Origin of the sequence: Sulfuritalea sp. (genome assembly GCF_031426875.1) — a bacterium.
In the GTDB taxonomy this organism is placed as follows: Bacteria; Pseudomonadota; Gammaproteobacteria; order Burkholderiales; family Rhodocyclaceae; genus Sulfuritalea.
Genome location: NZ_JASJPC010000028.1, coordinates 54,939 through 111,138, shown reverse-complemented (window position 1 = coordinate 111,138; position 56,200 = coordinate 54,939). Strand labels below are relative to the sequence as shown.

The window sequence follows — 56,200 nt, the reverse complement described above, 5'->3', positions numbered from 1 at the left end:
AGATGTTCGTGTTTATCGGTATCCTCGTTGTCGGCTACGTCTATGCGTGGGCCAAGGGAGCGCTGGATTGGGAATGAACGGGATCAAGGATTTCAGCGCATGAGCATCGAAGGCGTTCTGCAGGAAGGCTTCGTCACCACGTCGCTGGACAAGATCATCAACTGGACGCGCACCGGTTCGATGTGGCCGATGACTTTCGGTCTGGCCTGTTGTGCGATTGAAATGATCCACGCCGGTTGCTCGCGTTACGACCTCGATCGCTTCGGCATCGTGTTCCGCCCAAGTCCGAGGCAAAGCGACGTGATGATCGTCGCCGGCACCCTGACCAACAAGATGGCGCCCGCCTTGCGCAAGGTTTACGACCAGATGGCCGAGCCGCGCTGGGTGCTCTCGATGGGCTCCTGTGCCAATGGCGGCGGCTACTACCATTACTCATATTCGGTGGTGCGCGGAGTGGACCGCATCGTGCCCGTCGATGTCTATGTACCGGGTTGTCCGCCGACGGCGGAGGCGTTGCTGTACGGCCTGATCCAGCTGCAGAGCAAGATCCGCCGCACCACTACCATCGCCCGCTGACCTGAGCCTACCCCATGAGCGTCAAACTGGAACGACTTTGCAGGCAACTTAAAGAAAGCTTCGGTGATCGGATCGGCGAACCGGTCCTGGCATTGGGTGAATTGACTGTCGTGGTGCCGGCCGGGAATTATCTCGACGTGATGCGCCAACTGCGTGACGACCCTGCGTTCCGCTTCGAGCAGTTGATGGATCTCAGCGGCATCGATTACTCCGCCTACACCGGCTATCAGGGCAAGCGCTTCGCGGCAGTCAGCCAACTGTTGTCGATCACCCACAACTGGCGCCTGCGCGTCAGGGTCTTCGCACCGGACGACGAATTTCCGGTGGTGCCGTCGGTCATGGAAATCTGGAACAGCGCCAACTGGTACGAGCGCGAGGCCTTCGATCTGTTCGGCATCCACTTCGAGGGCCATGTCGATCTGCGCCGCATCCTGACCGACTACGGCTTTGTCGGCCATCCTTTCCGCAAGGACTTCCCGATTTCAGGTTATGTCGAGATGCGTTACGACCCCGAGCAGAAGCGCGTGATCTATCAGCCGGTGACGATCGAGCCGCGCGAAGTAACGCCGCGCATCGTGCGCGAGGAAACCTACGGAAAAGGTGGCGGCCGTGGCTGACATCAAGAACTACACCCTGAACTTCGGGCCCCAGCATCCGGCGGCCCACGGCGTGTTGCGCCTGGTGCTGGAACTCGATGGCGAGGTCGTGGTGCGCGCCGATCCGCACATCGGTCTCCTGCATCGCGGCACCGAGAAGCTGGCGGAAACTCGCACCTGGCTGCAGACCCTGCCTTACCTGGATCGCCTCGACTACACCTCGATGATTCCCAGCGAGCATGCCTACTGCCTCGCGGTCGAGCGTCTGCTGGGCATCGAGGTGCCGATCCGCGCCCAGTACATCCGCGTCATGTTCGACGAGATCGCGCGGATCAAGAATCATCTGCTCAACATCGGCACCCACGCGCTCGACATCGGCGCCATGACCATGGTGCTGTACACCTTCCGCGAACGCGAGGATCTGTTCGACGTGCTCGAAGCCACCTGCGGCATCCGCATGCACCAGGCCTATTACCGGCCCGGCGGCGTCTATCGCGATCTGCCGGACCAGATGCCGAAGTACCAGGAAAATCGCTTCAAGAATGCGCAGACAGTCAAGGAACTCAACGAGGCGCGCAGTGGTTCGCTGCTCGACTTCCTTGAGGACTTCACCAATCGTTTCCCGGTCTATCTCAGCGAGTACCACACGCTGCTGACCGACAACCGCATCTGGAAGCAGCGTACCGTCGGTATCGGCGTCGTCAGCCCGGAGCGTGCCCTGCAACTCGGCTTCAGCGGCGCGATGCTGCGCGGTTCGGGCATCGAATGGGATTTGCGCAAGAAGCAGCCCTACGAAGTGTATGACCGCATGGATTTCGACATTCCGGTCGGCGTCAATGGCGACACCTACGATCGCTATCTGGTGCGCATGGAAGAGATGTTCCAGGCCAACCGTATCATCAAGCAATGCATAGACTGGCTGCGTGCAAATCCGGGTCCGGTCATCACCGACGATCACAAGGTGGCGCCGCCATCGCGGGAGAAGATGAAGGGCAGCATGGAAGAGCTGATCCATCACTTCAAGCTGTTTTCCGAAGGTATGCATGTGCCGGCCGGCGAGGCCTACGTGGCGATCGAGCACCCCAAGGGCGAGATGGGCGTCTGGGCGGTATCGGACGGCGCCAACAAGCCCTACCGCATCAAGCTGCACACCGCAGGAATTCCCCACCTGGCCGCTACGGATGAAATGTGTCGCGGCCATATGCTGGCCGACGCGACTGCCATTATCGGCACCATCGATCTGGTGCTGGGCGACGTCGACCGATAGAGCGCCGGATGAATAATCAATACGACATGTCGAGCCCCGAATTGAGCCCTGAATCGCTTGTAAAAATCGACCGCGAAGTGGCCAAGTATCCTGCCGACCAGAAGCAGTCCGCGGTGATGGCGGCGCTGGCGATTGCCCAGGACGAAAAGGGCTGGCTGCCCAAGGAAACCATCGCCGCTGTCGCCGGCTATCTGGGCATGCCGCCGATCGCCGCCTACGAGGTGGCGAGCTTCTACAACATGTACGACCTGCAGCCGGTCGGCAAGTACAAGCTGACGGTGTGCACCAATCTGCCTTGCGCCTTGTCCGGTGGCGTTCATGCTGCCGATTACGTCAAGGAAAAGCTCGGCATCGACTTCAACGAGACTACCGCGGACGGCAAGTTCACCTTGAAGGAAGGCGAGTGCATGGGCGCCTGCGGCGATGCGCCGGTGATGCTGGTGAACAACAAGCGCATGTGCAGTTTCATGCTGCCCGAACAAATCGACAAGCTGCTGGCGGAGTGCAAATAAGATGGCGCTTATCGACACCATCAATCCGCTGCTGACCACCGGCTGGGCCAGGGGCGATGCAGGCTGGACCCTCAAGGATTACGAAGCACGCGGCGGTTATGCCCAATTGAAGCGCGTGCTGTCGAGCAAAATGACGCAGGACGACCTGATCGCCGAGGTCAAGAAGTCTGTTCTGCGCGGTCGCGGCGGCGCCGGTTTTCCCACCGGACTCAAGTGGAGCTTCATGCCCAAGGCGGCGCCGGAGAAATATGTCGTGTGCAACACCGACGAAGGCGAGCCGGGCACCTTCAAAGACCGCGACCTGCTGCGCTTCGACCCGCATTCGACCATCGAGGGCATGATCATCGCCGGCTATGCGGTGGGTGCGAAGCGCGGTTACAACTACATCCACGGCGAGATCTTCGAAATCTACCAGCGTTTCGAGGAAGCTCTCGATCAGGCGCGTGCCGCCGGCTATCTGGGCAACAACATTCTCGGTTCGGATTTCAGTTTCGACCTCTTTGCGCATCACGGCTGGGGCGCCTACATCTGCGGCGAGGAAACCGGCCTGCTTGAATCCATCGAGGGCAAGAAGGGCCAGCCGCGCTACAAGCCGCCCTTCCCGGCGAATTTCGGCCTCTACGGCAAGCCGACCACGATCAACAATACCGAGACCTTTGCCGCAATTCCCTTCATTCTGGGCATGGGCGCCGAGGCTTACCTCAATCTGGGCAAACCCAATAACGGCGGCACCAAGCTGTTCTCGGTGTCGGGCCACGTCAATCGCCCGGGCAACTATGAAGTGCCGATGGGCACGCCCTTTGCCAAGCTGCTCGAAATGGCGGGCGGCATGCGTGGCGGACGCAAGCTCAAGGCGGTGATTCCAGGCGGCTCGTCGGCGCCGGTGTTGCCTGCCGACGTCATGATGGATTGCACCATGGACTACGACTCGATCGCCAAGGCCGGTTCCATGCTCGGCTCGGGTGCGGTCATCGTGATGGACGAAACGGTGTGCATGGTCAAGGCGCTGGAGCGCCTGTCCTACTTCTATTTCGAGGAATCCTGCGGCCAATGCACGCCTTGCCGCGAGGGTAGCGGCTGGCTATATCGCGTCGTGCATCGTATCGAGCACGGCCAGGGTCGCCCCGAAGATCTCGACCTGCTGAATCGCGTGACCGACAACATGATGGGCAAGACTATTTGTGCGCTGGCCGATGCCGCCGCCTTCCCGGTGCGCAGCTTCATCAAGCACTTCAAGAGCGAGTTCGAGTACCACATCGAAAACAAGAAGTGTCTGGTCGATCCGGACATTCAGCGTGCCGGTAGCGGCTTCTTCAAGGCAGGGGCCGCGTAATGGTCGAGATCGAAATCGACGGCAAGACGCTGCAGGTTGCCGAGGGCAGCACCATCATCGAGGCGGCCCATCAACTGGGCACCTACATCCCGCACTTCTGCTACCACAAGAAGCTGTCCATCGCGGCCAACTGCCGGATGTGCCTGGTCCAGGTGGAAAAGGCGCCGAAGCCGATGCCGGCCTGCGCCACGCCGGTGACCAACGGCATGAAGGTGTTCACCCATTCCGATCTGGCGGTCAAGGCACAGAAGGCGGTGATGGAATTCCTGCTGATCAACCATCCGCTGGATTGCCCGATCTGCGATCAGGGCGGCGAATGCCAGCTGCAGGATCTGGCGGTCGGCTATGGCGAATCCGCCTCGAAGTACGAAGAGGAAAAGCGCGTCGTCCCCGACAAGGATCTCGGTCCGCTGGTGTCGACCGACATGACCCGCTGCATCAACTGCACGCGCTGCATCCGCTTCACCGCCGAAATCGCCGGTTTCATGGAACTCGGCCAGTCCTACCGCGGCGAGCGCGCCGAGGTCATGCCCTTCATCGGCAAGACCGTGGATACCGAACTCTCCGGCAACATCATCGACCTGTGCCCGGTCGGCGCGCTGACTTCCAAGCCCTTCCGCTTTTCGGCGCGCACCTGGGAACTGTCCCGGCGCAAGTCGGTGAGCCCGCACGACGGGCTGGGCAGCAACCTGATCCTGCAGACCAAGAGCGACCGCGTGATGCGCGTGCTGCCGCTGGAAAACGAAGACATCAACGAATGCTGGCTGACCGACAAGGAGCGCTTCTCCTATCAAGGCCTGAATTCGACGGAGCGGCTGACCAGGCCGATGGTGAAGCAGGACGGCTCCTGGCGCGAAGTCGCCTGGAGCGTCGCTCTCGATTACGCCGCGCATGCCCTGCGCGACGTGGCCAAGACCCACGGCGGCGCGGCCATCGGCGGACTGCTGAGTCCGCACGCGACGCTGGAAGAAATGTACCTCGCGCAGAAACTGCTGCGCGGCCTGGGTAGCGAGAACATCGATTTCCGCCTGCGCCACAGCGACTTCTCGGCCGACGGCAAGCGCCAGGGCACCCCTTGGCTGGGTATGAAGATCGCCGACATCGGCCGTCTCGATCGCGTGCTGGTGGTCGGCTCCTTCCTGCGCAAGGATCATCCGCTGATCGCCCAGCGCCTGCGTCAGTCGGCCAAGAAGGGTGCCGAGGTCAGCATCCTGCACAGCGCGGACGACGACTTGCTGATCAAGCTTGCGGCGCGTGCGATTGCCGCGCCCTCGCAGCTTCCGGCCGTGCTGGCCCAGATCCTCAAGGCAGTCTGTGCGCTCAAGGGTGTCAATGCCGACGCGGCTCTGGCCGGCGTCATTGTCTCGGCAGAGGCGCAAGCCATCGCCCAGAGCCTGGCATCCGGCAGCGATGGTGGCAAATGCAGCGGTGTCCTGCTCGGCAACTTCGCGCAACAACACCCACAGGCAGCGACGCTGCATGCGCTGGGCCGCCAACTGGCCGCCGCCCTCGGCGGCAGCTTCGGCTTCCTCGGTGAGGCAGCCAACAGCGTCGGCGGCTATGTCGCCAAGGCCGTGCCTGCCGCCGGCGGCCTCAACGCCGCGGCGATGCTGAAAGACCCGCGTCAGGCTTATGTAGTGCTTGGCGCCGAAGCCGAACTCGATTGCGCCGACGGCGCCCAGGCGCTGGCCGCGCTCGGCAAGGCCGCCGTCACAGTGGTGCTGACGCCCTTCAAGTCGCAGGCCATGCTCGACTATGCGGCGGTGCTGCTGCCGGTGTCACCCTTCTCGGAAACCTCCGGCACATTCGTCAATACGGAAGGCCGCGCGCAGAGTTTCTACGCCGCCGCCAAGCCGCTGGGCGAGACACGCCCGGCGTGGAAGGTGTTGCGCGTGCTGGGCAATCTGCTGGCCCTGAACGGTTTCGAATTCAACAGCAGCGAGGATGTGCGCGCCGAAGCGCTGGGCGGTCAGCCCGAATTCGTCGCCGGCCTCGACAACGGCATCGGCGGCGTGCCCCTGAATCTGGCGACCGCTGGCGGCGGCCTGGAACGCCTGGCCGATGTGCCGATCCATTTTGCCGACCCGCTGGTGCGGCGCGCTGCAGCGCTGCAATTGGCGGCCGATGCCGCGGCTCCCGCCGCGCGCATGAATGCGGCGATGCTGGCGAAACTCGGTCTGACTGCAGGCGGCCAGGCAAGAGTTGGCGCTGGCGCCACGGCGAGCGTGACGCTGCCGGTGCAGCTCGATGCCGGCCTGCCCGACGGCGTGGTTCGCGTCGCGGCGGCGCATGTCGCCACCGTCGCGCTGGGTTCTATGTCCGCGGTTCTGAGCGTGGAGAAGGCGTGATGGAAGCTACTGTCCTCAACCTGCTCGCCTCCGTCCTCGGTTCGCTGTGGGCGCCGATCTGGAGTCTGATCAAGCCGGTCTGGCCGCTGCTCTGGACCCTGGCGAAAATCGTGCTGATCATGGCACCGCTGCTGCTGTCGGTGGCCTACCTGACCTTCTGGGAGCGCAAGGTCATCGGCTGGATGCAGGTTCGCATCGGCCCCAATCGAGTCGGTCCGTGGGGCCTGCTGCAGCCGATCGCCGACGGCCTCAAGCTGTTCTTCAAGGAGGTGCTGTTCCCGACCGCCGCCGACAAGAAGCTGTTCGTGCTCGGCCCGATCATGGCCATCGCACCGGCCCTGGCGCTCTGGGCAGTTATTCCATTCTCGCCCGGCTGGGTGCTGGCCAATGTCGATGCCGGCGTGCTGTATCTGCTGGCGATCAGTTCGGTGGGTGTCTACGGCATCATCATCGCCGGCTGGGCCTCGAACTCCAAGTATCCCTTCTTCGGCGCCATGCGTGCTTCGGCGCAGATGATCTCCTACGAGATATCGATGGGTCTGGCGCTGATCACCGTGCTGATGGTGTCGAACAGCCTGAACCTGACCGACATCGTCATGGCCCAGAGCAAGGGCAGGTTTGCCGGCTATGGGATCGACGTGTTTTCATGGAACTGGCTGCCGTTGCTGCCGATGTTCGCGGTCTACCTGATTTCCGGCGTCGCCGAGACCAACCGCGCCCCGTTCGACGTGGTCGAGGGCGAATCGGAAATCGTCGCCGGCCACATGGTGGAATATTCGGGCATGGCCTTCGCGATGTTCTTCCTCGCCGAATACGCCAACATGATCCTGATCTCGGCCATGACCTCGATCTTCTTCCTCGGCGGCTGGCTGTCCCCGGTCGGCTTCATTCCCGACGGCTTCCACTGGATGGCGGCAAAGATGGCCGCAATCCTGTTCTTCTTCCTCTGGATTCGAGCCACTTTCCCGCGCTATCGCTATGACCAGCTCATGCGTCTGGGTTGGAAGGTGTTTGTGCCGCTGACGCTGATCTGGATTCTGGTGGTGGGCGTCTGGATGATGTCGCCGCTGACCATCTGGAAATAGGACCGGGAGATCACCATGGGTGCAAGAGATTTCATAGGTAGCCTGTTCCTCAAGGAACTGTTCAAGGGCATGGCGGTGACCGGCCGCTACATGTTCGCGCGCAAGATCACCATTCAGTATCCGGAGGAGAAGACGCCGCAAAGCAACCGCTTCCGCGGCCTGCATGCCCTGCGCCGCTATCCGAACGGCGAAGAGCGCTGCATTGCCTGCAAGCTGTGCGAGGCCGTGTGCCCGGCGCTGGCGATCACCATCGAGTCGGCCGAGCGCGTCGATGCGAATGGGCAAACCTCGCGCCGTACCACGCGCTACGACATCGATCTCACCAAATGCATTTTCTGCGGCTTCTGCGAGGAAGCCTGTCCGGTCGATGCGATCGTGCAGACCCGCATTTTCGAATATCACGGCGAAAAGCGCGGCGATCTCTACTACACCAAGCAGATGCTGCTGGCCGTGGGTGACAAGAACGAAGCGCAGATCGCTGCCGATCGTGCCCAGGATGCCCCTTACCGCTGAAAGCTTATGAATAAATCTACTGCGCGACCGGATTGCTGCGTTGCTCACTCGCTCACTCCTCGCCTATCCACAGATATGTCTCGTCGTTCGCTCATTCACGCCTTGCACTCCGGCCTGCTCGCTACGATTTCTTCACAAGCTTTGAAGCGCTGCTGATCCAGCCATGGAATTCAAGACCATACTTTTCTACCTCTTCTCCGTCGTGACGGTGGTAGCCGCGTTGCGCGTGATCACGGCCCGCAATCCGGTGCATGCCGCGCTGTTCCTGGTGCTGGCCTTCTTCAATATGGCGGGACTGTGGCTGCTGCTGCAGGCCGAGTTCCTGGCCCTCGTGCTGATCATGGTCTATGTCGGCGCGGTGATGGTGCTGTTCCTCTTCGTGGTGATGATGCTCGACATCAATATCGAGCGGGTGCGTCAGGGCTTCTGGAAGAACCTGCCGCTCGGCGCGCTGGTCGGCCTGCTGCTGATCGGCGAGATGGCGGCGGTGCTGTCGGGACGCTATTTCGGTCTGGCCAACCTGCCGGCGCATAACCTGCCGGCAAACTACAGCAACACCAAGGAACTGGCGCGGGTGCTGTACACCGAGTATGCCTATCCCTTCGAAATCGCCTCGGTGGTCCTGCTGGTAGCGATCATCGTCGCCGTCATGCTGACCTTGCGCCGGCGCAAGGACACCAAGGCCATGCATCCATCCGACCAGATTGCGGTCAAGGCCAAGGATCGCATGCGTCTGGTCAAGATGGCGCCGGAAGTCGAACTGCCCGCGCCTGCGGCACAACCTGGGGAAAAGGCATGATCTCGCTGTCGCACTACCTGATCCTGGGCGCCATCCTGTTTGCCATCAGCATCGTCGGCATCTTCCTCAACCGCAAGAACCTGATCGTGCTGCTGATGGCCATCGAGCTGATGCTGCTGGCGGTGAATCTCAACTTCGTCGCCTTCTCGCACTACCTCAACGACCTCTCGGGCCAGCTCTTCGTCTTCTTCATCCTTGTGGTGGCGGCCGCCGAGTCGGGCATCGGTCTGGCCATTCTGGTCGTACTGTTCCGCAATCTGTCGTCCATCGATGTCGAGGATCTCGACACTCTGAGGGGCTAGTCGGACCATGGGCATGAAAACTCTCTATCTGCTGGTTCCCCTGGCCCCGCTGGCCGGCGCCATCCTCGCCGGCTTCTTCGGCAAGATTCTCGGCCGCACCGGCTCCCACGTCGTGACCATACTCGGCGTCGCCATATCCTTCGTGCTGTCGGTGCTGATCTATCAGGACGTGCAGGCCGGCAACGTGTTCAACGGCACGGTCTACACCTGGATGGAATCCGGCGGTCTCAAGCTCGAAATCGGCTTCCTGATCGATCCACTGACCGTCCTGATGATGCTGGTGGTCACCTTCGTCTCGCTCATGGTGCATGTGTACACCATCGGCTACATGGCCGAAGACCCCGGCTACCAGCGCTTCTTCAGCTACATCTCATTGTTTACCTTCTCCATGCTGATGCTGGTGATGGCGAACAACTTCGTCCAGCTGTTCTTCGGCTGGGAAGCGGTGGGCCTGGTTTCCTATCTGCTGATCGGCTTCTGGTACACGCGGCCGACGGCGATCTACGCCAACCTCAAGGCCTTCCTGGTCAACCGCGTCGGCGACTTCGGCTTCCTGCTCGGCATCGGCCTGATCGCCGCCTACGCCGGCAGCCTCGACTACGCCACGGTGTTCGCCAAGCGCAACGAACTGGCGCTGGTCACCGCGGCGGTCACCGGCTGGCCGCTGATCACCGCCATCTGCATCTGCCTGTTCATCGGCGCCATGGGCAAGTCGGCGCAGTTTCCGCTGCATGTCTGGCTGCCCGATTCGATGGAAGGCCCGACTCCGATCTCCGCGCTGATCCACGCCGCGACCATGGTCACCGCCGGTATCTTCATGGTCTCGCGCATGTCGCCGCTGTTCGAGCTGTCCGACACGGCTCTGTCCTTCGTCATCGTGATCGGCGCCATCACCACGCTGTTCATGGCCCTGATCGCCATCGTGCAGACCGACATCAAGCGCGTGGTCGCCTACTCGACCCTGTCGCAGCTCGGCTACATGACCATGGCGCTGGGCGCCTCGGCCTACTCGGTGGCGATCTTCCACCTGATGACGCACGCCTTCTTCAAGGCCGTGCTGTTCCTCGGCGCCGGCTCGGTGATCATCGCCATGCATCACGAGCAGGATATGCGCAAGATGGGCGGCCTGCGCAAGTACATGCCGATCACCTATGCCACCATGCTTATCGGCGCCATCGCCAACGCCGGCCTGCCGCCCTTCGCCGGTTTCTTCTCCAAGGATTCGATCATCGAGGCGGTGCATCTGGCCCAGGTGCCGGGTGCCGGCTTCGCCTACTTCTGCGCCCTGGCCGCGGTCTTCGTCGGCGGCCTGTATTCCTTCCGCCTGATTTTCTTCACCTTCCACGGCAAGGAGCGCTTCCGCGAGGCGGCGCACGACGCCCATGGCCACGATGCGCATCACGATGCGCACGATGACCACGGCCATCATGGTCCCGTCGAACCGCACGAAACCCCCAGAGTCGTCACGGTGCCGCTGATCCTGCTTGCGATCCCGGCAATCGCCTCGGGCTGGCTGATCGGCACGGTTCTCTATGGCAACTGGTTCGGCACGTCGATCACCATCGCCGAGGTGCACAAGGGCATGGCGACCATGGCCCACGAGTTCCATGGCGTGTTCGGCATGATGGCGCATGGCGTGACCACGCTGCCGTTCTGGCTGGCGGCGTCCGGTGCGGTCACGGCCTGGTACCTCTATATCGTGCGCCCGGACCTGCCGGCGGTGATCAAGCAGAAGTCCGGCGTGCTGGCGACCATACTCGAAGAGAAATACGGCTTCGACCGGTTCAACGACTGGTTCTTCGCCGGCGGCGCGCGCCTGCTCGGGCGCGGCCTGTGGAAGGGTGGCGACCAGGTCGTCATCGACGGCGTCATGGTCAATGGCTCGGCGGCCGCGGTGGGCTGGATTTCCGGACTGGTGCGCCTGTTCCAGACCGGCCGCATCTACCAGTACGCTTTCGGCATGATCTTCGGCGTCTTCGCGCTGCTGACGTTCTGGTTCGCCAGGGCTTGATGCAATGACACGCACACCGGTCTGATGGAATATTAATCCGATGAAATCGCAACTCCTGAGTCTCGCAATCTGGGTGCCGATCCTTGGCGCTCTGCCGGTGTTCTGGCTCGGCTCCGAGCGCCGCTCGCTGGTGCGCTGGCTGTCGCTGGCCGTCGCCGTCGCCGGCTTCCTGGTCACCATTCCGCTCTATACGGGCTTCGATACCAGCACCGCCGGCATGCAGTTCTTCGAGCAGGCGCCGTGGATTACCCGCTTCAATGTCCAGTACATGCTCGGGGTTGACGGCATTTCGATGCCCTTCATCCTGCTCAACAGCCTGATCACGGTGCTGGTGGTGCTGGCCGGCTGGGAAGTCATCGAAGACAAGCAGGCCCAGTACATGGGCGCCTTCCTCGTCATGTCCGGCCTCATGAACGGCATTTTCTGCGCGCTCGACGGCGTACTGTTCTACGTCTTCTTCGAAGCCTCGCTGATCCCGATGTACATCATCATCGGCGCCTGGGGCGGACCGAACCGCGTCTATGCGGCGATCAAGTTCTTCCTTTACACGCTGCTCGGCTCGCTCCTGATGCTGGTGGCGCTGATCTGGCTGTTCCTCGAGTCCGGCGGCAGCTTCAACATCCTCGACTGGCACCATCTGCGCATCGGCATGGCGCCGCAGATCCTGATTTTCATCGCCTTCCTGGTCTCCTTCGCGGTCAAGGTGCCGATGTGGCCGGTGCATACCTGGTTGCCCGACGCCCACGTCGAGGCACCCACCGGCGGCTCGGTGGTGCTTGCCGCGATCGCCCTGAAGCTAGGTGCCTACGGTTTCGTGCGGTTCTCGCTGCCGATCGTGCCCGACGCCAGTCATCACCTGGCGCCACTGATGATCGCCCTGAGCCTGATCGCCGTCATCTACATCGGTTTCGTGGCGCTGGTGCAGACCGACATGAAGAAGCTGATCGCCTACTCGTCGATCTCGCACATGGGTTTCGTCACCCTCGGCTTCTTCATCTTCAACCAGATCGGCATCGAAGGCGCCCTGGTGCAGATGATCTCCCACGGCTTCGTTTCGGCGGCGATGTTCCTTTGCGTCGGCGTCATGTACGACCGCATGCATTCGCGCATGATCGCGGATTACGGCGGCGTCGTGAATACCATGCCGAAGTTTGCCGCGCTGTTCGTCTTCTTCGCCATGGCCAACTCCGGCCTGCCGGCCACTTCCGGCTTTGTCGGCGAGTTCATGGTGATCCTGGGTGCCATCAAGTTCAATTTCTGGGTCGGCTTTGCTGCCGCCACCACCTTGATCCTCGGCGCCGCCTACACACTGTGGATGGTCAAACGCGTGGTCTTCGGCGAAGTCGCCAACGACCATGTGGCCAAGCTGAAGGACATCGGCGGCCGCGAGTTCCTGGTGCTCGGCCTGCTGGCGGCCTGCGTCCTGGCCATGGGCCTGTACCCCTTCCCCTTCACCGAAGTGATGCACGCTTCGGTGGATAACCTGCTCAAGCATGTTGCGGTGAGTAAACTGTGATGAATATCTGCGTCCGCCAACTGCACGCGCTTTGCGTGCCTGGAAATCCGCTTCGCGGACAGGCAACACGAGAGAAGCGATGCTGAATAATTTCGTGATGCCCGACCTGTACCCGGCGGCGCCGGAGATTTTTCTCCTGCTGATGTCCTTCCTGGTACTGTTTGTCGACCTGGTCTTCGGCGCCACCCACCGCTGGATCGCGGCCATGCTGACCGTGATCACCCTGCTCGGCTGCGCCGCGCTCACTTTGGTGACCTCCGACGGACAGACGACGCTGACCTTCAGCAACATGTTCGTCGACGACCTGCTGTCGGATTTCCTCAAGCTGATGAGCTACCTGGCAGTCATCATGATGCTGGTTTACAGCCGGCAGTACCTGAGCGACCGCGGCCTCGACAAGGGCGAGTTCTACGTCCTGGTGCTCTACGCCACGCTGGGCATGATGGTGATGATCTCGGCCGCCAGCCTGCTGACCATGTATCTCGGTCTGGAACTGATGTCGCTTTCGCTCTACGGTCTGGTCGCCATCGATCGCGAATCGCGGCGCGCCACCGAGGCGGCGATGAAATATTTCGTGCTCGGTGCGCTGGCCTCGGGCCTGCTGCTCTACGGCATGTCGATGATCTACGGCGCCACCGGCAGCCTGGAAATCGGCGGCGTGGCGCAGGCGCTGTATCAGGGGCATTCGGAAAAGCCGGTGCTGATCTTCGGCCTGGTCTTCCTCGTCGCCGGCATCGCCTTCAAGCTGGGCCTGGTGCCCTTCCACATGTGGATTCCCGACGTTTATCACGGCGCACCGACGGCCGTGACCATGTTCATCGGTTCCGCACCGAAGCTCGCCGCCTTCGCCATGGCCTTGCGCCTGCTGGTGTATGGGCTGTTCGGGCTGGCGATGGACTGGCAGAAGATGCTGCTGATCATGGCTGTGCTCTCCATCGGTCTGGGCAATCTGGCAGCCATCGCGCAGACCAACATCAAGCGCATGCTGGCTTACTCCGCGATATCGCACATGGGCTACATGGTCCTGGGCCTGATGGCGGGCGTGATCGGCGGCCAGGTCGACCCCTTCACGGCGGTCAATGCCTACAGCTCGGCGCTGTATTACACCGTGGCCTATGTGCTGATGTCGCTCGGCGCCTTCGGCATGGTGTTGTTGCTGTCGCGTGCCGGCTACGAAGCCGAGAACCTGGAAGACTTCAAGGGCCTCAACCAGCGCAGTCCGTGGTTCGCCGCGATGATGCTGATCATCATGTTCTCGATGGCCGGCATACCGTTCTTCATCGGCTTCTTCGCCAAGTTCGCCGTGCTGCTGGCGGCTATCAAGGCCGGCTACACGACGGTCGCCGTAATCGCCGTGATGTTCTCGCTGATCGGCGCCTTCTACTACCTGCGCGTGGTCAAGCTGATGTATTTCGACGCGCCGGTCGACTCGGCTCCGATCGCCGCCGGCCTCGACCTGCGGGTGTTGCTGTCGCTCAACGGCCTGGCCATCGCCGCCTTCGGTTTGTTCCCCGATGCGGTGATGCTGGTGTGCACCACCACCCTGATGCGTTCGCTTTAAACCGGCGAGTGATTCGCGCTTACGCGGCTTTCGCGTAGCGCGCCTTGGCCGCCTTGGCCTGCGCCGCTTCCTGCGGCGAATAGGCCTTGCCCGACCACAGCATGCGATACGCGATTTCTTCATTTCCGTTTTGGCTGCGGCCGCGCCTTCAGCGCTTAACCTTCGCTACGCTCAGGTTAGCCTGCACCGAAACGGAACTGAAAAGCCGCTACGCGGCTTTCGCGTATCGCTCCTTCGCTGCCCTGGCCTCGGCCGCTTCGGCCGGCGAGTAAGCCTTGCCCGACCACAGCATGCGATACGCGATTTCTTCATTTCCGTTTTCGCACAGTTCCAGCACTTGGCGGAACAGCGGCTGGAAGGTCTCGCTGCGGTGTGAAGCTTCGTGCTGCGCGAAGGATTCCCAGAAGGTGATGATCAGCGCCTCGCGGTCCTGCAGCGGACTCGCCACGGCCTGGCCGAGGGTGCTGCCTTCGTTGGAAACCTGGCCGCTGTTGAGCACCACCATGCCGCCAAGAAAACCCGTTTCGGAATGGTAGGTTTTTACGTTCTCGCAGAGCACGGCAACCCGTTCTTCGAGGTCCTCGATGGTATATCCTTGGCGCAGCAGCACGCGGTTGATGGTCACCACGCCGTCGCCGTTCAATCCCGGAATCAAGCCTGACATTTGAGCCTCCTGTATCAATGAGGGCTAATATAAGATGGCGCCCGAAAACAAAAGTTCAAGTATCAATTATTTCCCTTACCGCACTATGGATGATGCCGACCTGATCGAACACACCGTCGCCAGCGAGCCGGTTTTTGACGGCAAGCTGTTGCATGTGCGACGCGACACCGTGCGCCTGCCGAACGGCCACGAAACCGTTCGCGAGTGGATCGCCCATCCGGGTGCGGTGGTGGTCATCGCCGCGCTGGACAACGGCAAGCTGCTGTTCGAACGCCAGTTCCGTTATCCGCTGCAACGCATCTTCGTCGAACTGCCGGCCGGCAAGATCGATCCGGACGAACATCCGCTCGACACCGCCAAGCGCGAGTTGCGCGAGGAGACCGGCCACCAGGCGAAATTCTGGCGCCACCTGGGCACCATGCATCCGTGTATCGGCTATTCTGACGAGCGCATCGAAATTTTCTGGGCCCACGGCCTGATCTACGTCGGCCATCAACGCGATCACGGCGAGTTTCTCGAAATCATCGAAATGAGCGTCGCCGATGCGATTCTGGCCGTGCGCGACGGCGAGATCACCGACGGCAAGACCATCAGCGCCCTGATGTGGGCGGACAAGATCGACTCCGGTGCCTGGCCCGCTCCCGAATGAACAAGATCAACCCAACTGGTGTCACGCCTTCGCACGCCGAACTGGATCTCGATCCGTCCGGCAGACACACCCTGGAGGCGCTGCATGTCCTCGCCGAGATATCCAGCACGCTGGCGGACGAGGACGATCTCGACGAGCTGCTGGGCCGCTTCCTCGGCACCATGATCCGTCTGGCCAAGGCCGACGCCGGGGTGGTGCGGGTGCTGACCAGCGACGGCAAGCATTTGCGCATGGTCGCCTCGCGCGGTTTGCCGCCGGCGGTGGTCGAAAGGGAGCGCCTGGTCTCGCGCGACTGCGGCCTGTGCGGAATTGCCATCGGCCAGAACCGGCCTTTGTTCGATATCGACCTGAGAGCTTGCGACGCGCGTACCGGCGGCGAGTTCTTCAAAACCGGCTGCCAGGCCATGGTGGTGGTCCCGTTGCAGACTGCCGGGCGTCTGCTTGGCACCTACAACCTGTTCCTGCCCGAAGCTTTCGAACTGCCCGAGGAAGTCGCGCTGCTGTTCCGCTCGATCGGCGAGCACCTCGGCATGGCGCTGGAGAACGCGCGGCTCAAGCGCGAAAACCTGCGCATCGTGCTGACCAGCGAACGGCAGATGATGGCCGCCGAAATCCACGATTCGCTGGCGCAGACCCTGGCCTACATGAAAATGCGCATGGCCATGCTCAACGATGCGATCGCCGACCAGTCGCTCGAGCGCAGCGCGAAATACGCCGGCGACGTCGGCCAGGCGCTGGACGACGCTTACGGCCACCTGCGTGAACTGCTGGTGCAGTTTCGCAGTCGGATGGACCCGATGGGCCTCGAACATGCCTTGCAGGGTTTGGCCTGCGGCTTCCAGGAACGCACCGGAATCGCCCTGCGCTATGACAACAAGCTGACCGACCTGCGTCTGCCGCCGGAACAGGAAAGCCAGGTCTTCCACATCCTGCAGGAAGCGCTGGCCAACGTGGCCCGCCATTCCGGGGCCACCGAAGCCAGCATGACCCTGGAAGCGGCCGGCGACTATTACAATGCCACGGTCGAAGACAACGGCCGGGGCGGGCAGGGCTTTTTCGCCATCGCCAATCGCGTCGGCGGCTTCGAGGAGCATCCCGCCCTGCGCGATCACTTCGGACTTGCCATCATGCGCGAGCGCGCGCAGAAAATCGGCGGCCGCCTCGAAGTCGTCAATCTGCCGCAGGGCGGCTTTCGCGTCAGACTCAGCTTTCCGCCGGGAGGGGGCGTTTAGGCATGAACACGCAGACCGAAGCCATCCGCGTCCTGCTGGTGGACGACCACACGCTGTTCCGCAAGGGCCTGGCGGAACTGCTGGAGCAGCGCGGCACCATCACCGTCGCCGGCATCGCCGGCAGCGGCGACGAGGCCTGCCGCATTCTTGCGCAGGCGCGTCCCGACGTCGTCATCACCGACCTCAACATGCCGCCCAACGGCGGTCTCAGCCTGCTGCGCCAACTGGTGGCGGACGGCTGGTACGGCCCGGTGCTGATCCTGACGGTCAGCGATGCCGAGGAAGATCTCGCCGCGGCGCTGCAGGCCGGCGCCAAGGGTTATTTGCTGAAGGACATGGAGCCCGAAGACGTGGTCGATGCCGTGCAGCGCGCGGTGCGCGGCGAAACCGTGGTGGCGCCGGCGATGACGCTGAAGCTGGTCAATCTGCTGCAGGGCGGCAATGCCGCGGCGACCAAGGCCGACACCCTGAAGCTGTTGACGGCGCGCGAACACGAGATACTCCAGCAGCTCTCGCAAGGCCTGTCGAACAAGGCCATCGCCCGCGTGCTCGACATCAGCCACGACACCGTCAAGCTCCACGTCAAGCACATCCTGGCCAAGCTCAACCTCAGCTCGCGCGTTGAGGCCGCGGTCTTCGCCGTCGAGCAGAAGGCGGCAGGGCAGGCCCGGCGCAATTAATAGAAAGCCCGCGCCGCCGGCCGGCAGCTTCAAACGCATGCGCGTGCAGGAAATGCTCAACTACATTTCTACCGAGCTGCACAGGTCCATCAGCCCGCTGTTCAACCCTGCCGCGCCCGAAGAATGGAAGCCGTGGTGCGCGGACTGATCGGTCGCCGCCTCGACGTGATCGAGAAGAGACCGGCCGACCGCGACTACCTGCTGGGCGAATTTTCGGTGGCCGACGGTTATCTATTCACCATGCTCGGCTGGGGACGCCTGGTCAACCTCGATGTGCGCGAGGGCCGCCCGCTGTTGGCCGCCTACATCAAGCGCGTCGCCGCACGTCCCGGCGTGCAGCAGGCGCTCAAGGAAGAAGGCCTGCTCAAGTAGGCGTCGCCGCCGCGCGCATGGTTTCGCGCATCACCTGCAGCAAGGCGTCCGGCGGTTGTGCGCCGGAGGCCGCCAGGCGCTGGTTGAAAATGAACATGGGCACGCCGCTGATGCCCAGGCGCCGGGCTTCCGCTGCGCCGCCGCGCACCTCGTCGGCATCTTCGGCGCTTTCCAGATAGCGCGCCACGGCCTCCGCATCCATGCCGCAGGCGCCGGCCACCGCCGCCAGCACCGCGCGGTCGCCGACATGCCGGCCTTCGAGGAACTGTGCGGCGAACAGCGCCTCGACCAGACCGCCGATCGCCGTGTTGTCAGCACCAACTTTCTGCGCAAGGTGGATCAGGCGATGCGCGGCGAGCGTATTGGCGCGCAGTTCTATCTTCTCGAAGGCGAAGGCGAAGGCGATGCCGGCCTTGCTTCCCGCCTCGCTGACGCGCTGCCAGAGTTCTTCGAGCTGCTTGGGCCCGCCGAATTTCTTTTCCAGGAAGGGCCGGTAGGGCTCGCCCGCTTCGGGCGTATCCGGATTCAGGAAGAAGGGCCGCCAACGCACCGTCACCGCGCAAGCCGGCTGTTCCGCGCGCCACAGTTCCAGGGCACGGTCGAGATGGCGCTTGCCGATGAAGCACCAGGGGCAGACCACGTCGGAAACGACATCGATGCTCAGGGTATTCATGACCCGGCTACCTCCAGCACGATCTTGCCGATATGGCGGCTGGATTCCATCAGGCGATGCGCCGCGGCGGCCTGCGCCAGCGGGAAGCGGGCGAACAGGTGCGGCAGCAGTTCGCCACGTCCCAGCGCCGGCCAGATCTCGGCCGCCAGCGCATCGCGGATCGCGGTCTTCTCGGCCGGCGTGCGCGGCCGCATGGTCGAGCCGGTGATGGTCAGGCGCTTCAGCATTACCGGCATCAGGTCGGCCTCGCCCTTGCTGCCTTCGAGGAAGGCCACATACACCAGGCGTCCGTCGCGTCGCAGCGAGGCCAGGTTGCGTTGCAGGTAGGGCGCGCCGACCATGTCGAGAATCACGTCTACGCCGGCGCCTGCGGTCAGCGTCTTCACCTCCTCGGCGAAGTCGGAGCTGCGGTAATTGATCGCGTGGGCGGCCCCGGCGGCGCGGCAGAACGCCGCCTTTTCTTCATTGCCGACGGTGACGATGCATTCGACGCCGAGGTGCTTCGCCAGCTGGATCGCAACCAGGCCGATGCCGCTCGATCCGCCATGCACCAGCAACCGCTCGCCGCGCTTGAGGCGGCCCAGGTCGACCAGGTTGGCCCACACCGTGAACCAGGTTTCGGGCAGCGCCGCCGCGGTGGCGAAGTCCATTCCCGCCGGGATCGGCAGCGCATGGCTGGCCGCCGCCACGCAGAATTCGGCGTAGCCGCCGCCCGGGGTCAGCGCCGTCACGCCAGCGCCAACTTTCCATTGCGTGACGCCGGCGCCGAGTGCCGCGACACGCCCGGCAACCTCCAGGCCGAGCAGCGGCGAGGCATCCGGCGGCGGCGGGTAACGGCCCGAGCGCTGCAGCACGTCGGGCCGATTCACGCCGGCGCACACCACCTCGATCAGGATCTGGCCGGGGCCGGGTTGTGGCACCGGGCCCTCGGTCAGCGTCATGCAGTCGGCGGGGCCACCGGTGCCGTGGTCTATGTATTTCATTGTTGGGTGCTCCATCGGGGAAACTGCCGCGAGTCTAGCAGCCCCGGCGGGCTGGCAGCATCGTCGCCTGGCGCGCGCCGGCCTGCGCTCTTCCCATTGCTGCGGGGCGCGCCAGATGTAGGATTTCAATAGGCGGCGCGCGTCAAGGTGGTTGCCGCCTCGGTTATGCGGCCAACAATCGGAATATGGTTTCCCATCAAATGCATCTTTATGATGGTGTCACGTTCTGGATTGAGCGTCACGGCGCCGATGGGCGCACAGATTCGAGTGTCGTCAGAACGTATTCGCCTGTCAAATTCAGTGGTCTTCTGGAGCCCGGATGCCGACGTGTTCCTCCAGGTCGACGGTAGTGAGCTTTCCGGCCTGATCGTGGAACTGGATGAAGGCTTTCGGCTTCTGTCCTTTGCCATCGACGGCGGCCAAAGCCATCCGAAGCGCCACTCCTTGCCGCAAAAGTTCGGCATCGCTGACATCCGGCACTGATGCCTTGAGCCTCTCCCACAGGACATGCCACTGGCCCGATAAGCGGAGGGTTACCGTTGTTGTCTTATTGGGGACCGGCGCCACCAGCCCCCGTGTCTCGCCAAGCCGGATGCCTCCTTCGCTCCGGCTCCCTGGCGAGATAACCAGCGCCGCCTGCGAAACTTTTGTTCGTCGCTTCATGCGGCGAGTCTATTAGCGGTATACAAAAACAACATGCGTACATTTATGCTTGCGTTATTGTTTTCTTATCTGATATGCTCTTTGCTCGCTAGCGTGCCCCGCGCAAGAAAACTCGGTTCAGCGATCCCCGCTGCTTAAGTAAACGGTGCCAGAGAGCACAAAGGATGTGAGGGGAGCGATGCGCGAACGCCACAGAGACACGCTTTTGAGGGAGGGATCATGAAAGCTATCCACGTCCTGTATGCGCTTCTGCTGGCGTTCTTGACTGGCTGCGCGACAACATCGACGAATCCGGTACCGCCCGAAGTGGCGAATCTGATGCTTCCAGCAACAAACAAAGCTGCAGTCTTTAGCTGTTACTACAAGCAACCGACGGTCTTTTCCAGTTCGACACCGGCTTCGAAAGAAGAGTTTTCCGAGTTCATCCAGAAAGAGGTAGGGACGTTTGTCTCTGAGCTCGGTAAAGGGATGGCTGACGCGGGGTTCACGGACGTCTCCATACGACCTCTCTCTGCAGGCAGTTGCAGCATCGTCAAGAACGAGACGAGCGGCATCAACATCGCTGTCATGTTCGTGATGATCCACCAGAAGTTCGGCCTTTCCGAAGACATGATCCTTGCCGATACCTTCATCAAAGTACCGGGTAAAGACCTCATGGTCGCCATCGGGAGAAAAACGATCAACGGCGGCATTTCCAATGTCGAGGCGAAAGCCGCCGCCGCCGAGATTGCTCCTCTCCTGGTACAGAAGGTCAGGGATGCACAAAAGCGGGTTGCCATCCCCGCCGAAACAGCGACTGGTCACTAAGAGACCAAGTCCGTGGTTCATGAACATTTCAGGAGATTGCCGTGAAAAAGCTAATAACTTTTCTCTTCGTCGTTCTCGCTCTTCTGGGCATGGGTGCCCAGGCGGCACCCGCCGCGAAGAAGAAGCCGGTGGCTACCTCGGTGGCCGCCAACGACCTGACTTTCATCCTTGAAGTTATGTGGGCGGGCGGCGGGCAAGAATACAAGGACGCCGTGACAGCGGCATCGCATCGGTACAAGGACCAGATGGACTCGAACTGTAAGACCAAGACGCCGTTCGATGTGAAAGCCATCGCCAGTACCTACCGGGTCTTCACGCCCGCCGGCATGGAATCCGTTCGCGACAACTGGATCAGGAGGCAGGTTGCGACCATGGCGTGCGTCGCCATGTACCGCGACGGTGAGAAGCGGGCCGAGAAACTCAAGATGTAACTCGCAATACTCTGTTATCCGGAAGGAGCGTCATGCGCCAAATACTTCTTGCGATTTTCGCATTCCTATCCTCTGTACTCGCTTTTGGACAAGTTCCTTTCCCACAAAACCCGCAACCATCCGCCGCATTCTCCTTCGAAGACAAGGATTGGGGAGTCGAGGCCAGGACGACTCCAAAGGGAGCGCCGTACCACGCAAACACGCCAACGGCGATTCCTGGCGGTCGCGTGATACGGACCCTCGAACTCAAGGCGCTTCTTGAATCGAATAAGCAGGTCATCGTCGTCGATGTCCTCGACAGTTCTACGAGAACGTCGATCCCCGGCGCACTTTGGCTGTCCGGTGCCGGAGACGGCCAGTTTTTCTACGCGGAGAAACTCCGATTCTCGGCAGCGCTTGAAAAGCTCACCAATGGAGACAAGGCCTGCCCCATCGTGTTCCTTTGCGCTAGCTCCGAATGCTGGCTCTCGTACAACGCTTCGCTCCATGCCATCGAAGCCGGATACCGGGACGTGATCTGGTATCGCGGCGGAACGAATGCGTGGACGGATGCAAAGCTCGAACGGATAAAACCGGAACGCTTCAATTGGTAGCCGGCGAACGAATCACGCGAGCAGAACGCCATTGATTGCATCACTTTTGGGGCGAGCATGTCAAAAGTACCAACGGTAAGCGTTGCCGTCGCGACAGCTTTGTTGCTCGGCGGGTGCGCCGCCGCCGTAGTACCCCTGATCGCTGCCGAAGTCGCTGGCGTCGGATACGCCGGCCTCAAGCTGGTTCAGACAACCACCGGCGGGTCGATGGAAATATCCATAGACGTGAGCAAGGTAACCAGTGATCAAAGAGCCCTGGTCAGGAACCTAAAGAGCCTGGCCGTCTGGCCGGAAACGCGAGGCACCTCTGTCTCGCTCGCGGAGGCGCTATCCGAGGGCGGTCAATTCGCAGTGATATCGCCATCGCGCGTGGCTTCCGCACTGAAAATGCTGAACCTGTCCGATGATCTGAAGCTTATGACGACCACCGAAGCGAGAGATACGTTCTCCAAAGTATGTGGTGTCACAAATGCTGACGCTGTCGTGTTCACCAAGATGACGACCACGAATACAACCATGAACACGTGGTCGCTTGAGCGCGCAAACATCACGATGGAATACCTCACGTCGATCTACGCACGCAGTACCAATAGCACCATCGTGACAATTCCGGTAACGCTCAAGGTGCTGGTCGGCGAGAAGCGGCCCCCGTCTGACGAAGAGATATCAAATCTCGCAAATGCCGAGCTTGCAAAGAAAATCATCGCCCTTGCGGCAGACCAACCCCCGACCGAGAACCAAACCGCTAGCAGCTTGCAGGAAGGCACGAAGCAAGATGGCCTGCGCGAGACAGAGGGTTCCCCGTCTGCTTCATCTGGTGATTTCTTGAGCGAGATGAAGAATTCTCTCAAAGGACTGTTCGGGACTCAATAGGCCGCGCTATCGAGGACGTACACCCTTACTCAAGTCATAGCAGCGTGACAGAAGCAAGACGGGCGTCCTGCTTCCCATGAACTCTTTGAAAGGACACAGCCATGCGTACCCTTGTTGCAGCTATTGCGTTTCTCGTCCTCGCCTCTGCTACGGCGAGCGCACAGACTCAGGTGAATCGCCCGCAGAAGAAGGTCGGCGACACCTGTTCCTACAAGCAAATCGACGACTGGACGGGTGTCGTAACCGACGAATACTCGCTGACGATTGCTTCGGTTTCCGATCGCGGTTACGGCTTTGTGAAGAAAACCAAATCGGGTGCTCTCGGAAATTTCGAGACGACCCTGGATCTCAACGCACTTTCTTGGGGCGACACCACCTACACGCCCGATTCGGAATATCTCGCTTTCCCGCTCTACGTCGGCAAGACGTGGGAAGTGAAGGCGAGCTACACGAAAACGAACGGCATGCGCGGCTCGTATGAGCTTGTCGGCACCGTAGTCGGCGAGGAGAAAATCGGCGAGCTCGTTACGGTCAAGATTACCTACGAAGGCCACTACCGGTCGACGATGTCGAATGGAAATTCGGGGTCGGGCAGGATGAAATCGGTCCGCTGGTACGCCCCGTCCATCGGGTGCACGGCCAAAGAGGTCTACGAAGACACGAACTGGGCGGGGAGCCCCTACAACCGGAATACCAGGACGCTCGTCAACAACTGAGCGCCGGTTCGCAAGAACAGGATCGGGTACAGAAATGTACCCGCATTTTTTATACGGTATTGCCGTTATCGCGACGAGTCAAATCTTCAACGACGACGCGTACCGCCTGGAATCGCAGGGTTCACAATTCATATCGCAATTTCAACTGACTAATGTGTCATTGGTCAGGCGCCGACCTGGTCACCGTCCGCGTGACTGGCGGATACGTTGGAGACTACTTCGTCAAAGTGCTATGCGCCGCTCCGCCGTAGTGACGGGTCCAGCATAGCGCGATCGTCAGCTACCAGTAGCGCGACTATGTAGGGCCGCACATTTGTTTTGCGACCATGCTCATCGTCGCACCGCCAGCACCGACTCGTGGCTGGCATTCTCTGTCCAAGCCTCTTCAATCCATATCTGCGCGACTGCGTCGCTTCGAACCGTAAACTGAGCCAGGACGGGAGGTAGCGCCAAGAGTCGGTGCTGGCGCCACGGCGTTGCGCCACAGGTGGCCGGGCGACGAGTCAGGCGGGCGTCTCAGCCGGCGGTTGTCGCCAGCACAAGTCTCATGGCTTCCAGAGTTTTACGGCTCTGGAACGGCGGATGTTGCTGTCGCGTGTGGCCAGCGGCAGGCCATGGGCGCGAGCGGTGGCAACTATGATCCGATCGGCCGGATCGCCGTGAAAGCTGGCGGGCAGGGCATCGAGCGCGAGGATGACACCGAGGTTGAGCGGTAGCACGGTCACCGTCTCGGTAGCGGCGGCGGTCGGTAGCCAATGGGTCAGCGGAGCATCAAGCGCGAGCCGCCCCTTGCTGGCGAGCATTTGAGCCTCCCAAAGGCTGATGGCGGAGATTCCGGGTGGCGTGCCCGAGGCGGCGAGGGCGTCGAGCGCAATGCGTTCAGACTCGGAAAGCTCGGGCTGGCCAAGCAGCCACCACAGCCAGACGTGCGTATCCAGCAGCAGGGTAGGCATTGCGTGCACGCCGGTCAGCGCAACGCGTCGAAGTCGGTGGCATCGAGCACCGAGGCTTCGGGCTTGCCGGTGAGGCGGCCGCGGTCGCGCAGGCGCAACCACGGCGGGATGCCCTGTGCCTTGTGCGGCGTCGGTACCAGGCGCGCCACCACTTTGCCGTGGCGTGTCAGATCGACGGCGTTGCCGTCTTGCTCGACCTGACGAATAACATCGAGGCAATGCGCCTTGAACTCGGTGACGCTGACAGCGTGTATGGTCATTTAATTTCTCCAACAGGTCATTTTGAACAATAGCACAAACTGCGGCAGCGTTGGCGACCCGGTGCCGAGACGCCTCGTGTGGGCTGATGCTCTGCCATCCATTGGTCCAGCCATTGACCCGCCTTGGATTGTGCCGGCCTGGCGGTGCGGAGGAGGGCGTTCAAGCGCGCAAGGCGCTGGACTCGGCCAGCGGCAACTCGATCCAGAAGGTGCTGCCGATTCCCACGGTCGACTCGTAGCCGATGCGGCCGCGCATCCTGTCGATCAGCTGTTTCGAGATGGCGAGGCTGAGCCCGGCGCTCTGGAAGTTTCCGGCTTCCGCCCCAAGGCGGGAAAACGGCTCGAATAATTCGTTCTTCCAGTCGCTGGCGATGCCGATGCCTGTGTCGGTCACGCTGATGCGCAGATAGGCGGTTCCCGCACGCTGGCAGGAGATCGTGACGCTGCCGCCCTCGCGATTGAACTTCACCGCATTCGATAGCAGGTTCAGCAGCGACTGCTTGACCATCGCACGGTCGGCCCAGACGATCCAGTCGGACGCGGTGCTGCAGTCGTCGACCAGGCTGACGCTTTTCTTTTCGGCGGCCAGCGCGACCAGGGACAGGCAGGGCGGGATCAACTGGTCGGTATGGATGGGTTCCATGTTCAGCTTCAGCTCGCCCGCCTCGATGCGGCTCATGTCCAGCACCTGCGTCACCAGCCCGAGCAGGTGCCGGCCGGCGTTGGTGATGTGGCCGATGTTGGCCAGTTGTTCCTTGGTCAAGCTATTCGCCGGTTCTGCGCGCAGCCGCTCGGCGAGTTCCAGGATGGTGATCAGCGGGGTACGGAATTCATTGCTGATCGAAGTCAGGAATACGGTTTTCGCCCGGCTCGACTGTTCCGCAGCACGCTGCGCGGTGCGCAGCATGGTCTTGACCTGGGCGCGGTCGCGCGCCACGACGAAGCCGGCCAGCACCACAATGCCGACCGAACCGAGCATCGAGGTCAGCATCAGCCCCGGCATTTCCGTATTCGGGATCATGCTGATGGGGAGCCAGCTCTGCATCGTCGCCGTATAGAGAAACAGCAGCGCAGCGCCCAGAATGGCGCCCATCACCAGCAGGATGGCGGGATTGCCGAACGTGCTCAGCAGCGCGATGTTGGCCAGGAATCCGGGCAGGGCGATCGAGGTGATGCCGCCGGTGAGGAAGGCCCAGACCGCGATGACCAGGATGCCGCCGATATTGGTCACCACCAGGCCCAGGCTGATGTCGCCGGTGACGCGGATCAGCAGCGCGCCGAGCACCGGCGTCAGGATGCCGGCGGCGAACATGACGTGCTCGGCAAAAGGCATCGTGCCGCGCACGAAGGCGACGCCGAGGTACATCAGCGACACCACCAGCGAAATGGTCAGCAGGGATTTCGCGATGCCCCGGTGCCTTGTGTTGCGGCGCGGATCGGGCAGGGCGTTGGGCGGAACAAACCAGGTGATCACATCCATTGGGTGCCCCCGTTTTTCCGGTCGATGCCGGACAGGTTGGGATAGCTCGGGAAAAACATTCTACCGCCGGCGGCGTCGCGGCAGCCGTTCGGATAATGCCATTCGACTTGTAGGGGATTGGCTGCGCGGATTTCGAAAGTTGGCGCATGCCGGCCCGCGCAGCGACGCCCCCGGCAGACAGAGTCCGACACGGCGTAACATGCGCTTCCATGCCCGCCGACAACCCGCCCTCGGTTCCGCCCGTCGATCTGCTGGTCATCGGCGGCGGCATCAACGGCGCCGGCATCGCGCGCGACGCCGCGGGCCGCGGCTTCTCGGTGACCCTGGTGGAACGCGGCGACCTGGCCGGCGCCACTTCGTCGTGTTCCTCGAAGCTGGTCCATGGCGGCCTGCGCTATCTCGAACAGTACGAGTTCCGCCTGGTGGCCGAAGCCCTGGCGGAACGCGAAACGCTGCTGCGCATGGCGCCGCACCTGGTCTGGCCGACGCGCTTCGTCATGCCCCACGTGCCGTGGCTGCGCCCGCGCTGGATGATCCGCGCCGGCCTGTTCCTCTATGACCATCTGGGCGGCCATCATGCGGATTCGCTGCTGGCGCGCTCGGTCTCGGTGCGGCTCGATCGCGGCCCCTTGCACGCCGGCTTGCAGGACCGCTATCGCCACGGTTTCATGTATTCCGACTGCCGCACCGACGACGCGCGGCTGGTGATCTCCAACGCGCGCGATGCGGCGCGACTCGGCGCGCGCATCCTGCCGCACACCGAACTCGTCGCTGCGCGGCGCAGCGGCGGCCTGTGGCAAGTGCAACTGGCCGGCGGCGAAACCCTGCAGGCGCGTGCGATCGCCAATGTCGCCGGACCCTGGGTCAAGCAAGTCCTCAATCAGCGGCTCGGCGTGCCGTCTGCCGATTCGCTGCGGCTGGTGCGCGGCAGTCATCTGGTGCTGCCGCGGCTGTACCCGGGCGAGCATGCCTTCATCCTGCAGAACGACGACCGCCGCGTGGTGTTCATGATTCCCTACGAGGGACGCTTCACCTTGCTCGGCACCACCGACGTGCCGGAGACCGGTGACCCGCTGCGGCCGCAGGCCACGGCGGAGGAGGCCGCCTACCTGTGCGCCGCCGCCGGCCGCTACCTGCAGCAGGCGCCGCGGCCGCAGGATGCGGTCTGGCGTTTTGCCGGCGTGCGCCCGCTGTATGACGACGGCTCGGGCGATCCCGCGGCCATCACCCGCGATTACACCCTGCGCCTCGATAGCCATCAGCAGGCGCCGGTGCTGTCGGTGTTCGGCGGCAAGCTCACCACCTATCGCAGTCTTGCCGAGCAGGTGGTCGATCGCCTGGCTGCCGCCCTCGGGCAGCGCCGGCCGGCATGGACCGAGCGCTCGACCCTGCCGGGCGGCGACCTGCCGGCAGGCGGTCTGGAGCAATTCGTCGCGCAGCAGATCGCGCCGCGCTTTCCGTGGCTGCCGGCCCCGCTGTGCACGGCCCTGGCCCGGCGCCACGGCAGCGAGCTGGGCGGCCTGCTGGGCGATGCCCGCAGCCTGGCCGATCTGGGCGAGGATTTCGGCGGCGGGCTGTGCGAACGCGAACTGGAATGGCTGATCGCCCGCGAGTGGGCGCGCTCGGCCGACGATGTGCTGTGGCGCCGCAGCAAATGCGGCCTGCACATGACGCCGGAGCAGCGCCAGCGGGTCGCGCGCCGCATGGGCGGCTAGGGTCTGCTTCGCAAGTGCTGTGGCCATCGTAAGGCCGGCTTCAGCCGGCCGGGATGGTTGGTGCTGCAGGGCCGACGCCTGTCGGCCAAGCATGGGATGGCGTAGTAGGGCCGACTTCAGTCGGCCGGAGGTGGATGGCGGATTGAAGTCCGCCCCTGCCGTTGCCTGGATCGGGCGTTCCGCGCAAAATCTATTCATCAGAAGCTCCGCTTGACTATGACGCTCAGCATAAGCCGCAACGCGGCCACGCCATGTGCGCTATGGCACATGGCGTGGCAAGATTTGCCGTACTCGCGGCGGCTACGGCTTCGACCGGCGGCGGACAGTGAGCAAATCGGGAGATCGCGATGGCATTCGACGAGGGTCTGGCGGAGCGCATTCGGGACGTGCTGCGGTCGCGCAGCGACGTGACCGAGAGGAAGATGTTCGGCGGCCTGGCCTTCATGCTGGGCGGCCACATGGCGGTCGGCATACTCGGCGACACGCTGATGGCCCGCGTCGGGCCAGCCGGCTACGCTGCCGCGCTGCGCCGACCGCATGTGCGCCAGATGGATTTCACCGGGCGGCCGATGAAGGGCTATGTGTACGTCGATCCGCCGGGATTCGAGTCCGATGCCGGACTCCGGGACTGGCTCGGGGAATGTTGCCGATTCGTCGATTCCTTGCCGCCCAAATGAAGTATCTCCTACTATTCGGATGGCGCCCGTCGCGCCCGCCTTGTCCCCTGTTATCGAAAGGAAACCGCCATGAACCCGACAGCCTTGTTGCCGCGCCACCCGGTCCCGGCGCTGAATGTCCCGCTGACCGCGGGCGGCCGTTTTGTCCTCGGTGCGGCACCCGGCGAGCGCTTCGATCTGGTGGTGTTCTATCGCGGCCTGCATTGCCCGATCTGCACCAAATACCTGATGGAACTCGAACGCCTGGCGCCGGAGTTCGCGGCGCGCGGCGTGCAGATCGTCGCCGTCAGCAGCGACGACGAGGCGCGCGGCAGGGAAATGGCGGAAAAGGTCAACGCAGCGGTAGTCAGGTTCGGCTATGGCCTGAGCCTCAAGAGCGCGCGCCAATGGGGGCTGTACATCAGCGCCTCGCGCGGCAAGACCTCGATCGGCATCGAGGAACCGGCCCTGTTCAGCGAACCCGGCGTGTTCATCGTGCGGCCCGACGGCACGCTGTATTACGGCGCGGTGCAGACCATGCCCTTCGCCCGCCCGCAGTTCCAGGACCTGCTGGGGGCGATCGATTTCGCCATCGCCAAGGATTATCCGGCGCGCGGCGAATATGTTGGCGCGGTCTGAGGCGCCCGTCCGTGTGCCTGCAAGGAGTGGCCCATGATCGAAGGTAGTTGCCTGTGCGGCGGCGTCCGCTACCAGTATGACGGTGAGATCGGTGAGATTTCGATCTGCCATTGTGCGCAATGCCGCAAGGCGCAGGGGTCGGTTTTTGCCGCGGTGACCCCGGTGGCGTTGGACAAATTCAGACTCATCACAGGCGCCGAACTGCTCAGGGAATACCGTTCCTCGCCGGACAAGGCCAGGGTATTTTGTTCGCGCTGCGGCAGTCCGATTTACTCGGCCAAGGACGATCTGCCGGGGGTCAGGCGCTTGCGCCTGGGCACTGTCGATACGCCCTTCGCCTGCGACAATGTTTTCCACATATTCGTCGACTCGAAGGCATCCTGGTGGGATGTCGGCGATACGCATCCGCGCTATGCCGAGCGCAAGCCCTAGCGACCGGGGAGCCGCATGCCGCCGAACTCCCTGACCGAACTGGAGAAGACCCGCGTCTCCTGCAAGGTCATGGTCAGGCGCCGCGCCGCGACTTCCGGCGGCATGTCGCTGATTCCGATTCCGGGCGTGGACATCGCCGGCGACATCGGCCTGCTGCTCGAACTGATTCCGGCGATCAACCGGAAGTTCGGTCTCACGCCGGAGCAGATCGACGAGCTCGATCCGCGGCACAAGGTGCTGATCTACGCCATGCTGAAAAAGGTCGGCAGCGACCTGGCAGGGCGGGCGATCACCAAGCAACTCGCGGTCGCGGCCATGAAGAAAGTCGGCGTGCGCCTCGCCACCAAGCAGGTGCTCAAGTACCTCCCCGTCGCCGGGCAGGCCGCCGCCGCGGCCCTCAGCGTGACGGCGATGATGTACCTGGGCAACTCGCATGTCGATGCCTGTTATGAAATTGCCAAGGGAGCGATCAAGAATGAACCAGGGGACTGAGCTTGCGCCTTTCCACATCTACCGCCACCCGCAAGAAACCGCACGGGATACGACCGGGGAGGCCGCGGCATGAAGTCATACGTCATCATTGGCGTGCTGCCGGTGCTGTTCGCCGTCGCTGCCGTCGCCGCCGACTTGCCGGTGGGCAATTGCGCCGCGCCGCAGGCCGCGACGGATCTCTCCCGTTGCGATTTTTCGCGCAAGAAACTGGCGGGCAGGGATTTGCACGGCGCGCGGCTGGCCGGCGCCAAGCTGGAAAGCACGGATTTCACCAAAGCCAACCTGTCCGCCGCCGATCTGAGCGGCAGCAACGCCAAATGGGCCAAGTTCACCGGCGCCAATCTTGCCGGCGCGGACCTGCGCAATGCCGATCTGTTTCATGCGACCTTCGACGACGGCGATCTGAGCGGAGCGAATCTCGCCGGCGCCAACCTGTTCGGCGCCAACCTGATCAACACTCGGGCGCCGCGGGCCGATTTTTCCGGCGCCTACCTGAAGGACGTGCTGATGGAGGGGATCGATCTCTCGGGTGGCTCGATCCGCAACTGCTACGCGTTTCGCGGCGTCTTTTCCGGTGCCCGCCTGATCGGCACCGATCTGTCCGGAGCCGACCTGACCGGCGCGGCGATGGAGCAGGCGGACTTCACGGGCGCCCGGCTCAGGCAGACGCGGCTCAAGGGCGCCACCCTGCGCCAGGCCGTGTTCTTCAAGGCCGACATGCAGGATACCGACCTGGCCAATGCCGATGTCTGGAACGCCAGCTTCGACCAGGCGCTGAACCGCAGCGATTCGGTGCAGGAAGCCTTGGTCGAACCTTTCGTTGTCAGGGAACGCCGGTAGTCCCCGGCCTTCCAGCGCGGAGCACCCGGCATGAACATGAGCGGAGAAAACCTGGCTTTCGAACTGCGCACCGCCGACGGGGTGAACCTGGCGGGTCAGGCCTGGCTGCCGCCTGGCTGCTGCGCAATGATCGCGGTGGTGCATGGCATCGCCGAGCATTCGGGTCGCTACGCCTTTCTCGCCGAAAGGGCCAATCGGCAGGGCATCGGCGTGATCTCGGTGGATTTGCGCGGCCATGGCCGCTCGCCGGGCGAGCGTTCCTATGTCGAGCGCTTCGACGACTATCTGCTGGACGTCGATGCACTGCGGGTGAAGGCGCACGAGCTGGCCCCCGGATGCCCGCTATTCCTCATGGGGCACAGCATGGGCGGCGCGATTGCCCTGCGCTGGCTGGCGCAGCGCAGGCAGCCGCTGGCGGGACTGGTGCTGTCGTCCGCGGCGCTGAAGATCGGCGGCGACGTGCCGCGTCTGCTGGTGGCGCTGGCGCCGCTGCTGTCGCGCAGCTTGCCGCATCTGCGTGGCACCCGCCTCGATCCGGCGCTGATCAGCCGCGATCCGGCGGCGGTGGCGGCCTATGTCGGTGACCCGCTGGTGAGCCTGCAGGCGCCGCCGGCGCGCACCGGGGCCGAACTGCTGCGGATCATGGCGGCCAATCGCGTATCGGCGCCGGGACTCGATGTGCCGGTGTACCTGTTTCACGGCGATGCCGACCGGCTGACCGACCCGGCCGGCAGCAGGGAAATATTCGATCTGTGGGGTGGACCGGACCGCAGCCTGCGCCTGTGGCCCGGCAGCCGCCACGAGACGCTCAACGACCTGGATCGCGAACTCGTGGCGGCCGAACTGCTGGACTGGATGCTGGCGCATATCCCGAAGAGCGATTAGGCCGTTGGCGTAGCGATTTGCGGTCTGCGTAGGCATTTGCCATTCGCCGGGCGCTTGCCGATGAACTATGGTTGTAATAAAGGGCTATGCGGCCTCACCGTGGAGCCAGTCCTGCAACCATTGAAGGAGATCGCATCATGCAAAAAACTGTCTGGGTGGCGGCCGCCGCCGCCGTACTCATCGGTGGTGGGGTGGCGGCCTACTATTTCCTGCAGGATGAGGCTCCGCCGCCACCGCCACCGCCAAAGATAGCCCGTGATCCTGTGCGTGCTGCGCCTGCGCCGGTTGTGGCGCCGAGCGTACGTCATCCGCTGGGCGGCGTAACGGCTACGGGTTTGCCGGAACTGGAGCAAAGCGATGCGCCGCTGCTGAAGGCGCTTGACGAATTGCTGGGCCGGACATGGCGGGCCTATTTTCTCCCCGAGGGCGTGATTCGGCGCGTCGTCGCCACGGTGGACAATCTTCCGCGCGAGCGGCTGCCGGCCGACGTGATGCCGCTCAAACGGGTGCCCAAGGCCTTCATAACCGCCGGCAAGGGCGCGACGCCGGTGATCGGCTCGCGCAATTCGGCACGCTATGCCGCCTACGTGTCGGTGGTTGCCGCAATCGATGCGGCGAAACTGGTCGCGGTGTATGTGCGCTTCTATCCGCTGTTCCAGCGGGCCTACGAGGAGTTGGGGAACCCGAAGGGCTATTTCAACGATCGCCTGGTCGCAGCGATCGACGATCTGCTGGCCGCGCCGGACCTTGCCGGCCCGATCAGGCTGGTGCGGCCGATGGTGAATTACGAGTTCGCCGATCCTGCCCTGGAAGCGCGTTCGGCCGGCCAGAAGATCATGATCCGCATGGGGAAGGACAACGCCGCCAGGGTCAAGGCCAAGCTGGGCGAGATCCGCAAGCTGGTGGCGACCGGAGGATGAACTCGCCAAATGGGGAAATAAAACAAACCACTTCAACAGTTGGGTTTTTGGTCTTATAGTTGACCTATCACGAACGCGCGGGGCGAAACCCTGCTTTGCGTGTTTTCCCGAGCCGACGCCAAAGCGTCGGCTCTCCCTGTAGATCGGGAGCAACTCCCGGCTGCACTGTGATGGGGTCGGTGGATTCTGCCCTCAAGGCTAGGATCGGCCGACCCGGTTTTCTTCGCTGTCTTTCCACGGCAAGCGCATTCCACGACAAGTGGCGCGTTGCGCGTGCGGGGCGCGACATGAAATCCATGATCTTGGCGCGGCTTTGTTTCTCGCTTGAAGAAACGCCGCACCGCACAGGCGAGGGAGCAGGGAGTAGTGGAGTCGTTGTCCAATCTGGCAGTTGCAGGGGCTTTCATGGCAGGGCTGGGCGTGATCCTGGCGCTGCTGCTGGCGTTTGCCAACAAGAAGCTTTACGTCTACGAAGACCCGCGCATCGGCGAGGTCGAGGACCTGCTGCCGAAGTCGAATTGCGGGGCCTGCGGCCAGGCCGGCTGTCGCGACTTCGCCGAGAAGGTGGTCGGCGGCGACATCATTCCCGCGCAGTGCACGGTCAGCACGCCGCAACAGCGCCAGGGCATTGCCGACCTGCTCGGCGTCGCCGCCGGCACCATGGAGAAAAAAGTGGCGCGCCTGGCCTGCGGCGGAGGCCGTCACGTGGCCTTCCTGCGCGCCCGCTACGAAGGCCTCAAGACCTGCCGCGCGGCGGCCGTGGTCTCCGGCGGCGGCAAGGAGTGCGCCTGGGGCTGCCTCGGCCTGGCCGACTGCGCCACGGCCTGCACCTTCGACGCCATCGCCATGGATGCCCATGGCCTGCCGGTGGTCGATAGCGAGAAATGTTCGGCCTGCAACGACTGCGTCGAGGTCTGTCCCAAGGGCCTGTTCAGCCTGGAGCCGGTCAGCCACCGCCTCTGGGTGGCGTGCAAGAACCAGGCCGACGGCGACACCGCCGAGGCCTCCTGCGAGGTGGCCTGCACCGCCTGCGGCAAGTGCGTCGCCGATGCACCCTTGAAGCTGATGCAACTGGTCGGCCAACTGGCCGTGGTCAATTACGACTGGAACGACCGTGCCACGCGCGCACCCATCGAACGCTGCCCGACCGGCGCCATCGTCTGGTTCGAAACGCCCGACCATGCGGCCAAGGGCGCCGCCGCCAAGAAAATCCTGCGCAACGATCCGTTGCCCCTGCATTATTGAATTCGCATTGTTAGGAAGCTGCCATGCCCATCACGCTGATCAAGAAAATCTTCTCCTCCACTTTGCTTGAATCCGGCAGCGCCGGCGTCGATGCCAAGTCGGTCAAGTACCCCGGCCTGCGCGACGCGGTCGACGGCAATACCGCCGTGATCCATGTCGAGCGCGAGGCGTCCGACGCGGCCGGCGCCTACCCGATCACACCTTCGACGCAGATGGGCGAATACTGGGCCGAGGAGGTCGCCGCCGGGCACCTGAACATTTCCGACCGGCCGCTGATTTTCATCGAGCCCGAATCCGAGCACGCCGCCGCCGGCGTCACCGCCGGCATGGCCATGACCGGCCTGCGCGCCGTCAATTTCTCGTCGGGGCAGGGCGTCGCCTTCATGCACGAGTCGCTCTACGCCGCCGTCGGCAAGCGCCTGCCCTATGTGCTCAACATGGGCTGTCGCGCCATCACCAAGGTCTCGCTCAACGTCCATGCCGGCCACGACGACTATCACTGCATCGACGACACCGGCTTCATCCAGGTCATGGCCAAGAACGCCACCGAGGCCGCCGACCTGAACCTGATCGCGCGCAAGGTCGCCGAGCTGTCGCTGACCCCCGCGATCATCGGCCAGGACGGCTTCCTCACCACCCACCTGATCGAATCGGCGCTGCTGCCCGAGCGCGAGCTGGTGGCCGAGTATCTGGGCAAGCCCGACGACCTGATCGATACGCCGACGCCGGCGCAGCAGATGCTGTTCGGGCCCAAGCGCCGCCGCGTGCCGGCGATCTGGGACGTCGACAACCCGGTGGTATCGGGCACGGTGCAGAACCAGGACGCCTACATGCAGGCCACGGCCGGCCAGCGCCCGTATTTCTTCGACCACATCGAAGCACTCGCCGATGCCAGCATGGACCAGTACGCCGGGCTGACTGGGCGCCGCTACCAGCGCGTCGCCGGGTTCAAGACCGAGGATGCCGATTACATCATCCTCGGCATGGGCAGCATGATCGTGCAGGCCGAAGCGGTCGCCGACTATCTGCGCGAGACGCGCAAGCTCAAGGTCGGCGTGGTCAATCTGACCATGTTCCGCCCCTTCCCCGGCGACCTGCTGGGCCATGTGCTGCGCGGCAAGAAGGGCGTGGCGGTGCTGGAGCGCACCGACCAGCCGCTGGCCGAAGACCTGCCGGTGATCCGCGAGTTGCGTGCGGTGCTGATGAAGTGCGTCGAGAACGGCATGGCGGCCACCCAAGGCCAGGGCGGCGAACTGCCCTTCCCCGGTTATGCCAGCTACGGCGCGGGCGACCTGCCGCGCCTGTATTCGGGCTGCTACGGTCTCGGTTCGCGCGACCTGCAGCCCGAGGCGATGATCGGCACGGTGGAGAACATGTTGCCGGATGGGCCGCAGCGCAAGTTCTTCTATCTCTCGGTCGACTTCGCCCGCGACCCGATCAATCCCAAGGACGAGGTGCATCAGCAGGATCTCGCCGACAAATATCCGCGCCTCCGCGAAATGGGCGTGCGCGGCTCGGAGAATCCCAACCTGCTGCCGAAGGGCGCGATCACCGTGCGCATGCATTCGGTCGGCGGCTGGGGCGCGATCACCACCGGCAAGAACCTGGCGATGACCCTGTTCGAACTGCTCGGCTGGGACATCAAGGCCAATCCCAAGTACGGTTCGGAGAAGAAGGGCCAGCCGACCACCTATTACCTGTCCGCAGCGCCGGAACCGATCCGCATCAACTGCGAATACACCTATGTCGATGTCGTGCTCTCGCCCGACCCGGCGGTGTTCGGCCACAGCAATCCGCTGTCGGGCCTGAAGAAGGGCGGCTTCTTCATCATCCAGTCCAATCTCGGTAGCGAAACCTGGGCCAGCTTTCCGCTCTGGGCGCAGAAGTTCATCGTCGACAATGACATCCGCGTCTTCCATCTCGATGCCTTCCAGATCGCCCGCGACGAGGCCGGCGCGGCCGAATTGCAGTTGCGCATGCAGGGTATCGCCTTCCAGGGCGCCTTCTTCGCCGCCAGTCCGACCATGGCGAATGCCGGGCTGACCGAGGACGCGCTGTTCACCGCGATCGAGGCGCAGTTGCAGTCCAAGTTCGGCGGCAAGGGCGCGCGCGTCGTGGCCGACAACCTGCGCGTGGTGCGCCGCGGCTACACCGAGCTGACCGAGATCACCGAGAAGGAAGTCGGCGTCACGCGCAAGACTTTCGTCAAGAAGGATGCCGGCCTGCCGGTGATGCTGCAGCAGATGCCGGCCAGCGACGGCAAGATCGCCGACATCCATCGCTTCTGGGAACAGACCGGGAATTTCTACCTGACCGGCCGCGGCAACGACAACCTGGTCGATCCCTTCATCGGCATGTCGCTGGTGCCGGCCGCCACCGGCGTTTATCGCGACATGACGGGCATCCGCTTCGAGCATCCGAAATGGATCGCGGAGAACTGCACGGCCTGCGGCAACTGCTATACGGAATGTCCGGACTCGGCGATTCCGGGCCTGGTCAGCTCCGTGTCCGACGTGCTGGCGACGGCCTTGAACCGCATCGAAACTTCCGGCACGCCGACGCGCTTCCTGCGCCGCGCCGTGCGCAGCGTCGAGAAGAAGCTGCGGGCCCTGGTCGACCATCAGGGCGGCGCGGTGCGTCCGCTGTTCGACATCGCCATCGACGAGGTCATCGCCGAGGCGCCCGACGCGGATCGCGCCGGTCTTGCGGCCGAGTTCACCCAGTTGCAGATCCAGCTCGGCGGCTTCCAGTTCGGCACCACCAAGCCCTACTGGGGACAGATGGAAAAGAAGGCCAAGGGCAGCGGCGGCCTTTTCTCGATCACCGTCAACCCATACACCTGCAAGGGCTGCGCGCTGTGCGTGACGGTCTGCGAGGACAACGCGCTGGAAATGGTGACGCAGACCGAGGAATCGGTGGATCGCCTGCGCCGCGACTGGAACACCTGGCTGGAGCTGCCGACCACGCCCAAGGAATACAGCCGCATAGACAGCCTCGACGAAAAGATCGGCGCGCTGGAAACCCTGTTGCTCGACAAGCAGAACTACAACTCGATGGCCTGCGGCGACGGTGCCTGCCTCGGCTGCGGCGAGAAGACCGCTATCCACTTGTTCACCTCGACCGTGACGGCGCTGATGCAGCCGCGGGTGGCGGCCTTCATCGAAAAACTCGACGGCCTGATCGCACGTCTGGAACAGCACATGCGGGTCAAGCTCGCCTCGGCGGTCGATCTGTCCGACACGGGCGCCGTGGTGCGTGCCGTCGACTCGACCGGCCGCCACGACCTGACCCTGTCCAGCCTGGCGACCAAGCTCAACGCCGACAAGCCCTCGCAGTTGCTCGACCCGGCCTGGGTGAAGAACACCGCGCAGTTGCTGGAAAAGCTCAAGGACCTCAAGTGGCGTTACGTCGAGGGGCCGAGCAAGCGCGGCCGCGCCGAGATGGGCATTGTCAATTCGACGGGCTGCACCTCGGTCTGGGGTTCAACCTATCCCTTCCATCCCTATCCCTTCCCCTGGACTTCGCACCTGTTCCAGGATTCGCCCTCGGTGGCGATGGGTCTGTTCGAAGGCCACATGGCGAAGATGGCCGACGGCTTCAAGGCCGTGCGCATGGCCGAGCAGGAGCTGGCCGGCGACTACCTGCCGGATCGCGACGAGGATTTCTACCGCCGCTTCAACTGGAACAAGTTCTCGGCAGACGAGTGGTTGCTCTGTCCGCCGGTGGTGGCGATCGGCGGCGACGGCGCGATGTACGACATCGGTTTCCAGAACCTGTCGCGCGCGCTGATGTCGGGCATGCCGATCAAGGTCCTGGTGGTCGATACCCAGGTGTATTCCAACACCGGCGGCCAGGCCTGCACCTCGGGCTTCATCGGCCAGGTTTCCGATATGGCGCCGTTCGGCAGCGCCTCGCGCGGCAAGCAGGAAACGCGCAAGGAAATCTCGCTGATCGGCATGGCGCACCGCACCTCCTACGTCATGTCGGGCACCATCGCCCACGTCAATCACCTGCTCGAATCCTATGTCGATGGCTTGAACAGCCGGCGTCCGGCGCTGTTCAACATCTATGCCGTGTGCCCGCCGGAACATGGCGTCGGCGACGACAAGAGCGTGGACCAGAGCAAGCTGGCGGTGGAAGGCCGCGCCTACCCGCTGTTCCGCTTCGATCCCGATGCCGGCACCACCTTCAAGGAATGCGTCAGTCTGGAAGGCAACCCGTCGCTCGATTCCGACTGGCCGACCTACAGCCTCAAATACGTTGACGAGGCCGGCGCCGAGCAGACCATGACACTGCCGATGACCTTCGCCGATTTCGCCGCGACCGAGGCGCGCTTCCTCAAGCAGTTCAAGAAGGCGCCGCCGGAGACCTGGAACGAAAACATGCTGCCGGTGGCCGAGTTCATCCAGCTCGACCGCGATGAACGCGACGGCAAGTTCCCCTTCATCTGGGCGGTGGACAAGAAGAACCGCCTGATGCGCCTGCTGCTCACCGAGGATCTGGTGCGCTCCACCGAGGAAAGGCTGCACTTCTGGCGCCAGTTGCGCGGCATCGCCGGTCTCGACGCCGAAGCCTCGGATGCCAGCGAGGTGACCGAGCGCGTGCGCGCCGAACTGCTGGCGAAGATCAGCGCCAGCCTCGGCCTGGGCGGCGTGGCCGACGTCGCGCCGGCAAGAGTTGGCGCTGGCGATACGGCGGCGCCCGCCGCAGGCGGCTTCGAGCCGGTGTGGATAGAGACGCCCGAATGCACGGCCTGCGACGAGTGCACCACGCTGGCGCCGAAGACCTTCGCCTACAACGAGCAGAAGCTTGCCGTGGTGATCAATCCGAAGGGCGCGAAGTTCGCCGACATCGTCAAGGCCGCCGAGAAATGCACGGCCGGCTGCATCCATCCTGGCACGCCGTGGAACATGGCGGAACCGGGCGTGGAAAAACTCATGGCGCGCGCCGCGAAGTTCAACTAAAACCATGAGCCACAGAGGTCACAGAGATCACAGAGAAAACCCATCTCTGGTTTTGCCTGTCTCTGTGCCCTCTGTGTCCTCTGTGGCTAAAAGGTCTGTGAAGTGAAACTGCTTTCCTATTTTCGTGGCGAGGCTTTCCAGCGCGGCGTGCATCCGCCGTCGTGCAAGCTGACGGCGGATCGCAAGATCCGTCGCCTGCCGTTTCCGCCGAAAGTCACGGTGCCGCTGTCGCAGCACATCGGCAAGGCGCCGCGGCCCATCGTGCGCGTCGGCCAGGAGGTGCTGCGCGGCCAGCCGATCGCCAGGAGCGACGAGTGGCTGTCGGTGCCGCACCATGCGCCGCTGTCCGGCGTGGTCGAGTTCATCGGACTGCGCCCGGGCATGCGCGGCACCTGGGTCGAATCCATCGTGATTCGCGCCCATCCCGGCGCGACGCAGGAAGACCTCTGGGGCCGGCCGCGCGATCTGTCGCAGGCCAGCGGCCAGGACATCCTCCAGGCGATCTGGGACACCGGCATGGTGGGTCTGGGCGGCGCCGCCTTTCCGACCCACGCCAAGCTCTCGGTGCCGAAACAGGCCAAGGTGCATACCCTGGTGGTGAACGGCTGCGAGTGCGAGCCCTATCTGACCTGCGACCATCGCATCATGGTCGAGCATGCCGAGCACTTGATCGTCGGCATCCGCTACGCGATGCGCGCCACCGGTGCGGTGCGCGCCATCATCGGCGTCGAGGACAACAAGCCCGATGCCGTGACGACGCTGCGCAATGCCATCGCCTGGGCCGGCGCCGGCGGCGCCTTTCCCGAGGGCACGATCCATGTCGAGGCGGTGCCGACCAAGTATCCGCAGGGCGCCGAGCGCATGCTGATCATGGCCCTGTTCGGCACCGAGATGCCGGCCGGCGGCCTGCCCATTGCGCTCGGCATGGTGGTCAGCAATGTCGGCACGCTGGCCGCGCTCGGGGCTTTGCTGCCGGCGGGGCGCGGCCTCACCGAGCGCGTGGTGACCATCACCGGCCCCGGAGTGGCGCGGCCGGGCGACTATCGCGTGATCCTCGGCACGCCGCTCAAGTTCGTCCTCGACTACGCCGGCGTGCCGGCGGTCGATGCGCTCGACGCGCGTCAGGTGATCCTCGGCGGGCCGATGATGGGCCAGGCCATCGGCTCGCTCGACGTGCCGATCACCAAGGGCGTCTCCGGCGTGCTGGTGTTCCGCCACGAGGACATGCAGGAACGCGAATCGCGCCAGACCTATCCCTGCATCAAATGCGGCGAGTGCGTCGAGTCCTGCCCGATGGGCCTCAATCCCTCGACCCTGGGCATGCTCGCGGCCAAGCGCGAATACGAGCAGATGGGCGAGCGCTATTTCCTCGGCGACTGCTTCGAGTGCGGCTGCTGCACCTATGTCTGCCCGTCCAACATTCCGCTGGTGCAGCAGTTCCGCGTCGCCAAGCAGATCCTGCGGGAAAAAGCCGCATGAACCAGCCTTTGATAGAAATCCGTTCCGCGCCGCACGTGCAGGGGCCGAAGAGCGTCGAAACCATCATGCGGCATGTGGTGTATTCGCTGCTGCCGATCTGCGCCTTCTATGTCTTCCAGTACGGCATCTCGGCGCTGGCCTCGATCGTCGTCGTCACCGCCGCCTGCCTGTTCGCCGAGCGCTACTTCGTCCGCACCGGGACCCAGGCCGGCCGCCTGTCGGATTACTCCGCCGTCATCACCGGCCTCTTGCTGGCGCTGACCCTGCCGCCGGGCTTCCCGCTGTGGATGGGGGCCGTCGCCGGCCTGGTCGCCATCGCGCTGGGCAAGGCGCTGTTCGGCGGCATCGGCTTCAACGTCTTCAACCCGGCGCTGGTCGGCCGCGCCTTCGTCCAGGCCGCCTTCCCGACCGCCATCGCGACCTATACGCCGTCCTTCCTGGCGGGACGCTTCACCGAGTTCATTCCCTCCTCGCTGGCCTGGCCGCTGATGATCCCGGCCGATGCCGCCGCCTGGCTCAAGGCCAAGAACCTCGATGCCCTGGCGGGTGCCACGCCGCTGGCGAAATGGAAGTTCGACGGCGTGGTGGCCAATGCCGGCGACTTGCTGACCTCGCTCTCCGGCCACATGGCGGTGGGGCCGGCGCCGGTGCTGATCCTGCTCTGCGGCGCCTATCTGGCACTGCGCCGCTTCATGGACTGGCGCATCCCGCTGGCGATCATCGGTAGCGCCGCGCTGACCGCCTGGCTGCTGTACGCCTTCGACGGCGTACGCTATCCGAACCCCTTCTTCATGCTGTTTTCCGGCGGCCTGATCCTCGGCGCCGTATATATGGCGACCGACATGGCGACCTCGCCGGTGACGCCCAAGGGCATGTGGGTGTATGGCGCGCTGATCGGCTTGCTGACCGTGGTGATCCGCTACTACAGCGGCCTGCCGGAAGGCGTGATGTACGCGATCCTGATCGCCAACGCGGCATCGCCCTTGATCGAGAAAGTCACCCAGCCGGTGCCCTTCGGCCGCGGCGTGCTCAACCGCCACAAGCGCGCCACCTATCCGCTGAACCCGGGTTACATCTCGCGCGAGGAAGCCAGCGCGGTGACACCGAAGAAGCGCTTCCTGCCGAAGAAGCCGAAAAAATGAAGGTCAAAAACATTCAGCCACAGAGATCACAGAGATCACAGAGAGAAACCCTCGCTTTGTTTTTCTCTGTGCACTCTGTGTCCTCTGTGGCTAAAAGGTTTCAAGAATGACTACGTCGAACCAGCAGCCCGAAGCTCCGCAGCGCGTGATCCCCATCGCCGTGGTCGGCAACATGCCGCCCGTGCCGCCCGCGTCCCCGACTGCTCCCATGATCCGCACCCTGGGCCTGGTGTCGGCCATCTGCGGCCTGATCATCGTCGGCGCCTACCAGGGCACCTACGACGCGGTCGCCGCCAACAAGCGCATCGCCACCGAGCGCGCCGTGTTCAAGGTGATCCCGGCGGCAAAGTCGATTGCCGAGTACGTCGCGCTGCCCGGTGGCGGCATCGAGCCAAGAGTTGGCGCTGGCGACACGGCGCCCGGCGGCGTCAAATTCTTTGCCGCCTACGACGCCGGCGGCAAGTTGGCCGGCATAGCCGCCGAAGGCGGCGCCAAGGGTTACGCCGACACCGTGCGCATCATGTTCGGCTACTCGCCGGACTGTCAGTGCGTGGTCGGCATCGGCGTGGTGGCCATGCGCGAGACGCCGGGCATCGGCGACAAGATCGTCACGGACAAGAACTTCCTCGCCAACTTCAACGCGCTCGACGTCAAGCTGAAGGGCGACCTCTCGGCGCTGGCCAACGAGGTCAGGGCGGTCAAGCACGGCGCCAAGACCAGTCCCTGGCAGGTCGATGCGATCGCCGGCGCGACGATCACCTCGCGCGCCGTCGGCCGCGCCATCAACGATTCGGCGCAGGTCTTGCTGCCGCGTCTGGTTCCCAATCTCGACAAGCTCAGGAGCAAATCATGAATCCGTCCACCGCAGGGACCTGGGATGAGTTCATGGAGGGCGTCTGGCGCCAGAACCCGGTGTTCGTCATGGTGCTGGGCATGTGCCCGACCCTGGCGGTCACGGTTTCGGTGGTCAATGCGCTGTCGATGGGGGTGTCCACGATGCTGGTGCTGATCGCCTCCTGCGGGCTGGTGTCGATAATGCGCAAGCTGACGCCGAAGGAGGTGCGCATCGCCGTCTACATCGTCATCATCGCCACCTTCGTCACGGTCATCGATTATGCGATCCAGGCCATCAGCCTGGCACTCTACGAAGCGCTTGGCGCCTTCATCCAGCTGATCGTGGTGAACTGCATCATCCTCGGCCGCGCCGAGGCGCATGCCGCGAAGAATTCCCCGTTGCCGGCCATGATCAATGCCGCGGGCATGGGTGTCGGCTTCACCATCGGCCTGCTGGCGCTGGGCACGGTGCGCGAGGTTCTCGGCGCCGGCACCTTGTTCGGCGTGACGCTGTTCGGCGCCGGTTTCCAGCCCTGGGTGATCATGGTGCTGCCGCCCGGCGGTTTCTTCGTACTCGGCGCCTGGCTGCTGTTCTTCTCCTGGCTGGAGCGCAGGAAGCTGCGCCGGCAGCAGGCCAAACTTGTCGAGGCTACGCAAAATGCATGAATCGGCCTTCCAGATCTTCATCAACGCGCTGCTCGCCAACAATTTCGTGCTGGCGATGTTCCTCGGCCTGTGTCCCTTCCTCGGCGTCTCGGGCCGGCTCGACACGGCCTTCCCGATGGGCGTGGCGACCACCTTCGTGATGCTGGTGGCTTCGCTTTGCGCCTATGGCCTGAACCTGCTGCTGGGCTACTTCCACCTCGAGTTCCTGCGCCTGATTTCCTACATCGTGGTCATCGCTTCCGCGGTGCAGCTGGTCGAAATGGTGCTGAAGAAATACAGCCCGAAGCTGTTTCGCGCGCTGGGCATCTACCTGCCGCTGATCACCACCAACTGCGCCGTGCTCGGCGTCGCGCTGTTCCAGACCGCGCGCGAATACGACTTCGTCCAGTCGCTCACCTTCAGCATCGGCGGCGGCGCCGGCTTCACCCTGGCGCTGGTGCTGATGGCCAGCGTGCGCGAGCGCCTGACGCTTTCCAACGTGCCGGACCTGGCGCAGGGCACGGCCCTGTCGCTGATGCTGGCGGGCATTCTGTCGCTGTCCTTCATGGGCTTTGCCGGACTGGGCGGCTGATGGGCACTTACCTGGTCACCGTCGGCCTGATATTCGCCATCCTGCTCGGCGGCATCGCCGTCGAGCGCCTCTACCTTCGGTTCGCCGCGAAGAACCCGCAGCTCGGTCCCTTCCGCGACAACAGCAAGTGCGGCAGCTGCTCGGCCGGCAGCGGCTGCAGCGACGGGTCCTGTGCGGAACCGGATGCCTCGTCTCGCCACTGATTTGCCATTCTCGGAGCCAACGCCATGCCGCTAGCCAAGCCACCCGTGCCTCCCCCCGCCAGGATCTGGTCCGCCGTCCTCGCCGAGTCGCGCCGCATCACGCCGCTCGATTCGCGCGAGGAAGTTCGCCACCTGGTATTCCGTATCGGCAACCTGTCCTTCGACGCGGCGCCCGGCAACTGCATCCGCGTCCTGGCGCCGGGACAGTTCGGCAACCGGCACCACACCCGGCTGTATTCGATCATGGACCTGGAGCGGTGCGGCGAAGCGACCGAGTTCGCCATCTGCGTGCGGCGCTGTACCTACATCGACGATTTCAACGGCGAGAAATACCCGGGCATCGCCTCCAACTACCTGTGCGACCTGCGTCCCGACGACGTCATCGAGTTCGCCGGCCCGGTCGGCTATCCGTTCGTGATTCCGGAGAACAAGAATGCCGATATCCTGATGCTGGGCATGGGCACCGGGATTGCGCCCTTCCGCACCCTGATCCGCCAGATATACGAAAAGATCGGCGGCTGGAAGGGCAGGGTGCGGCTGTACTACGGCGCGAAGAGCCCGCTGGAAATGCTCTACATGAACGACGAGAACGACGACCTCGCCAACTACTACGATCAGCCGACCTTCAAGGCCTTCCAGGCCGTCAGCCCGCGCCCGCATTTCGACCTGCCGGTGGCGCTGGACCAGGCCCTGGCGCAGAACGCGGCGGAAGTCTGGGACATGATGCAGCGCCGCGATACACGGGTTTTCATCGCCGGCACGGGGAACACGCTGGCCATGCTCGACAAGGCCATGGTCGAACTGGCCGGCTCCTCCCGGGACTGGGTGTCGGTGCACGGCAAACTGCGCAGCAGCGGACGCTGGAGCGAATTGCTGTACTGAGGGAGCGGGCCCGCCGTCAGCGCGGGCGTATCGTCACCGCGCATTGACCCTGCCTGGGGCACAGCACGGCGCGCACCAGCCGTTCCGGCATGCCTTCCTGCCAGGACGAGTCGGACGGGTAGGAGTAGATGGGAATATTCCAGACCGAGCCTGTTTCGCGCACCCGTTGGATGTTCGCCTTGAAGGCTTTTTCCGCATCGGCACCCGAGCGCTGGCGCAGCTCGCGATGCAGGAGGTTCGGCACCGAGTCGGACTGCGGGTCGATCGACTCCGGATGCGCCAGGTCCTGGTTCGCGATGCAGCGGATGTAGTAAGTGTGGATCTGCGTGCCGTCGACACCGATCCAGCAGTCGAAGCCGATGCCGGACTGGGTGACTTCAACCGTTTGGCCGCGGACGAAACCGACCGCCAACAACAAACCGCATAAAATTGCACAGGCATATCTCATGGCGAAATCATACGCCGGCCGGCGGCATGCGTGACGCAAAAAATACACATGGACGCCGCCACGGGCCGGCCGAAGCGATACGCGGGCCGCCATCGATGGACATCAGCTACTATATCCAAAGTACAAGGGCGCTTACTGTTATCCAAACTATTCAAATGAATAATCATCAGGATAGAGAGCTGGAACTGTCGGTACGGCTGATGGAGCACCTGGTCGTGCCGACCTTCGTGCTGGATGCCGACTGCCGGGTCATCATCTGGAACCGTGCCTGCGAGCGTCTGACCGGCATCAAGGCGGGCGAGGTCATCGGCACTCGCGAACACTGGCGCGGCTTCTACAGCGAGCCCCGTCCCTGCCTGGCCGACCTGATTGCCCAGGGCCGCACCGAGGAGATCGACGCGCTCTACGCCGACCACGATCAAGCAGCGACCGATGCCGTGCCGGCACACGGTCGCCGCGCGGAAAACTGGTGCGTCATGCCGCAACTGGGCACCCGGCTTTATCTCGCCATCGATTCCGGTCCCATCTTCGACGAAACCGGCAAGCTGATTGCCGTGGTCGAGACCCTGCGCGACATGACGGCGCAGAAGGAGGCGCAGGCGGCCTTGCAGCACCTGGCCAACCGCGATGGCCTGACCGGGGTGGCCAACCGGCGCTGCCTGGACGATACCTTGCAGGCCGAATGGGCGCGCGGTACACGGGATGGCAAGCCGCTTTCCTGGTCATGCTCGACGTCGACCACTTCAAAGGCTACAACGACATGTTCGGCCACCAGGTCGGGGACACCTGCCTGAAGTCGCTTGCCACAGCGATGGTGACGTCCTGCTTGCGTTCGGTCGATCTGATCGCCCGCTATGGCGGTGAGGAATTCGCCGCCATCCTGCCCGGCACCACGGCCGACGGCGCGCTTACGGTAGCTCGGCGCATCGGCGCCGAGATTGCGGCGTTGAAGCTTCCGCATCCCGGCAACAACGGCGTCGGCCATGTGTCGGTCAGCCTCGGTGCGGCTACCGTGGTGCCGGATCGCACACTCGAAGTCAAAGACCTGATTGCGGCCGCCGACCGCGCGCTGTATGCCGCAAAGGCGGCCGGACGCAATTGCGCAATGCATGTCGAGCAACTCGAAGAAGGGCAGCGGCTGAACCCGGTGTCGGCAGTCTGATGTCTTTTCCGCATACCTGTCGAATCACGCGGGCTTCTCCGCGGCGATGCCGTTCGACTTTTGAAATTCGCTGCAGGTAGAATCCGGGCATGGACACTACCCGCCATTTTGGCGTTGCCGTCGTCATAGCGTTGACTGTCTTGGCGGGTGTGCTGACCGTCCAGCGGTCCGCATCGCCGCCGCCGATACGCATCGGCGTGCTGCATTCCCTGACCGGCACCATGGCGGCCAGCGAACGGCCGCTGGTGGATGCGGTACGCCTGGCCGTGGAGGAAATCAATGCCGCTGGCGGTTTGCTCGGACGGCCGATCGAAATCCTGGTTGCGGACAGCCGTTCCGATCCGGCGGCGGCAGCGGCCGAAGCCGAGCGGCTGATCGTTGCGGAGCGCGTCAGCGTGCTGTTTGCCTGCTGGACCTCGGCCTGCCGCAAGGCGGTCCTGCCGGTGGTGGAGAAGCATCGCCATTTGATGTTTTATCCTCTCCAGTACGAAGGCCTGGAACAGTCGCCGAATATTTTCTATACCGGCCTCGCGCCCAACCAGCAGATACTTCCCGGGGTGCGCTGGGCTCTGGACAATCTTGGCAAGAAAATCTATCTGCTGGGTTCCGACTACATTTTCCCGCGCACCGCGAACCGCATCATCCGCGATCTGGCGCGAGCCGGCGGCGGCACGCTGGTGGCCGAGCGCTACCGGCCGCTGGGCGATGCCGGCTTCGACGCGATCGTCGCCGAACTGCAGGACATGAAACCGGACGTGGTGCTCAATACCCTGAACGGCGACAGCAATCTGCATTTCTTCCGCGCCCTGCATGCCGCCGGACTGGATGCCTTGCCGGTGATGTCTTTCAGCATCGCGGAGGGCGAGTTGCGGGCGATGGGGCTGGCCAATGTGCATCCCAATCACTATGCCGTATGGAGCTACTTCGGCAGCCTGCCGGGGGAGGCCAACCGTCGCTTCGTCGCCGCCTTCCAGGCACGCTATGGTACGGATAGAGTGACCAGCGGTCCGATCGAGGCGGCCTATGTCAGTCTCAAGCTGTGGACGCAGGCGGTGCGCGATGCCGGCAGCGAGAAACCCGGCCTGGTCAACCTCCTGGTGCAGGAGCAGAGCATCGCGGCGCCGTCCGGACTGTTCGCCGTCGACCGGTCGACGCGCCACATGTGGCGACCTGTGCGCATCGGCAAGGAACGCGCCGACAGTGGCTTCGACCTGGTGTGGAATTCGGGCGTCGCACTGCGGCCGATGCCTTTCCCCGACTATCGTTCGCGCGCGGCCTGGCAGCAGGCGCAGTTGCCACCATGAAAAAGCTGCCGCCGCTGATGATCATCGCCCGGCTGTCGATCAGCTACCTGCTGGTGGCGGTTCTGCCGCTGGCAGGTCTGGCCCTGTATTACCAGGCCTCGTTCGAGACTTCGCTGCGCAAAACCGTGCTGGAGAACCTGGCCGTGATTGCCGACAAGAAAGTCGACAAGATCGAAACCTACATCGGCGAGCGCATGAGCGATGCGCAGCAGGCCAGTCACAGTGCCGCGGTCAGGGAGGCGATCGCCAGCTTCGGACCGGCTTTCCGCCGGGGCGGGCTGCGCGCACCCGACTACCTGGCCGCCGAACTCCGCCTGCGCGAGGTCTTGGCCGGCATGCAAGGGGCCGACTACTACGATCTGCTGTTGATCGATTCCGGCGGCGATGTGGTGTTCTCGGTAGCGCGCGAACCGGATCTGGGCACCAACCTGAGAACCGGCCCCTGGCGCGACACCCAGCTGGCACAGGGGTTCGAACTGGCTCTAGGCACGCTGCAGACCCATCTCACCCGCTTCAAGCCCTATCCGCCCTCGGGGCAGCGAGCAGCGGCCTTTCTGGTGTCGCCGGTGCTGAGCGAGGGCGTACTGATTGGGGCGCTGGCCTTGCAGGTGGATATCAGCCAGCTCGAAGCGGTGGTCACCGACCGTAGCGGCCTGGGAGCTTCCGGCGAAGTCGCGCTGGCTCAACGCGATGGTGACGGCGTCCTGTTCACCGCACCCCTGAACCGGAAGCCCGATGCCGCCTATCGTTTCCGGCTGGCCTTGGCGGAGACCCCCTATCCGATGCAACAGGCGCTGGCAGGCGGTCGCGACACGGGGATTGTCAGGGATTACAGTGGCATCGAAAGCGTGGCGGCCTGGCGTTACCTGCCATCGCTGGGCTGGGGCATGGTGGTGAAGACCGATGCCGCCGAGGCGCTGGCACCGGTGGCTCGCCTGCACCGCCTCAGCTATCTCGCGCTCGGGCTGTTCCTGTTGTTTTCCGCAGTCGCCGCGGTATGGCTCGGACGTTCGTTGTCGCGTCCGGTGCGGCGCCTGACGGCGATCGCCGAAGACATCGCCGGCGGCAATCTTTCCCGCCGCGCCCCTAGCGGCGGCGGCGATGAACTGGGACGGCTGGCCGACGCCTTCAACCACATGACGGACGAGCTGGTGGCGGCCCGTGTCGACCTCGAAGCCCGGGTGCTGGCGCGCACTGCGGAATTGGCCGAAGCGAATCACCAACTGCAGGCGAGTCTGTCGAAGCTGGACGAAGCACAACGGATCGCCCAGATCGGGTCATGGGAACTCGATCTGGTCAGCGGCAAACTGCTTTGGTCGGATGAGATATTCCGCATCTTCGAAATCGAGCGCAAGAATTTCAGCGCCACCTACGAGGCCTTCCTGGAGGTGGTTCATCCGCAAGACCGGGATCGGGTCAGCCGAGCTTATGCGGACTCGCTGGCGGCCCGCACGTCCTATGAAATCTCCCATCGGCTGCTCATGGCGGATGGGCGCATCAAGTGGGTGAACGAACGCTGCGAAACGGAATACGGCGAACAGGGCAAGGCGCTGCGCTCGCTCGGAACGGTACAGGACATCACCGAGCGCAAGCAAGCCGAGCAGGCTTTGCTTGCCTCCGAATTGTTTGCCAAGGCGACGATCGATGCCATTCCGGCGCACATGTGCGTTCTCGACCGGAGCGGGCGGATCATGGCGGTCAATCAGGCGTGGCGCGAGTTTTACGAGCACAACCCCGCACAAGCCCAAGGCCTGAACTATTTCCTCGGCGCCAATTATCTGCAGACCTGCAATGCCGCCACCGGCCCCGGCGCGGAAAATGCCGAACAGATGGCGGAGGGCATTCGTCGGGTGATCAGCGGCGAGTGCGAGGTATTTACCATCGAATATCCCTGTCATGGCCCGGACGAACGACGCTGGTTCATCGCCAGGGTGACGCGCTTCCATGGCGATAGCGGCAACGTCGTCGTGACCCATGACAACATTACGGCGAAGAAACAGGCCGAAGCCGCCATCCAGCTTTATGCCAGCGCGTTCCAGCACAGCGCCGAAGCCATTCTGATCAGTGACGCCGGCAATCGCATCCAGGCCGTGAATGGTGCATTTACCCTGTTGACGGGCTATACCAGCGACGAGGCAATCGGCAGGAATCCGGGTTTCCTCGCCACCGGGCAGACTCCCGCCGCAACCTATCGCGACATGTGGACCGCGCTCAGGGAGAGCGGCTTCTGGCAAGGCGAGGTCTGGGATCGACGCAAGGACGGCACGGTCTATCCCAAATGGCTGTCGCTGTCGGTGGTGCGCGATGCCGCCGGCGAGATCACCCATTACATAGGCAGCTTTGCCGACATCTCCGAGCGCAAGGTGGCCGAACAGCGCATCACGCATTTGGCCAACCATGACGCCCTGACCGGTCTTTTCAACCGGCTCAGCCTGAAGGAAAGGCTGGAGCAGGCCCTGGCCACGGTGAGACGGGAGCATCGCGCACTGGCGGTGCTGTTCATCGACATGGATCGTTTCAAGGCAATCAACGATTCCCTGGGGCATGCGGTGGGCGACGAGTTGCTTTTGGAAGTGGCACGACGCCTGCGCGACGAAGTGCGCGACAGCGATATCGTGGCCCGTCTTGGCGGCGACGATTTTGTCGTGGTGCTGACCGACGTGGAAGGGGCCAACGCGGCGGCCCGGGTGGCGGACAAGCTGCTGCGCGTGTTGGGGCAGCCTTACCAGATTCGCGAACACCAACTGCACTCGACGCCCAGTATCGGCGTCGCTTTCTTCCCGATCGACGGGGAGGACGGCGAAACCCTGTTGAAGAGCGCCGATACGGCGATGTATCACGCCAAGTCCCAGGGACGCAACAACGTCCAGTTCTTCACCGCGGCGATGAACCAGGCGGCGATCGAGCGGCTGCGCCTGGATCATGACTTGCGGGTGGCGCTGGAGGAAGGCCAGTTCGAACTGCATTACCAACCCAAGCTGGAAGCTTGCGCCAGCTGCGAGGGTTGCGATGCCTGCGATGATCGCGCCTGTCGCGTGGTCGGAGTCGAAGCGCTGGTGCGCTGGCGCCATCCACGCGACGGACTGATCTCGCCGCTGAAATTCATTCCCGTGGCCGAGGAAACCGGCTTGATCCTGCCGCTGGGCGAATGGGTGCTGGACGAAGCCTGCCGGCAGCTGCGCGTCTGGCGTGATGCAGGCATCGCCAGCGCGACCATGGCGGTCAACCTGTCGGCTCACCAGTTGGGATCGCCCAGCTTGCTCGGCTTCGTGCGGGAAACCCTGATACGCCACGGCTTGACAGGCGCCGATGTGGAACTCGAAATAACCGAATCGGCAGTGATGGACGACCCCGCCGCCAGCATCGGCAGGCTCAACGCCTTGCGCGAACTCGGCGTCAAGCTGTCGATCGACGACTTCGGCACCGGCTATTCATCGCTCAGCTATCTCAAGCTGCTGCCGATACACACGCTGAAGCTCGACCAGTCCTTCGTGCGGGATATCGAGAGCGATCCCAACGATGTCGCGATCTGCACCGCCACCATCGCCCTGGCACACAATCTCGGACTGACGGTGGTTGGCGAGGGCGTCGAGACGGAAGCACAGCATCGCTTTCTCACCGGGCACGGCTGCGACTACCTGCAAGGCTACCTGTTCAGCAAGCCCGTTGTTGCGGCCGAGGCGCTGGCGTTTATCCGCAGGCGCAACATGCCGGAAACGCCGTCGGCGATACCTGCAAACGTGGCCTGACGCCGGCGCTGAATTCACTGTGATGGCTGCCATGTCGCCATCGCAACCGGGTCGGCGCGTCGACGCTATCTCTGGCGCATCGAATAATTCTATGCGCCGCATCGACGGCTGTCCCGCCCCGTCGCGCAACATGTTGATTGCGTATCGGAATGTCCCGCCTGTGCCTGCCGCCGGCAGGCTCGCAGACATACTACTTCTGCCATAAATTCGCATGAAAACGCACGGCTGGCGGGATTGACAAGGACAAGAACCGGCTCAAAATCAGGACCGCAATCACGCAGTCGATACCGATCCGGCATTCGATGCTTTGCCGGATTCCCGCGTGGCAAGCCCCATTGACCACCAGCGAAACGACAGGGTCCGATTCAGATGAACGACTTCCATGCCATAAAAGCGCCGGACGACATCGCCAAGCTGGTAGCCAACAGTGCCCGACTCGATATGGTCACCGTCAAATGCTTTTGCAGCGAACAGTACGGGAAGTACATAAGCTGCTTCGTCGATGCAGGCAATCGAGCCGCCCCGTTCTTGGCCAGGGTCTTGGGCGGCGATGTCCTGGGCAATGCGACAGTGTCATTCGTCGTGGCGATACCGCCGGACTTCTTCTGCAGTCAGCGCGATGAAAATCAGCTCGTGAAGGGCGGCAAGTGTCTGTGCCGGCGGGGCTACAGCAAGGCCAATTCCAAACTTGCAGGATAGGCGGTCGGATTCCCGCAGCCCTGCGTTTTGACCGGTGAATCCGGTCGGCGCCGGCAGTCGCCGACCGCCCGTCGTTGCCGCAGTGCCGCGCTGCGCTACTGGCTCTGGATGTCCGACGGCAGTGACCACGCCCGCAGGGCGCGCAGCAGCGTGCGCTTCTTGGCCTGATGCGCCTGCATGCGACGAAGTATGTCGTCCAGGGTGCGCATGGCCTCGGTGATGTGCGGCCCCTTGTTGAGCATCACGCACTCCGCCCGTTCGCCCATGGCGGCGTCGGTGATTTCGGCGCGTGAGGGCAAGCCGGTCTTGGCCAGCGTCTCCAGCACCTGGGTGGCCCAGATCACCGGCATGTGCGCTGCTTCCGCGGCCCACAGAATTTCCTCCTGGACCTCGGCTAGGCGTTCGTAGCCGCACTCGACGGCCAGGTCGCCGCGCGCGATCATGATCCCCGCCGCCTTGCTCGCCATCGCCGAGAACAACAGCTCCGGAAGATTCTCGAAAGCCCGCCGCGTCTCGATCTTGAGCACGATGCCGAGATCCGGCTTGCCGAGCTGGCGCAGCCCGGCGCGCAACGCCGCGATGTCGCCCGCGCGCTGCACGAAGGACAGCCCCACCAGATCCGCCTCCTGGGCCACGACGGCCAGGTCTTCGAGGTCTTTGCCGGTCAGGGCGGGCAGCTTGAGCAGGCTGTCCGGCAGGTTGATGCCCTTGTCGCTGGCGAGCTTTTCGCCGCAGTCCCGGGCATGGGTGATTTCCACTTCGAGCCAGTTCTTTTCGATGCGCCGGATCACGCCGCCGATGCGACCGTCATCGAACCAGATGCGTTCGCCGACGCAGACGTCCTTGAATATCTCGGGCAAGGTGCAGGCGACGGCGGCAACCGGTTGCTGCTGCTTCTTTTTCGATTTGAAGACCGGCGCGCGATTCGCATCTCGTGTCAGGTGCAGGATTTCGCCGCGCGCCAGTTGTAATATTCCCTCCGCGCGCGGCAGGTCGGACACAGCGCTGGATCGCGGACGGGCGCCTTTGCGCCGCCGCTTGAGACGGGTATCGGCGACCAGGTAGGCGGTGCGGATGCATTCCGCGAGGACGCCGGCTTCTTCGCGCAGCACCACCTGCAGGCTGCGCTTGGCGCCGCGCGCGTCGGTCAGGTCGATGTGGTCGCCCAGTTCCAGTTGTGCCAGCCACGCCGCATCGACGCCGGCATGGGCCGACGCGCCGCTCACCGGCGTGCTTGCCCCATTGGCGCGCAAGCCGACCAGGCAGGGCATCATCACCCGGCCGAACTCGTCGCGCAGGGGCCGCAGCTTGAGCACCGGGTCGCCCGCGGGAAGCGGGCCGGTGCGCAGCTTCGGCCCGCCGACATCCATGAGGATGCGCACCGGGCGCCGTTCCGCCTTCGCCGCGCGGCGCACGTTGGCGGCCATGGCCCGCCACTGGTCCGCCGCGTCGTGGGCGCAATTGATGCGGGCGATGTCCATCCCGGATTGCACCAGTTGCCTGACCAGGCCATAGTCTGCGGCGGCTTCCGTCGACAGGGTGACCATGATGCGCACGGCTCTTTCCGCCGGCGGCGCGCCGAGCAGTTCGTCGGTGTGCCGTTCGAGCAGTTTCCGGCTGCTCTCCATGCCCACCGGTTCATCTTCCAGCGTCGGCCGCCAGGGCTTGCCGGTCATCCGGTGCAGGATGCCGAGCACCTTGTCGAGATTGGCCAGGACATGGGATTCGGCCCGCCCGAGCGAGGACAGGCCCACCCGCGCCAGCGATTCCTGCAGCGGGCGGCGGTCGCTCTGGCGCAAGCGCAGGTAGTGGGCCAGATTGCGGGCGCTGGTGCGATAGCCGGGGTCGAGATTTTCCAGGTGCGGCGCCAGGCTGTTTTCGTAGGCCAGCAACTTGCCGCGCAAGGTCCATAGCTGCCCGATGATGGCATCGCAGCCGGCCTGATCCCAGGTGTCTGCAGGCGGCTGGTCCGCAGCGGCGGCAGGGCCGGATGTGGTCTCTTTCGCGGCTTTGGCCCGCACTTTTTTTGTTGCTGAAGGAGTTTGCGCGGCCATGGTGTCCGATGGTTTCAACGGGTTCAATCCGGGGTGAAGGAAGCGCCGGCGATCGGCAAGACGCGCCGCAAAGCTGGACGTAGTTTAGGCCAATAATGTGGCAGGCATGCGCTCAAGAACCGAATGGCGGCGGGGTACCAGTTTTTCGGCGTACCGCCGGCTTCGACTCTTCAATGCTGTTCGCCGAACATGTGGAACAGACTTCAGTCATCTTTTTCTTCGGACCTTCGCAGCTTGTCGAACGACCAAGAGGGTCGGTGTCCAGAATGGCGCTCCGATACTGGGTCCCGGCCTTCGCCGGGACGACGCGTTACTTCCCGCCGTGTCGCCAGCGCCGACTCTTGCGGCGATCCCGGTCAGGGCGGGAAGTTGGCGTCGTCGGGTCTGGCGGGGGCGATCCGGCGCAGGGCCCAGTCCAGTCCGTAGCCCGCCACGACCCCAATGTCATCGGCGATCCAGTCGGCCCACTCGGCGAGGCGATAGGTCGTGAAGGATTGAAGTATCTCGATCAGGCCGCCGAAAATCGCCAGTCCGGCAACGAGCGCAATGCCTTGCTTTGGATAGCCTCGCAGGCCGAAAACCGCGAGCGCGAAGAAGCCTATGAAGTGGTTGCTCTTGTCCCAGCCGGTAGTCGGCAGTTCGGCGGAGGTTGGCGCCAGCGACAGCATCAGGACCGCTGCAGCACTGGTCCAGAAGGTCCATTTCCAGAATGTGTTCGCGGTCATTTGAGGAAAGTCCGGGCAGTCGATATGCCAGGTCGATCGGGTCTGCCGTGTCGCCAGCGCCAACTTCTGCGCTGGGCTTAGTTGCTGCCTTCTTCGAACCAGCGCAGCTTGTCGCGCAGCGTGACGACTTCGCCGACGATGATCAGGGTCGGTGCGCGCAGATTGGCGGCCTCCGCCAGGGTGGGCAGGGTGGTCAGGGTGCCGGTGACGGTGCGCTGGCTGGGCTGGGTGCCGTGCTGCACGATGGCGGCCGGCCAGTCCGCGGGCAGGCCGTGTTCCATGAGCTTGGCGCACAGATGAGGCAGGCCCGACAGGCCCATGTAGATGACCACCGTCTGGCGCCGCCGGGCCAGCCCGGGCCAGTCCAGGTTCATGCTGCCGTCCTTGAGGTGGCCGGTGACGAAGACGCAGGCCTGGGCGTGGTTGCGATGGGTCAGCGGGATGCCGGCGTAGGATGCGACGCCGGCGGCGGCGGTGATGCCGGGCACCACCTCGAAGTTGATGCCGTCGGCGTGGAGGGTTTCGACTTCCTCGCCGCCGCGGCCGAAGATGTAGGGGTCGCCGCCCTTGAGTCGTACCACGCGCTTGCCGGTCCTGGCCAGGCGCACCAGCAGCTGGTTGATCTGCTCCTGGGGGATCGAGTGGTTGCCGCGTTCCTTGCCTGCGTAAATGAGTTCCGCATCGGGGCGCGCGAGCGCGAGCACGGCTTTCGACACAAGGTTGTCGTAGACCAGGACGTCGGCTTCGCCGATCAGGCGCGCGGCTTTCAGGGTCAGCAGTTCGGGGTCGCCGGGACCGGCGCCGACCAGATAGACCCAGCCGGCTTGGGCAGGAATTGGTTTCATGGAAAGAATCCTAGCGCAGCTTTTGCGCCTGTTGCTTGATCAGGAACAACCGCCACCGCAACTTCCGCAGCCGCTCTTGGGTTTCGGGCTGCTGCAGCCGCCGCGAAAAATGAACTGGAATTCTCCCGGCTGTACCTCGGTGAAATCCAGCGTGGTGTTCTCCAGCAGGGGCTGGCTGGGTGGCGAGATCAGGATCATGAC

Annotated in this window: 56 protein-coding genes and 1 pseudogene (2 of these 57 only partly in view); 46 read left to right on the top strand and 11 right to left on the bottom strand. The window is 63.7% G+C overall.

The window, feature by feature from the left end; translation table 11 throughout:
- The 14 genes from RMO95_RS13375 to nuoN form a co-directional block, all read left to right on the top strand.
- Positions 1–77 carry the 3' end of an NADH-quinone oxidoreductase subunit A gene (locus tag RMO95_RS13375; protein WP_310451130.1) on the top strand. Its footprint begins 298 nt before the window's first position, so 77 of the gene's 375 nt are visible here — the last part of the coding sequence; its start codon lies off the left edge, out of view; its stop codon occupies positions 75–77.
- Positions 78–99: 22 nt separating this feature from the next.
- On the top strand, positions 100–576 hold the full coding sequence (locus RMO95_RS13370) for an NADH-quinone oxidoreductase subunit B family protein (protein ID WP_294996207.1): 477 nt from the start codon (positions 100–102) through the stop codon (positions 574–576).
- Between the two features lie 14 nt (positions 577–590).
- A complete protein-coding gene (locus RMO95_RS13365) occupies positions 591–1,193 on the top strand; it encodes an NADH-quinone oxidoreductase subunit C (protein ID WP_310451129.1) in 603 nt (200 codons plus the stop codon).
- Complete coding sequence (locus RMO95_RS13360; protein WP_310451128.1) at positions 1,186–2,439, top strand: NADH-quinone oxidoreductase subunit D; 1,254 nt, start codon at positions 1,186–1,188, stop codon at positions 2,437–2,439. The genes RMO95_RS13365 and RMO95_RS13360 overlap by 8 nt, the downstream gene beginning before the upstream one ends.
- A gap of 26 nt (positions 2,440–2,465) precedes the next feature.
- A complete protein-coding gene (gene nuoE / locus RMO95_RS13355; RefSeq protein WP_310451222.1) occupies positions 2,466–2,951 on the top strand; it encodes an NADH-quinone oxidoreductase subunit NuoE in 486 nt (161 codons plus the stop codon).
- A gap of 1 nt (position 2,952) precedes the next feature.
- The gene (gene nuoF, locus RMO95_RS13350; protein WP_310451127.1) at positions 2,953–4,284 is read left to right on the top strand and encodes an NADH-quinone oxidoreductase subunit NuoF; all 1,332 of its coding nucleotides are present in this window, start codon (positions 2,953–2,955) and stop codon (positions 4,282–4,284) included.
- Entirely contained in the window at positions 4,284–6,632 is a 2,349-nt protein-coding gene (gene nuoG, locus RMO95_RS13345; protein WP_310451126.1) for an NADH-quinone oxidoreductase subunit NuoG, read from the top strand. The genes nuoF and nuoG overlap by 1 nt, the downstream gene beginning before the upstream one ends.
- Positions 6,632–7,717, top strand: a complete 1,086-nt coding sequence (nuoH, locus tag RMO95_RS13340) for an NADH-quinone oxidoreductase subunit NuoH (RefSeq protein ID WP_310451125.1) — start codon at positions 6,632–6,634, stop codon at positions 7,715–7,717. The genes nuoG and nuoH overlap by 1 nt, the downstream gene beginning before the upstream one ends.
- A gap of 15 nt (positions 7,718–7,732) precedes the next feature.
- Entirely contained in the window at positions 7,733–8,230 is a 498-nt protein-coding gene (nuoI, locus tag RMO95_RS13335) for an NADH-quinone oxidoreductase subunit NuoI (RefSeq protein WP_310451124.1), read from the top strand.
- Positions 8,231–8,393: 163 nt separating this feature from the next.
- Positions 8,394–9,029, top strand: coding sequence for an NADH-quinone oxidoreductase subunit J (locus tag RMO95_RS13330; protein WP_310451123.1), 636 nt, complete (start codon positions 8,394–8,396; stop codon positions 9,027–9,029).
- Complete coding sequence (gene nuoK, locus RMO95_RS13325) at positions 9,026–9,331, top strand: NADH-quinone oxidoreductase subunit NuoK (protein ID WP_310451122.1); 306 nt, start codon at positions 9,026–9,028, stop codon at positions 9,329–9,331. Before RMO95_RS13330 ends, nuoK begins: the two co-directional genes overlap by 4 nt.
- A 13-nt stretch (positions 9,332–9,344) precedes the next feature.
- Positions 9,345–11,342: an NADH-quinone oxidoreductase subunit L gene (gene nuoL, locus RMO95_RS13320; protein ID WP_310451121.1), complete on the top strand. Its 1,998-nt coding sequence runs from the start codon at positions 9,345–9,347 to the stop codon at positions 11,340–11,342.
- Positions 11,343–11,382: 40 nt separating this feature from the next.
- On the top strand, positions 11,383–12,858 hold the full coding sequence (locus RMO95_RS13315) for an NADH-quinone oxidoreductase subunit M (RefSeq protein ID WP_310451120.1): 1,476 nt from the start codon (positions 11,383–11,385) through the stop codon (positions 12,856–12,858).
- Positions 12,859–12,937: 79 nt separating this feature from the next.
- Entirely contained in the window at positions 12,938–14,419 is a 1,482-nt protein-coding gene (gene nuoN / locus RMO95_RS13310; RefSeq protein WP_310451119.1) for an NADH-quinone oxidoreductase subunit NuoN, read from the top strand.
- A 208-nt stretch (positions 14,420–14,627) separates the two neighbouring features.
- Here the strand turns inward: nuoN and RMO95_RS13305 are convergent, their stop codons facing one another.
- The gene (locus RMO95_RS13305) at positions 14,628–15,083 is read right to left on the bottom strand and encodes a ligand-binding protein SH3 (RefSeq protein ID WP_310451118.1); all 456 of its coding nucleotides are present in this window, start codon (positions 15,081–15,083) and stop codon (positions 14,628–14,630) included.
- Between the two features lie 85 nt (positions 15,084–15,168).
- Here RMO95_RS13305 and RMO95_RS13300 point away from each other — a divergent pair, with 85 nt between their 5' ends.
- The 4 genes from RMO95_RS13300 (at position 15,169) to RMO95_RS13285 (ending at position 18,016) form a co-directional block, all read left to right on the top strand.
- Positions 15,169–15,732: an NUDIX hydrolase gene (locus RMO95_RS13300; RefSeq protein ID WP_310451117.1), complete on the top strand. Its 564-nt coding sequence runs from the start codon at positions 15,169–15,171 to the stop codon at positions 15,730–15,732.
- On the top strand, positions 15,729–16,964 hold the full coding sequence (locus RMO95_RS13295; RefSeq protein WP_310451116.1) for a GAF domain-containing protein: 1,236 nt from the start codon (positions 15,729–15,731) through the stop codon (positions 16,962–16,964). Before RMO95_RS13300 ends, RMO95_RS13295 begins: the two co-directional genes overlap by 4 nt.
- A 2-nt stretch (positions 16,965–16,966) precedes the next feature.
- Positions 16,967–17,644 carry a response regulator gene (locus tag RMO95_RS13290; RefSeq protein WP_310451115.1) on the top strand — a complete coding sequence of 226 codons (678 nt, stop codon included), beginning with the start codon at positions 16,967–16,969 and terminating at the stop codon, positions 17,642–17,644.
- Between the two features lie 123 nt (positions 17,645–17,767).
- Positions 17,768–18,016 (top strand): glutathione binding-like protein, encoded by a 249-nt coding sequence (locus RMO95_RS13285; protein ID WP_409574962.1) that lies wholly within the window; start codon positions 17,768–17,770, stop codon positions 18,014–18,016.
- Here RMO95_RS13285 and RMO95_RS13280 read toward each other — a convergent pair.
- On the bottom strand, positions 18,009–18,689 hold the full coding sequence (locus tag RMO95_RS13280) for a DsbA family oxidoreductase (protein WP_310451114.1): 681 nt from the start codon (positions 18,687–18,689) through the stop codon (positions 18,009–18,011). The two genes, RMO95_RS13285 and RMO95_RS13280, sit on opposite strands and share 8 nt — an antisense overlap.
- Positions 18,686–19,672, bottom strand: coding sequence for an NAD(P)H-quinone oxidoreductase (locus RMO95_RS13275; RefSeq protein WP_310451113.1), 987 nt, complete (start codon positions 19,670–19,672; stop codon positions 18,686–18,688). Before RMO95_RS13275 ends, RMO95_RS13280 begins: the two co-directional genes overlap by 4 nt.
- A gap of 210 nt (positions 19,673–19,882) precedes the next feature.
- On the opposite strand from RMO95_RS13275, the gene RMO95_RS13270 reads away from it, so the two are divergent.
- The 6 genes from RMO95_RS13270 to RMO95_RS13245 all read left to right on the top strand — a co-directional run bounded on the left by RMO95_RS13270 (position 19,883) and on the right by RMO95_RS13245 (position 23,755).
- Positions 19,883–20,155 carry a hypothetical protein gene (locus tag RMO95_RS13270; protein ID WP_310451112.1) on the top strand — a complete coding sequence of 91 codons (273 nt, stop codon included), beginning with the start codon at positions 19,883–19,885 and terminating at the stop codon, positions 20,153–20,155.
- 399 nt (positions 20,156–20,554) lie between these two features.
- Positions 20,555–21,142, top strand: a complete 588-nt coding sequence (locus tag RMO95_RS13265) for a hypothetical protein (RefSeq protein WP_310451111.1) — start codon at positions 20,555–20,557, stop codon at positions 21,140–21,142.
- A gap of 41 nt (positions 21,143–21,183) precedes the next feature.
- Complete coding sequence (locus tag RMO95_RS13260; RefSeq protein ID WP_310451110.1) at positions 21,184–21,573, top strand: hypothetical protein; 390 nt, start codon at positions 21,184–21,186, stop codon at positions 21,571–21,573.
- A gap of 32 nt (positions 21,574–21,605) precedes the next feature.
- Positions 21,606–22,166, top strand: a complete 561-nt coding sequence (locus tag RMO95_RS13255) for a rhodanese-like domain-containing protein (protein WP_310451109.1) — start codon at positions 21,606–21,608, stop codon at positions 22,164–22,166.
- A 57-nt stretch (positions 22,167–22,223) separates the two neighbouring features.
- On the top strand, positions 22,224–23,039 hold the full coding sequence (locus RMO95_RS13250) for a hypothetical protein (RefSeq protein WP_310451108.1): 816 nt from the start codon (positions 22,224–22,226) through the stop codon (positions 23,037–23,039).
- Positions 23,040–23,140: 101 nt separating this feature from the next.
- A complete protein-coding gene (locus RMO95_RS13245; protein WP_310451107.1) occupies positions 23,141–23,755 on the top strand; it encodes a hypothetical protein in 615 nt (204 codons plus the stop codon).
- A gap of 545 nt (positions 23,756–24,300) precedes the next feature.
- Here RMO95_RS13245 and RMO95_RS13240 read toward each other — a convergent pair.
- The 3 genes from RMO95_RS13240 to RMO95_RS13230 form a co-directional block, all read right to left on the bottom strand.
- Complete coding sequence (locus tag RMO95_RS13240; RefSeq protein WP_310451106.1) at positions 24,301–24,708, bottom strand: type II toxin-antitoxin system VapC family toxin; 408 nt, start codon at positions 24,706–24,708, stop codon at positions 24,301–24,303.
- Positions 24,709–24,722: 14 nt separating this feature from the next.
- Complete coding sequence (locus RMO95_RS13235; RefSeq protein WP_310451105.1) at positions 24,723–24,968, bottom strand: type II toxin-antitoxin system prevent-host-death family antitoxin; 246 nt, start codon at positions 24,966–24,968, stop codon at positions 24,723–24,725.
- A 160-nt stretch (positions 24,969–25,128) separates the two neighbouring features.
- Positions 25,129–26,448: a HAMP domain-containing sensor histidine kinase gene (locus RMO95_RS13230; RefSeq protein WP_310451104.1), complete on the bottom strand. Its 1,320-nt coding sequence runs from the start codon at positions 26,446–26,448 to the stop codon at positions 25,129–25,131.
- A 209-nt stretch (positions 26,449–26,657) separates the two neighbouring features.
- Between RMO95_RS13230 and glpD the strand changes: the two genes are divergently transcribed.
- The 17 genes from glpD to RMO95_RS13145 all read left to right on the top strand — a co-directional run bounded on the left by glpD (position 26,658) and on the right by RMO95_RS13145 (position 45,013).
- The gene (gene glpD / locus RMO95_RS13225) at positions 26,658–28,163 is read left to right on the top strand and encodes a glycerol-3-phosphate dehydrogenase (RefSeq protein ID WP_310451103.1); all 1,506 of its coding nucleotides are present in this window, start codon (positions 26,658–26,660) and stop codon (positions 28,161–28,163) included.
- Positions 28,164–28,510: 347 nt separating this feature from the next.
- The gene (locus tag RMO95_RS13220) at positions 28,511–28,840 is read left to right on the top strand and encodes a TfoX/Sxy family protein (RefSeq protein WP_310451102.1); all 330 of its coding nucleotides are present in this window, start codon (positions 28,511–28,513) and stop codon (positions 28,838–28,840) included.
- A 69-nt stretch (positions 28,841–28,909) separates the two neighbouring features.
- A complete protein-coding gene (locus tag RMO95_RS13215; RefSeq protein WP_310451101.1) occupies positions 28,910–29,458 on the top strand; it encodes a peroxiredoxin-like family protein in 549 nt (182 codons plus the stop codon).
- Between the two features lie 33 nt (positions 29,459–29,491).
- Positions 29,492–29,890: a GFA family protein gene (locus tag RMO95_RS13210; RefSeq protein ID WP_310451100.1), complete on the top strand. Its 399-nt coding sequence runs from the start codon at positions 29,492–29,494 to the stop codon at positions 29,888–29,890.
- A gap of 15 nt (positions 29,891–29,905) precedes the next feature.
- A complete protein-coding gene (locus tag RMO95_RS13205; protein ID WP_310451099.1) occupies positions 29,906–30,382 on the top strand; it encodes a hypothetical protein in 477 nt (158 codons plus the stop codon).
- A gap of 69 nt (positions 30,383–30,451) precedes the next feature.
- On the top strand, positions 30,452–31,222 hold the full coding sequence (locus RMO95_RS13200) for a pentapeptide repeat-containing protein (protein WP_310451098.1): 771 nt from the start codon (positions 30,452–30,454) through the stop codon (positions 31,220–31,222).
- A 30-nt stretch (positions 31,223–31,252) separates the two neighbouring features.
- On the top strand, positions 31,253–32,107 hold the full coding sequence (locus RMO95_RS13195; protein WP_310451097.1) for an alpha/beta hydrolase: 855 nt from the start codon (positions 31,253–31,255) through the stop codon (positions 32,105–32,107).
- Between the two features lie 137 nt (positions 32,108–32,244).
- Positions 32,245–33,027: a DUF3014 domain-containing protein gene (locus RMO95_RS13190; protein ID WP_310451096.1), complete on the top strand. Its 783-nt coding sequence runs from the start codon at positions 32,245–32,247 to the stop codon at positions 33,025–33,027.
- 405 nt (positions 33,028–33,432) lie between these two features.
- Positions 33,433–34,272 (top strand): (Fe-S)-binding protein, encoded by an 840-nt coding sequence (locus tag RMO95_RS13185; RefSeq protein ID WP_310451095.1) that lies wholly within the window; start codon positions 33,433–33,435, stop codon positions 34,270–34,272.
- 23 nt (positions 34,273–34,295) lie between these two features.
- Complete coding sequence (locus RMO95_RS13180) at positions 34,296–39,236, top strand: 2-oxoacid:acceptor oxidoreductase family protein (RefSeq protein ID WP_310451094.1); 4,941 nt, start codon at positions 34,296–34,298, stop codon at positions 39,234–39,236.
- A gap of 102 nt (positions 39,237–39,338) precedes the next feature.
- Positions 39,339–40,715: an electron transport complex subunit RsxC gene (gene rsxC / locus RMO95_RS13175; RefSeq protein ID WP_310451093.1), complete on the top strand. Its 1,377-nt coding sequence runs from the start codon at positions 39,339–39,341 to the stop codon at positions 40,713–40,715.
- Positions 40,712–41,857, top strand: coding sequence for an RnfABCDGE type electron transport complex subunit D (locus tag RMO95_RS13170; RefSeq protein ID WP_310451092.1), 1,146 nt, complete (start codon positions 40,712–40,714; stop codon positions 41,855–41,857). Before rsxC ends, RMO95_RS13170 begins: the two co-directional genes overlap by 4 nt.
- A gap of 106 nt (positions 41,858–41,963) precedes the next feature.
- On the top strand, positions 41,964–42,710 hold the full coding sequence (locus tag RMO95_RS13165; protein WP_310451091.1) for an FMN-binding protein: 747 nt from the start codon (positions 41,964–41,966) through the stop codon (positions 42,708–42,710).
- Entirely contained in the window at positions 42,707–43,357 is a 651-nt protein-coding gene (locus RMO95_RS13160) for an electron transport complex subunit E (RefSeq protein ID WP_310451090.1), read from the top strand. Before RMO95_RS13165 ends, RMO95_RS13160 begins: the two co-directional genes overlap by 4 nt.
- Positions 43,350–43,928 (top strand): electron transport complex protein RnfA, encoded by a 579-nt coding sequence (locus tag RMO95_RS13155; RefSeq protein ID WP_310451089.1) that lies wholly within the window; start codon positions 43,350–43,352, stop codon positions 43,926–43,928. The genes RMO95_RS13160 and RMO95_RS13155 overlap by 8 nt, the downstream gene beginning before the upstream one ends.
- Positions 43,928–44,131: a hypothetical protein gene (locus RMO95_RS13150; protein ID WP_310451088.1), complete on the top strand. Its 204-nt coding sequence runs from the start codon at positions 43,928–43,930 to the stop codon at positions 44,129–44,131. Before RMO95_RS13155 ends, RMO95_RS13150 begins: the two co-directional genes overlap by 1 nt.
- A gap of 24 nt (positions 44,132–44,155) precedes the next feature.
- Positions 44,156–45,013, top strand: coding sequence for an oxidoreductase (locus RMO95_RS13145; protein ID WP_310451087.1), 858 nt, complete (start codon positions 44,156–44,158; stop codon positions 45,011–45,013).
- A 16-nt stretch (positions 45,014–45,029) separates the two neighbouring features.
- On the opposite strand, the gene RMO95_RS13140 is transcribed toward RMO95_RS13145, so the two are convergent.
- Positions 45,030–45,554 carry a hypothetical protein gene (locus RMO95_RS13140; protein ID WP_310451086.1) on the bottom strand — a complete coding sequence of 175 codons (525 nt, stop codon included), beginning with the start codon at positions 45,552–45,554 and terminating at the stop codon, positions 45,030–45,032.
- 62 nt (positions 45,555–45,616) lie between these two features.
- On the opposite strand from RMO95_RS13140, the gene RMO95_RS13135 reads away from it, so the two are divergent.
- The 5 genes from RMO95_RS13135 to RMO95_RS13115 all read left to right on the top strand — a co-directional run bounded on the left by RMO95_RS13135 (position 45,617) and on the right by RMO95_RS13115 (position 52,375).
- Entirely contained in the window at positions 45,617–46,255 is a 639-nt protein-coding gene (locus RMO95_RS13135) for a PAS domain-containing protein (protein WP_310451085.1), read from the top strand.
- A complete protein-coding gene (locus RMO95_RS13130; RefSeq protein ID WP_310451084.1) occupies positions 46,186–46,623 on the top strand; it encodes a diguanylate cyclase in 438 nt (145 codons plus the stop codon). The genes RMO95_RS13135 and RMO95_RS13130 overlap by 70 nt, the downstream gene beginning before the upstream one ends.
- A gap of 89 nt (positions 46,624–46,712) precedes the next feature.
- A complete protein-coding gene (locus RMO95_RS13125) occupies positions 46,713–47,927 on the top strand; it encodes an urea ABC transporter substrate-binding protein (RefSeq protein WP_310451083.1) in 1,215 nt (404 codons plus the stop codon).
- Entirely contained in the window at positions 47,924–51,676 is a 3,753-nt protein-coding gene (locus RMO95_RS13120; RefSeq protein WP_310451082.1) for an EAL domain-containing protein, read from the top strand. Before RMO95_RS13125 ends, RMO95_RS13120 begins: the two co-directional genes overlap by 4 nt.
- Positions 51,677–52,045: 369 nt before the next feature.
- Entirely contained in the window at positions 52,046–52,375 is a 330-nt protein-coding gene (locus RMO95_RS13115) for a hypothetical protein (protein ID WP_310451081.1), read from the top strand.
- Between the two features lie 95 nt (positions 52,376–52,470).
- Here the strand turns inward: RMO95_RS13115 and RMO95_RS13110 are convergent, their stop codons facing one another.
- From RMO95_RS13110 to RMO95_RS13095, 4 genes and pseudogenes are all read right to left on the bottom strand, one after another.
- The gene (locus RMO95_RS13110; protein WP_310451080.1) at positions 52,471–54,396 is read right to left on the bottom strand and encodes a pyruvate kinase; all 1,926 of its coding nucleotides are present in this window, start codon (positions 54,394–54,396) and stop codon (positions 52,471–52,473) included.
- A gap of 389 nt (positions 54,397–54,785) precedes the next feature.
- Positions 54,786–55,154, bottom strand: a complete 369-nt coding sequence (locus tag RMO95_RS13105; protein ID WP_310451079.1) for a VanZ family protein — start codon at positions 55,152–55,154, stop codon at positions 54,786–54,788.
- Positions 55,155–55,231: 77 nt separating this feature from the next.
- Positions 55,232–55,975, bottom strand: a pseudogene (gene cobA / locus RMO95_RS13100) (uroporphyrinogen-III C-methyltransferase); the annotation flags it as partial.
- A gap of 63 nt (positions 55,976–56,038) precedes the next feature.
- Positions 56,039–56,200, bottom strand: partial view of an iron-sulfur cluster biosynthesis family protein gene (locus RMO95_RS13095; RefSeq protein WP_310451078.1) — the 3' portion only. Its footprint extends 180 nt past the window's final position; only the last 162 of its 342 coding nucleotides appear in the window; its start codon lies beyond the right edge, outside the window; its stop codon occupies positions 56,039–56,041.

Bases quoted from the DNA above. Each gene is read 5' to 3' on its own strand.
- RMO95_RS13370 (WP_294996207.1), top strand. From the start codon at position 100: ATGAGCATCGAAGGCGTTCTGCAGGAAGGCTTCGTCACCACGTCGCTG.
- RMO95_RS13365 (WP_310451129.1), top strand. From the start codon at position 591: ATGAGCGTCAAACTGGAACGACTTTGCAGGCAACTTAAAGAAAGCTTC.
- nuoE (WP_310451222.1), top strand. From the start codon at position 2,466: ATGTCGAGCCCCGAATTGAGCCCTGAATCGCTTGTAAAAATCGACCGC.
- nuoF (WP_310451127.1), top strand. From the start codon at position 2,953: ATGGCGCTTATCGACACCATCAATCCGCTGCTGACCACCGGCTGGGCC.
- nuoG (WP_310451126.1), top strand. From the start codon at position 4,284: ATGGTCGAGATCGAAATCGACGGCAAGACGCTGCAGGTTGCCGAGGGC.
- nuoH (WP_310451125.1), top strand. From the start codon at position 6,632: ATGGAAGCTACTGTCCTCAACCTGCTCGCCTCCGTCCTCGGTTCGCTG.
- nuoI (WP_310451124.1), top strand. From the start codon at position 7,733: ATGGGTGCAAGAGATTTCATAGGTAGCCTGTTCCTCAAGGAACTGTTC.
- RMO95_RS13330 (WP_310451123.1), top strand. From the start codon at position 8,394: ATGGAATTCAAGACCATACTTTTCTACCTCTTCTCCGTCGTGACGGTG.
- nuoK (WP_310451122.1), top strand. From the start codon at position 9,026: ATGATCTCGCTGTCGCACTACCTGATCCTGGGCGCCATCCTGTTTGCC.
- nuoL (WP_310451121.1), top strand. From the start codon at position 9,345: ATGAAAACTCTCTATCTGCTGGTTCCCCTGGCCCCGCTGGCCGGCGCC.
- RMO95_RS13315 (WP_310451120.1), top strand. From the start codon at position 11,383: ATGAAATCGCAACTCCTGAGTCTCGCAATCTGGGTGCCGATCCTTGGC.
- nuoN (WP_310451119.1), top strand. From the start codon at position 12,938: ATGCTGAATAATTTCGTGATGCCCGACCTGTACCCGGCGGCGCCGGAG.
- RMO95_RS13305 (WP_310451118.1), bottom strand. From the start codon at position 15,083: ATGTCAGGCTTGATTCCGGGATTGAACGGCGACGGCGTGGTGACCATC.
- RMO95_RS13300 (WP_310451117.1), top strand. From the start codon at position 15,169: ATGGATGATGCCGACCTGATCGAACACACCGTCGCCAGCGAGCCGGTT.
- RMO95_RS13295 (WP_310451116.1), top strand. From the start codon at position 15,729: ATGAACAAGATCAACCCAACTGGTGTCACGCCTTCGCACGCCGAACTG.
- RMO95_RS13290 (WP_310451115.1), top strand. From the start codon at position 16,967: ATGAACACGCAGACCGAAGCCATCCGCGTCCTGCTGGTGGACGACCAC.
- RMO95_RS13285 (WP_409574962.1), top strand. From the start codon at position 17,768: ATGGAAGCCGTGGTGCGCGGACTGATCGGTCGCCGCCTCGACGTGATC.
- RMO95_RS13280 (WP_310451114.1), bottom strand. From the start codon at position 18,689: ATGAATACCCTGAGCATCGATGTCGTTTCCGACGTGGTCTGCCCCTGG.
- RMO95_RS13275 (WP_310451113.1), bottom strand. From the start codon at position 19,672: ATGAAATACATAGACCACGGCACCGGTGGCCCCGCCGACTGCATGACG.
- RMO95_RS13270 (WP_310451112.1), top strand. From the start codon at position 19,883: ATGATGGTGTCACGTTCTGGATTGAGCGTCACGGCGCCGATGGGCGCA.
- RMO95_RS13265 (WP_310451111.1), top strand. From the start codon at position 20,555: ATGAAAGCTATCCACGTCCTGTATGCGCTTCTGCTGGCGTTCTTGACT.
- RMO95_RS13255 (WP_310451109.1), top strand. From the start codon at position 21,606: ATGCGCCAAATACTTCTTGCGATTTTCGCATTCCTATCCTCTGTACTC.
- RMO95_RS13250 (WP_310451108.1), top strand. From the start codon at position 22,224: ATGTCAAAAGTACCAACGGTAAGCGTTGCCGTCGCGACAGCTTTGTTG.
- RMO95_RS13245 (WP_310451107.1), top strand. From the start codon at position 23,141: ATGCGTACCCTTGTTGCAGCTATTGCGTTTCTCGTCCTCGCCTCTGCT.
- RMO95_RS13240 (WP_310451106.1), bottom strand. From the start codon at position 24,708: ATGCCTACCCTGCTGCTGGATACGCACGTCTGGCTGTGGTGGCTGCTT.
- RMO95_RS13235 (WP_310451105.1), bottom strand. From the start codon at position 24,968: ATGACCATACACGCTGTCAGCGTCACCGAGTTCAAGGCGCATTGCCTC.
- RMO95_RS13230 (WP_310451104.1), bottom strand. From the start codon at position 26,448: ATGGATGTGATCACCTGGTTTGTTCCGCCCAACGCCCTGCCCGATCCG.
- glpD (WP_310451103.1), top strand. From the start codon at position 26,658: ATGCCCGCCGACAACCCGCCCTCGGTTCCGCCCGTCGATCTGCTGGTC.
- RMO95_RS13220 (WP_310451102.1), top strand. From the start codon at position 28,511: ATGGCATTCGACGAGGGTCTGGCGGAGCGCATTCGGGACGTGCTGCGG.
- RMO95_RS13215 (WP_310451101.1), top strand. From the start codon at position 28,910: ATGAACCCGACAGCCTTGTTGCCGCGCCACCCGGTCCCGGCGCTGAAT.
- RMO95_RS13210 (WP_310451100.1), top strand. From the start codon at position 29,492: ATGATCGAAGGTAGTTGCCTGTGCGGCGGCGTCCGCTACCAGTATGAC.
- RMO95_RS13205 (WP_310451099.1), top strand. From the start codon at position 29,906: ATGCCGCCGAACTCCCTGACCGAACTGGAGAAGACCCGCGTCTCCTGC.
- RMO95_RS13200 (WP_310451098.1), top strand. From the start codon at position 30,452: ATGAAGTCATACGTCATCATTGGCGTGCTGCCGGTGCTGTTCGCCGTC.
- RMO95_RS13195 (WP_310451097.1), top strand. From the start codon at position 31,253: ATGAACATGAGCGGAGAAAACCTGGCTTTCGAACTGCGCACCGCCGAC.
- RMO95_RS13190 (WP_310451096.1), top strand. From the start codon at position 32,245: ATGCAAAAAACTGTCTGGGTGGCGGCCGCCGCCGCCGTACTCATCGGT.
- RMO95_RS13185 (WP_310451095.1), top strand. From the start codon at position 33,433: ATGGCAGGGCTGGGCGTGATCCTGGCGCTGCTGCTGGCGTTTGCCAAC.
- RMO95_RS13180 (WP_310451094.1), top strand. From the start codon at position 34,296: ATGCCCATCACGCTGATCAAGAAAATCTTCTCCTCCACTTTGCTTGAA.
- RMO95_RS13170 (WP_310451092.1), top strand. From the start codon at position 40,712: ATGAACCAGCCTTTGATAGAAATCCGTTCCGCGCCGCACGTGCAGGGG.
- RMO95_RS13165 (WP_310451091.1), top strand. From the start codon at position 41,964: ATGACTACGTCGAACCAGCAGCCCGAAGCTCCGCAGCGCGTGATCCCC.
- RMO95_RS13160 (WP_310451090.1), top strand. From the start codon at position 42,707: ATGAATCCGTCCACCGCAGGGACCTGGGATGAGTTCATGGAGGGCGTC.
- RMO95_RS13155 (WP_310451089.1), top strand. From the start codon at position 43,350: ATGCATGAATCGGCCTTCCAGATCTTCATCAACGCGCTGCTCGCCAAC.
- RMO95_RS13150 (WP_310451088.1), top strand. From the start codon at position 43,928: ATGGGCACTTACCTGGTCACCGTCGGCCTGATATTCGCCATCCTGCTC.
- RMO95_RS13145 (WP_310451087.1), top strand. From the start codon at position 44,156: ATGCCGCTAGCCAAGCCACCCGTGCCTCCCCCCGCCAGGATCTGGTCC.
- RMO95_RS13140 (WP_310451086.1), bottom strand. From the start codon at position 45,554: ATGGCGGCCCGCGTATCGCTTCGGCCGGCCCGTGGCGGCGTCCATGTG.
- RMO95_RS13135 (WP_310451085.1), top strand. From the start codon at position 45,617: ATGAATAATCATCAGGATAGAGAGCTGGAACTGTCGGTACGGCTGATG.
- RMO95_RS13130 (WP_310451084.1), top strand. From the start codon at position 46,186: ATGCTCGACGTCGACCACTTCAAAGGCTACAACGACATGTTCGGCCAC.
- RMO95_RS13125 (WP_310451083.1), top strand. From the start codon at position 46,713: ATGGACACTACCCGCCATTTTGGCGTTGCCGTCGTCATAGCGTTGACT.
- RMO95_RS13120 (WP_310451082.1), top strand. From the start codon at position 47,924: ATGAAAAAGCTGCCGCCGCTGATGATCATCGCCCGGCTGTCGATCAGC.
- RMO95_RS13115 (WP_310451081.1), top strand. From the start codon at position 52,046: ATGAACGACTTCCATGCCATAAAAGCGCCGGACGACATCGCCAAGCTG.
- RMO95_RS13105 (WP_310451079.1), bottom strand. From the start codon at position 55,154: ATGACCGCGAACACATTCTGGAAATGGACCTTCTGGACCAGTGCTGCA.